General features: G+C 56.2%; 49 protein-coding genes and 1 tRNA gene (1 of these 50 running past the window's edge). 17 read left to right on the top strand and 33 right to left on the bottom strand.

Annotated elements, in window-relative coordinates:
- Positions 1–82, bottom strand: the 5' end (the start) of a protein-coding gene (locus tag WEB54_RS10790; RefSeq protein ID WP_368055553.1) for a sulfite exporter TauE/SafE family protein. 680 nt of this gene lie to the left of the window's left edge; only the first 82 of its 762 coding nucleotides appear in the window; its start codon is at positions 80–82; its stop codon lies beyond the left edge, outside the window.
- 262 nt (positions 83–344) lie between these two features.
- Between WEB54_RS10790 and WEB54_RS10785 the strand changes: the two genes are divergently transcribed.
- Positions 345–1,157, top strand: a complete 813-nt coding sequence (locus tag WEB54_RS10785) for an IclR family transcriptional regulator (protein ID WP_368055551.1) — start codon at positions 345–347, stop codon at positions 1,155–1,157.
- Between the two features lie 351 nt (positions 1,158–1,508).
- Here the strand turns inward: WEB54_RS10785 and WEB54_RS10780 are convergent, their stop codons facing one another.
- From WEB54_RS10780 to WEB54_RS10750, 7 genes are read right to left on the bottom strand one after another with little or no spacing between them, the layout of a single operon-like run.
- A complete protein-coding gene (locus tag WEB54_RS10780; protein WP_368055549.1) occupies positions 1,509–3,011 on the bottom strand; it encodes a CoA-acylating methylmalonate-semialdehyde dehydrogenase in 1,503 nt (500 codons plus the stop codon).
- 48 nt (positions 3,012–3,059) lie between these two features.
- The gene (gene iolE / locus WEB54_RS10775; RefSeq protein WP_368055547.1) at positions 3,060–3,959 is read right to left on the bottom strand and encodes a myo-inosose-2 dehydratase; all 900 of its coding nucleotides are present in this window, start codon (positions 3,957–3,959) and stop codon (positions 3,060–3,062) included.
- A gap of 14 nt (positions 3,960–3,973) precedes the next feature.
- Positions 3,974–5,872, bottom strand: a complete 1,899-nt coding sequence (iolD, locus tag WEB54_RS10770; protein WP_368055546.1) for a 3D-(3,5/4)-trihydroxycyclohexane-1,2-dione acylhydrolase (decyclizing) — start codon at positions 5,870–5,872, stop codon at positions 3,974–3,976.
- A 13-nt stretch (positions 5,873–5,885) separates the two neighbouring features.
- A complete protein-coding gene (iolC, locus tag WEB54_RS10765) occupies positions 5,886–7,817 on the bottom strand; it encodes a 5-dehydro-2-deoxygluconokinase (RefSeq protein ID WP_368055544.1) in 1,932 nt (643 codons plus the stop codon).
- 29 nt (positions 7,818–7,846) lie between these two features.
- On the bottom strand, positions 7,847–8,968 hold the full coding sequence (locus tag WEB54_RS10760; RefSeq protein WP_368054611.1) for a Gfo/Idh/MocA family protein: 1,122 nt from the start codon (positions 8,966–8,968) through the stop codon (positions 7,847–7,849).
- Between the two features lie 37 nt (positions 8,969–9,005).
- A complete protein-coding gene (locus WEB54_RS10755) occupies positions 9,006–9,815 on the bottom strand; it encodes an ATP-binding cassette domain-containing protein (RefSeq protein ID WP_368054613.1) in 810 nt (269 codons plus the stop codon).
- A gap of 32 nt (positions 9,816–9,847) precedes the next feature.
- Positions 9,848–10,984, bottom strand: coding sequence for an ABC transporter permease (locus WEB54_RS10750; RefSeq protein WP_368054615.1), 1,137 nt, complete (start codon positions 10,982–10,984; stop codon positions 9,848–9,850).
- 292 nt (positions 10,985–11,276) lie between these two features.
- Here WEB54_RS10750 and WEB54_RS10745 point away from each other — a divergent pair, with 292 nt between their 5' ends.
- The 5 genes from WEB54_RS10745 (at position 11,277) to WEB54_RS10725 (ending at position 16,517) form a co-directional block, all read left to right on the top strand.
- Positions 11,277–12,239, top strand: a complete 963-nt coding sequence (locus tag WEB54_RS10745; protein WP_368054617.1) for a sugar ABC transporter substrate-binding protein — start codon at positions 11,277–11,279, stop codon at positions 12,237–12,239.
- A 190-nt stretch (positions 12,240–12,429) separates the two neighbouring features.
- Positions 12,430–13,296 carry a MurR/RpiR family transcriptional regulator gene (locus tag WEB54_RS10740; protein ID WP_368055542.1) on the top strand — a complete coding sequence of 289 codons (867 nt, stop codon included), beginning with the start codon at positions 12,430–12,432 and terminating at the stop codon, positions 13,294–13,296.
- 25 nt (positions 13,297–13,321) lie between these two features.
- On the top strand, positions 13,322–14,311 hold the full coding sequence (gene iolG / locus WEB54_RS10735) for an inositol 2-dehydrogenase (protein WP_368055540.1): 990 nt from the start codon (positions 13,322–13,324) through the stop codon (positions 14,309–14,311).
- Between the two features lie 248 nt (positions 14,312–14,559).
- A complete protein-coding gene (gene iolB / locus WEB54_RS10730) occupies positions 14,560–15,363 on the top strand; it encodes a 5-deoxy-glucuronate isomerase (protein WP_368055538.1) in 804 nt (267 codons plus the stop codon).
- The gene (locus WEB54_RS10725; protein ID WP_368055537.1) at positions 15,360–16,517 is read left to right on the top strand and encodes a Gfo/Idh/MocA family protein; all 1,158 of its coding nucleotides are present in this window, start codon (positions 15,360–15,362) and stop codon (positions 16,515–16,517) included. Before iolB ends, WEB54_RS10725 begins: the two co-directional genes overlap by 4 nt.
- Here the strand turns inward: WEB54_RS10725 and WEB54_RS10720 are convergent.
- On the bottom strand, positions 16,484–17,674 hold the full coding sequence (locus tag WEB54_RS10720) for a phytanoyl-CoA dioxygenase family protein (RefSeq protein ID WP_368055535.1): 1,191 nt from the start codon (positions 17,672–17,674) through the stop codon (positions 16,484–16,486). The genes WEB54_RS10725 and WEB54_RS10720 overlap by 34 nt on opposite strands.
- 217 nt (positions 17,675–17,891) lie before the next feature.
- On the opposite strand from WEB54_RS10720, the gene WEB54_RS10715 reads away from it, so the two are divergent.
- A complete protein-coding gene (locus tag WEB54_RS10715; protein ID WP_368055534.1) occupies positions 17,892–18,902 on the top strand; it encodes a LacI family DNA-binding transcriptional regulator in 1,011 nt (336 codons plus the stop codon).
- A 133-nt stretch (positions 18,903–19,035) separates the two neighbouring features.
- On the opposite strand, the gene WEB54_RS10710 is transcribed toward WEB54_RS10715, so the two are convergent.
- The 5 genes from WEB54_RS10710 to WEB54_RS10690 are packed head-to-tail and all read right to left on the bottom strand — an operon-like array spanning position 19,036 to position 24,746.
- Positions 19,036–20,103 (bottom strand): ABC transporter ATP-binding protein, encoded by a 1,068-nt coding sequence (locus tag WEB54_RS10710; RefSeq protein ID WP_368055532.1) that lies wholly within the window; start codon positions 20,101–20,103, stop codon positions 19,036–19,038.
- Positions 20,093–21,124, bottom strand: a complete 1,032-nt coding sequence (locus tag WEB54_RS10705) for an ABC transporter ATP-binding protein (protein ID WP_368055531.1) — start codon at positions 21,122–21,124, stop codon at positions 20,093–20,095. The genes WEB54_RS10710 and WEB54_RS10705 overlap by 11 nt, the downstream gene beginning before the upstream one ends.
- 10 nt (positions 21,125–21,134) lie before the next feature.
- Positions 21,135–22,133 carry an ABC transporter permease gene (locus tag WEB54_RS10700; RefSeq protein ID WP_368055530.1) on the bottom strand — a complete coding sequence of 333 codons (999 nt, stop codon included), beginning with the start codon at positions 22,131–22,133 and terminating at the stop codon, positions 21,135–21,137.
- Position 22,134: 1 nt separating this feature from the next.
- Positions 22,135–23,103 (bottom strand): ABC transporter permease, encoded by a 969-nt coding sequence (locus WEB54_RS10695; RefSeq protein WP_368055528.1) that lies wholly within the window; start codon positions 23,101–23,103, stop codon positions 22,135–22,137.
- A gap of 56 nt (positions 23,104–23,159) precedes the next feature.
- Complete coding sequence (locus tag WEB54_RS10690; protein WP_368055526.1) at positions 23,160–24,746, bottom strand: ABC transporter substrate-binding protein; 1,587 nt, start codon at positions 24,744–24,746, stop codon at positions 23,160–23,162.
- Positions 24,747–25,010: 264 nt separating this feature from the next.
- Between WEB54_RS10690 and WEB54_RS10685 the strand changes: the two genes are divergently transcribed.
- The 8 genes from WEB54_RS10685 to WEB54_RS10650 all read left to right on the top strand — a co-directional run bounded on the left by WEB54_RS10685 (position 25,011) and on the right by WEB54_RS10650 (position 32,256).
- On the top strand, positions 25,011–25,625 hold the full coding sequence (locus WEB54_RS10685; RefSeq protein ID WP_368055524.1) for an AAA family ATPase: 615 nt from the start codon (positions 25,011–25,013) through the stop codon (positions 25,623–25,625).
- Positions 25,622–26,455: an inositol monophosphatase gene (locus WEB54_RS10680; RefSeq protein ID WP_368055522.1), complete on the top strand. Its 834-nt coding sequence runs from the start codon at positions 25,622–25,624 to the stop codon at positions 26,453–26,455. Before WEB54_RS10685 ends, WEB54_RS10680 begins: the two co-directional genes overlap by 4 nt.
- 277 nt (positions 26,456–26,732) lie before the next feature.
- A complete protein-coding gene (locus WEB54_RS10675) occupies positions 26,733–27,437 on the top strand; it encodes a class II aldolase/adducin family protein (protein ID WP_368055521.1) in 705 nt (234 codons plus the stop codon).
- An 85-nt stretch (positions 27,438–27,522) separates the two neighbouring features.
- Positions 27,523–28,512 carry a hypothetical protein gene (locus tag WEB54_RS10670; protein ID WP_368055519.1) on the top strand — a complete coding sequence of 330 codons (990 nt, stop codon included), beginning with the start codon at positions 27,523–27,525 and terminating at the stop codon, positions 28,510–28,512.
- A 54-nt stretch (positions 28,513–28,566) separates the two neighbouring features.
- Complete coding sequence (locus tag WEB54_RS10665; protein WP_368055517.1) at positions 28,567–29,607, top strand: Bug family tripartite tricarboxylate transporter substrate binding protein; 1,041 nt, start codon at positions 28,567–28,569, stop codon at positions 29,605–29,607.
- Positions 29,608–29,672: 65 nt separating this feature from the next.
- Positions 29,673–31,154 carry a tripartite tricarboxylate transporter permease gene (locus WEB54_RS10660; RefSeq protein WP_368055516.1) on the top strand — a complete coding sequence of 494 codons (1,482 nt, stop codon included), beginning with the start codon at positions 29,673–29,675 and terminating at the stop codon, positions 31,152–31,154.
- Positions 31,151–31,606, top strand: coding sequence for a tripartite tricarboxylate transporter TctB family protein (locus WEB54_RS10655; protein ID WP_368055515.1), 456 nt, complete (start codon positions 31,151–31,153; stop codon positions 31,604–31,606). Before WEB54_RS10660 ends, WEB54_RS10655 begins: the two co-directional genes overlap by 4 nt.
- A 155-nt stretch (positions 31,607–31,761) precedes the next feature.
- Positions 31,762–32,256 carry a MarR family winged helix-turn-helix transcriptional regulator gene (locus WEB54_RS10650; RefSeq protein WP_368055514.1) on the top strand — a complete coding sequence of 165 codons (495 nt, stop codon included), beginning with the start codon at positions 31,762–31,764 and terminating at the stop codon, positions 32,254–32,256.
- Positions 32,257–32,348: 92 nt separating this feature from the next.
- On the opposite strand, the gene WEB54_RS10645 is transcribed toward WEB54_RS10650, so the two are convergent.
- From WEB54_RS10645 to WEB54_RS10605, 9 genes are all read right to left on the bottom strand, one after another.
- Positions 32,349–32,780: a hypothetical protein gene (locus WEB54_RS10645; protein ID WP_368055512.1), complete on the bottom strand. Its 432-nt coding sequence runs from the start codon at positions 32,778–32,780 to the stop codon at positions 32,349–32,351.
- A 74-nt stretch (positions 32,781–32,854) separates the two neighbouring features.
- The gene (locus WEB54_RS10640) at positions 32,855–33,997 is read right to left on the bottom strand and encodes a helix-turn-helix domain-containing protein (protein WP_368055511.1); all 1,143 of its coding nucleotides are present in this window, start codon (positions 33,995–33,997) and stop codon (positions 32,855–32,857) included.
- The gene (locus WEB54_RS10635) at positions 33,994–34,599 is read right to left on the bottom strand and encodes a hypothetical protein (protein WP_368055509.1); all 606 of its coding nucleotides are present in this window, start codon (positions 34,597–34,599) and stop codon (positions 33,994–33,996) included. The genes WEB54_RS10640 and WEB54_RS10635 overlap by 4 nt, the downstream gene beginning before the upstream one ends.
- Positions 34,600–34,831: 232 nt before the next feature.
- Positions 34,832–34,908, bottom strand: a tRNA-Ile gene (locus tag WEB54_RS10630).
- A 333-nt stretch (positions 34,909–35,241) separates the two neighbouring features.
- Positions 35,242–35,643, bottom strand: coding sequence for an OsmC family protein (locus WEB54_RS10625; protein WP_368055507.1), 402 nt, complete (start codon positions 35,641–35,643; stop codon positions 35,242–35,244).
- A 64-nt stretch (positions 35,644–35,707) separates the two neighbouring features.
- The gene (locus WEB54_RS10620) at positions 35,708–36,328 is read right to left on the bottom strand and encodes a TetR/AcrR family transcriptional regulator (RefSeq protein WP_368055505.1); all 621 of its coding nucleotides are present in this window, start codon (positions 36,326–36,328) and stop codon (positions 35,708–35,710) included.
- 59 nt (positions 36,329–36,387) lie between these two features.
- Entirely contained in the window at positions 36,388–37,776 is a 1,389-nt protein-coding gene (locus WEB54_RS10615) for a hypothetical protein (RefSeq protein WP_368055503.1), read from the bottom strand.
- A complete protein-coding gene (locus tag WEB54_RS10610) occupies positions 37,773–38,597 on the bottom strand; it encodes an outer membrane lipoprotein-sorting protein (RefSeq protein WP_368055501.1) in 825 nt (274 codons plus the stop codon). Before WEB54_RS10610 ends, WEB54_RS10615 begins: the two co-directional genes overlap by 4 nt.
- Complete coding sequence (locus tag WEB54_RS10605) at positions 38,594–41,026, bottom strand: RND family transporter (protein WP_368055499.1); 2,433 nt, start codon at positions 41,024–41,026, stop codon at positions 38,594–38,596. The genes WEB54_RS10610 and WEB54_RS10605 overlap by 4 nt, the downstream gene beginning before the upstream one ends.
- A gap of 203 nt (positions 41,027–41,229) precedes the next feature.
- Between WEB54_RS10605 and ptsP the strand changes: the two genes are divergently transcribed.
- A complete protein-coding gene (gene ptsP / locus WEB54_RS10600) occupies positions 41,230–43,488 on the top strand; it encodes a phosphoenolpyruvate--protein phosphotransferase (RefSeq protein ID WP_368053872.1) in 2,259 nt (752 codons plus the stop codon).
- 197 nt (positions 43,489–43,685) lie between these two features.
- Here the strand turns inward: ptsP and WEB54_RS10595 are convergent, their stop codons facing one another.
- The 6 genes from WEB54_RS10595 to WEB54_RS10570 form a co-directional block, all read right to left on the bottom strand.
- Positions 43,686–44,165, bottom strand: a complete 480-nt coding sequence (locus WEB54_RS10595; RefSeq protein WP_368055497.1) for a phosphatidylglycerophosphatase A — start codon at positions 44,163–44,165, stop codon at positions 43,686–43,688.
- A gap of 29 nt (positions 44,166–44,194) precedes the next feature.
- Entirely contained in the window at positions 44,195–45,175 is a 981-nt protein-coding gene (gene thiL / locus WEB54_RS10590) for a thiamine-phosphate kinase (protein ID WP_368055495.1), read from the bottom strand.
- A 143-nt stretch (positions 45,176–45,318) separates the two neighbouring features.
- Positions 45,319–46,860, bottom strand: coding sequence for a phosphoenolpyruvate carboxykinase (locus tag WEB54_RS10585; protein WP_368055492.1), 1,542 nt, complete (start codon positions 46,858–46,860; stop codon positions 45,319–45,321).
- Positions 46,861–47,369: 509 nt separating this feature from the next.
- A complete protein-coding gene (locus WEB54_RS10580; protein WP_368055490.1) occupies positions 47,370–47,579 on the bottom strand; it encodes a hypothetical protein in 210 nt (69 codons plus the stop codon).
- Positions 47,580–47,906: 327 nt separating this feature from the next.
- Entirely contained in the window at positions 47,907–48,635 is a 729-nt protein-coding gene (locus WEB54_RS10575) for a LytR/AlgR family response regulator transcription factor (protein ID WP_368055560.1), read from the bottom strand.
- A gap of 5 nt (positions 48,636–48,640) precedes the next feature.
- The gene (locus WEB54_RS10570) at positions 48,641–49,738 is read right to left on the bottom strand and encodes a sensor histidine kinase (RefSeq protein WP_368055488.1); all 1,098 of its coding nucleotides are present in this window, start codon (positions 49,736–49,738) and stop codon (positions 48,641–48,643) included.
- 150 nt (positions 49,739–49,888) lie between these two features.
- Here WEB54_RS10570 and argH point away from each other — a divergent pair, with 150 nt between their 5' ends.
- On the top strand, positions 49,889–51,292 hold the full coding sequence (gene argH, locus WEB54_RS10565; protein WP_368055486.1) for an argininosuccinate lyase: 1,404 nt from the start codon (positions 49,889–49,891) through the stop codon (positions 51,290–51,292).
- A gap of 16 nt (positions 51,293–51,308) precedes the next feature.
- On the opposite strand, the gene WEB54_RS10560 is transcribed toward argH, so the two are convergent.
- From WEB54_RS10560 to WEB54_RS10545, 4 genes are all read right to left on the bottom strand, one after another.
- Complete coding sequence (locus tag WEB54_RS10560; protein ID WP_368055484.1) at positions 51,309–54,365, bottom strand: EAL domain-containing protein; 3,057 nt, start codon at positions 54,363–54,365, stop codon at positions 51,309–51,311.
- Positions 54,366–54,575: 210 nt separating this feature from the next.
- Positions 54,576–55,685: an ABC transporter ATP-binding protein gene (locus WEB54_RS10555; RefSeq protein ID WP_368055482.1), complete on the bottom strand. Its 1,110-nt coding sequence runs from the start codon at positions 55,683–55,685 to the stop codon at positions 54,576–54,578.
- A 14-nt stretch (positions 55,686–55,699) separates the two neighbouring features.
- Positions 55,700–56,578, bottom strand: coding sequence for a carbohydrate ABC transporter permease (locus tag WEB54_RS10550; RefSeq protein WP_368055480.1), 879 nt, complete (start codon positions 56,576–56,578; stop codon positions 55,700–55,702).
- Positions 56,571–57,458 carry a carbohydrate ABC transporter permease gene (locus WEB54_RS10545; RefSeq protein WP_368055478.1) on the bottom strand — a complete coding sequence of 296 codons (888 nt, stop codon included), beginning with the start codon at positions 57,456–57,458 and terminating at the stop codon, positions 56,571–56,573. Before WEB54_RS10545 ends, WEB54_RS10550 begins: the two co-directional genes overlap by 8 nt.
- Between the last annotated feature and the right edge of the window lie 213 nt (positions 57,459–57,671).

Raw genomic sequence — 57,671 nt, 5'->3', positions numbered from 1 at the left:
AGGTAAAGAAGCTGATCACCACCAGTGAAACAGACGCAACCGTACTCAGCTGCTCTGGCAGCCACCAATCCAACCAACTCATCTTCATACCTCTACTATGTAGCGGGCCACTTCTACCCGTGAGTCTGTCGGACATGCATAGCGCCTTGTCGACAGACCTTGTTCCAATGAACAACAGCCATCATAGCCTCAGAAAATTAGAAAGAACACGGTTTCATATAGAGGAATAAATGTTATACAGTAAGGTCTAGCTTGGTTTGAACCCTTCAAGCTCGCTTGTCGGTCGTTGGCTTTAATGTGAAACTCACCCTCACTGGTAAAAAGCACCCTGGGTTATTGCAGCTATGAACGATGTAACGGAAACGACATCACGTCAGGAAGAGACCGAAACACGTCGGGGCAGTGGCCGAACCTCCCTGTCTTCAGTCAGCAATGCGCTGAAGATGTTGAAAGCGTTCTCCGATGAGACCAGTGAACTCGGCATCACTGAACTTGCCAAATCCCTGAGTGTGGCCAAGAGTACAGCGCACCGCATTGCTTCTACTTTGGTCAATGACGGTTTCCTGGAAAAGAATCCAGCAAACGAAAAATATCGCCTTGGACTGGCTTTATTTCGTTTGGGTGCACAGGTTCGTCGTCGTATGAACGTCTCCTACGAATCTCGCCCCATGCTGATGGACTTGCGAGCTAAAACCAATGAAACCATCCTGCTGGCCATTCCCGATGAGGACCAGATTCTGTACGCCTTTCACCTGGAGAGCAGTCACGCCATCCGCATGCGGTCCGATATTGGCGTTCGCAAACCTATGGTTTGCACAGCCGAAGGCCAGGTAATGCTCGCCTACATGTCCGAGTCCCGACGACTGCCAATCTTAAAGGAACCGATCAAAAAACGAACTGCGCATACCATAACCGACCCTGAAAAACTCAAGGCAAAGCTCGATACGATTCGAGTGCAAGGCTATTCGCTCGAAGACCAGGAAAGTGAAACGGGCATGCGCTCCATCGCGGCGCCTATCTACAACAGTGAACGAAACGTTGTGGGCTGTGTAGCCCTGGCTGGCCCGGTAATTCGAATGAAGGATGACCTTATTCCCGGGCTGGCCGATCAGGTGATACAAACAGCCATGCAGATATCACAACGCCTTGGATACTGATCAGCCTTTCAATTTTATTTGAGTCTTATTTTTCCAAAAACAACATTTTCACTCACAATTTTCTCACCGGCCACTACCATCCTCAATTTATCAACACTGACGATGACCGAGGAGAGACATGTGAACATACATTCCGACGCCACCCGAGCTGTATCCAATCGCACTACCCTGAGTCACGGTCTGGCTTGCACCACCGAAATGCACTCATGTAGAACCGCAACCCGGAGACCCGATGAAGAGATCTCATCGAAACCGGTCTGCCGCAGGAAGACAACTGGCTCGCCACGGTCTACCTGGGCACGGAAGTGAACGGCATCGTAATGGCATCGGTGAGTCTGGACAGCTCATATACTACGACATGGTCGGCATGGAAAATTCGGCCCCCGCCCGAACCCCGGTGGGCCAGCGCGCGGTCACTGTTTTCATTCGGGTATTGAAGCGTACGCCATCGGGACCGTGCATGTGCAGGGGTCCGAACAGTGACCGTTTCCAGCCGCCAAAGCTGTGAAACGCCATCGGCACCGGAATCGGTACATTAACGCCCACCATACCCACCTGGATATGTTCACTGAACTGACGTGCGGTATCGCCGTCCCGGGTGAAAATCGCGGTACCGTTGCCGTATTCATGTTCATTGACCAGCTTGACGGCTTCCTCGTAACTGGCAACGCGCACGACGCACAGCACCGGGCCGAATATCTCCTCTTGGTAAATGCGCATGTCCGGCTTGACCTGATCGAACAGGGTTGGGCCGACGAAGTAGCCATTCTCGTTGCCCTGGCTGACAAAGTCGCGGCCATCCACCACCAGCCGGGCGCCCTCGTCCACACCGGTTGCGATGTAACCCAGCACTTTGTCGGCGTGCTCCCGGGTCACCAGGGGCCCCATGTGGGGCTCTTCGGCCTGGCCGGTGCCGGGGCCGACCCGCATGCCAGCGATTTCCGTTTGCAGATCCCGAACCAGATGATCCGCCACCTTGTCGCCCACACAGACGGCCACTGAAATGGCCATGCAGCGTTCACCCGCCGAACCGTAAGCGGCCCCCATCAGGGAGTTGACCACCTGGGCCGGGTCGGCGTCCGGCATGATCACCATGTGGTTCTTGGCGCCGCCCAGTGCCTGAACCCGTTTGCCATGAGCGGAGGCCGTGGCATAGATGTATTCGGCGATGGGCGTGGAACCGACAAAACTGACCGCCTGCACCCGATCGTCGGTCAGCAGCACATCGACCGCCTCTTTGTCGCCGTTAACCACGTTAAACACGCCATCGGGCAGCCCGGCTTCGCTCAACAGTTCCGCCAGCATGAGCGGGACACTCGGATCTTTTTCCGACGGTTTCATAATGAAGGTATTGCCACAGGCAAGCGCGATGGGGAACATCCACATCGGCACCATGGCGGGAAAATTAAAGGGTGAGATACCGGCACAGACGCCCAATGGCTGCATCATAGAATAACTGTCGACGCCACGACCCACGTTCAGCGAATGCTCGCCCTTGAGCAGGTGGGGGATGCCGCAGGCAAACTCGACCACCTCTAGACCCCGGGTCAGTTCACCGAAGGCATCGGAATACACCTTGCCGTGTTCCAGGGAAATTTGGGTAGCGATTTTTTCGGCATCGCGTTCGATCAGTTCCTTGAACTTGAACATTACACGCGCCCGCTTCAGCGGGCTGACGCTTTTCCAACCGGCGAACGCGGCTTCAGCTGTGGCTACCGCGGCACGGGTTTCATCGGCATTGGACATAGCCACGCGCAGGCTTTCCTCGCCCTTAGCCGGATTGAATACGGCCGCATCCCGACCGCTGTGACTGGCGACCCGCTGGCCGCCTATGTAATTACCTAATGTTGTCATGTGTTTCACCATTTATTCGTATCGTGTCTGACCGGGGTTTTCCGGGTTTCAGTTGTCGAGTTTCAGTCCTGCTTCGGCGCAGGCCCGGGTCAAGCCTTCGTATCCCATGCGCGCGTAGGTCAGCGGGTGGGCCACCGCCGGGTCCTGCTCGGCCTCCACCACCAGCCAGCCCTGATAGCCGCTGGCTTCAAGCCCTTTGAACAGGGCCGGATAGTCGATGCAACCATCGCCCGGCACGGTGAAGGTTCCATTCAGCACAGCGTCCAGGAAGCTCAGGTCGCGGTTGCGGGCATCGGCCAGAACCTCGGCACGAATGTCCTTGCAATGCACGTGGCAGATACGCCCGGCGTATTCCCGCTGTATCTGCAATGGGTCACCGCCAGCGAATATCAGGTGGCCGGTATCCAGTAGCAGACCGACGGCCTCCTCAGTGCTGTCCATAAGCCGGCGCACGTCATCGGCCGACTCCACGACCGTACCCATGTGGTGGTGGTAGGCCACACGCACGCCCTGGTCCAGGCAATAACGGGCCACCTGGTCGAGCCGTTCGGTAAAGGTCTGCCACTGGGCCTCGGTCATGACCGGACGCCGGGACACTGGCGTACTCTGGTCACCGTGCACACAGTCGGTCACCTCGCAGAACACCATGACTCTGGCACCAAGGCTTTTCAGCAGGTGGAGGTGGTCCTGTAACGCCTCGATTTCCGCCTCGGCGGTGCGGCTGAGCAATTCACTGCTGTACCAGCCGGACACCAGGCTCAATTCGTGTTGTTTCAAAATTGGCCCCAGCTTTTCCGGGGTGCGGGGAAACTTGTTGCCAAGCTCAAAGCCGGAAAAGCCAGCCTGTTTGCCTTCGCTCAGACAGGTTTCGAGTGGTGTTTCCGCCCCCAGAGCCGGCATGTCGTCGTTGCTCCAGGTCAGCGGGTTAATCCCTAAACGTACAGTCATTTTTCAGGCCTCAATCAATAGGGTTGCTTGTGTTTGGCGGTCTCGTAGGCATCACGTGCCTGGCTCACTTCGGAACGTGTTGAGACTTCGGGCACGGCTACGTCCCACCAGTCTCCACCTTCGGAGGTGACGTAGGGGTCGGTGTCCAGTGCCACTACGTAGGAACGCTGTGCCAGTCGGGCTCGCTGCAGGGCGGCTTCGAGTTCGGCGATACCGCTGACCGATTCCGACTCGGCCCCGAGTGCGCGGGCATGGGCGGCGAAATCCAACTTCGGCGCCCCTTCGGGAATGGCATGACAATCTTCCAGCAGGTTGTTGAAGGCGGCGCCGCCGGTGGCGTTCTGCAACCGGTTGATGCAGCCGTAGCCCCGGTTGTCGAGCACCACTACAATGATTTTGTGACCCATCATCACACTGGTGGCCAGCTCCGAATTCAGCATCATGTAGGAACCGTCACCCACCACCACGAACACCTCGCGGTCGGGATGGGCCATTTTCACACCCAGCCCGCCAGCGATTTCATAACCCATGCAGGAATAGCCGTATTCGACGTGATAGCCGCCCGGGTCGTCGGTGCGCCACAGCTTGTGTAACTCGCCCGGCAGGCCACCAGCGGCACAGACCACAACATCGCGCGGACCGGACTGGCGCTTGACCGCGCCCAGCACCTGGGCGTCCGACGGCAAGCCGGTGGGTGATTCCACGCCTTCTGCCGCGGTTACCCGGTCGTAGTAACGGTTCCAGTCGGCAGCCCCCTGGGTGGCACGTTCTAACCAGCCGGTGTCGCTTGACCAGTCGGCCAGCGCCCGGTCGAGTTGTTCCAGCCCGACCCGGGCGTCGGCCTGCAGCGGTACTGCCTGATGCTTGTGGGCATCAAACCGGGCCGCATTGAGCGCGATGATGGGGATATCGCGTCGGCCCATCAGCGTCCGGGAGGCGGTGGTGAAGTCCTGCAATCGGGTGCCAACGGCCAGAATCACGTCCGCCCCGGCCGCCAACTCGTTGGCAATGACCGTTCCGGTCACGCCGATGGCGCCCACTGACAGAGGATGGTCCCAGGCCAGAGCGCCCTTGCCCGCCTGGGTTTCCGCGACCGGTACGCCATGACGCTCGGCGAAAGCCTTGAGGGTGTCGGTCGCGCCGGCGTAGTGCACGCCGCCGCCCGCCACCAGCAAGGGCTTGCGGGCGCGTCCGAGCACGGCAAGCGCCGCATCCAGCTCGCCTTCATCCGCCGGAGACCGGCGGATGCGATGCACCTTCTCGGCGAAAAACGATTCGGGGTAATCGTAGGCTTCGGCCTGCACATCCTGACACAACGCCACCGTCGCCGGACCGCAGTCGGCCGGGTCGAGCAGGGTCGCCAGCGCCGCTGGCAGGCTGGTAATTATCTGTTCCGGCCGGGTGATGCGGTCGAAATACCGGCTGACCGGCCGGAAGGCGTCGTTGACGCTGATGCCCGGGTCGCCAAAATGTTCGACCTGTTGCAACACCGGGTCGGGTGTCCGGCTGGCGAACACATCGCCCGGCAGCAGCAACACCGGCAGCCGGTTGGCATGCGCCAGACCGGCGGCCGTCACCATGTTGGTGGCGCCCGGCCCGATGGAACTGGTGCAGGCCATCATGCGCCGGCGCCGGTGGGCCTTGGCAAAGGCAATGGCGGCATGCGCCATGCCCTGCTCGTTATGGGCCCGGTACGTGGGCAGAGATTCCCGATACTGGTACAGGGCTTCACCCATGCCGGCGACGTTACCGTGACCGAAGATGGCAAACACGCCTTCAAATAATGACTGGACGCCATGTTCGGTCTCGATTTTCTGCGCGGCCAGGTATCGTACCAGCGCCTGCGACATGGTCAGTCTGATGGTAGACGAAGTACTGCTGTCGATCTTCATAACACTGCTCTCGGTAGACATTGCGCTCCCCTCGTTATTCCGCGGTGCGTCCGCGCCAGCATTCAATAAGTTCCAGGTAATTGTCGCTCACCTGTTGGATCAGGGACCGGTCGTCGATGTCACCGCCGAGCCAGAGTCGGCTCGGTTCACCAAACAGCGTGCGCCCGACGGTAAAGCCCCGGCAGATGTCAAAGCCGGCACTGTGATTGAATTCCCGCTTCAGTTCGTCAAGTGGTGCGTCCAGGCCGAGCAGCACCACACCCCGGCAATGTTCATCACGCTGGCGGATCAGATCAGTCAGATGCTGCCAGGTCACCCGGCTCGGTGCCGGCAGCTTCCACCAGTCCGGGTAGACGCCCAAATTGTAGAAGCGTTGCAACGCCCGGGGCAGCGTCAGGTCATCCTGCGGCAGGCCCCGGGGCGGTATTACCTCAATCAGCAGTTCATGGCCCGAGGCGAGACAGGCCCGGTATAGCTCCTGAATTTGACGCTCCTGCTGCAAGCGAATAGCGATGGGCTGGTCCGGATGGTAGAACACCAGACATTTGACCACATGCTCGATGGGCCAGTGTTTCAGGCGCGACCCAATTGAACGCCCGCCTTCGAGCTCCAGCGGCAGGGAGGCCGGCAGTTCGACCGGTCGGCCGATCCACCAGCCCCGGCCAGTAACGGCGTTCAAGGCATCCTGACCAAAAGTATCATCGACCAGCACGCCGATCTTGTCGGCCACGCCGCCGCGTTCGGCACCCTGCTCCGCCGCCCTGACCAACAGCAGTTTCAGCGTCTCGATCCGTTCCAGATCCGCCCCGGTCTCCCGAGCCATTTCCAGCAATTGCTTGCGGTGATCAAAGGCCAGGCCATAGATTTCGTCCGAGACCGGCGGTCGCCTGCCCGCGATACGGTGCAACCGGTTCAGCCGCACATCCTGATCCGGATGTTTGATCTGTTCGGCGTGGGCCAGGTAATCGTCCAACTCGCGCGCATCCGGAATGGCCGGTGCGCAGCCGTGCCGGGACACAACCAGGGCGCCACAGGCGTTGGCGTAGGCACAGCTTTGTTGATGCGACTGGTCGCGCAGCCAGCCGCGCAGAAAACCGGACATGAAGGCATCGCCGGCGCCCAGTACATTCAGCACCTCGACGCGCACACCGGTGTGGACTTCGAACGCATCGGTGTTGCCCGGTATGGCACCGTCAAGCACGGTGCACCCCTGAGCGCCTAGCTTGAGGACGATGGTCGCATCGGTCAGTTCACGAATCCGGCGTAGCGCCGTCAGCGTATCCTCGTTGCCGCCAGCTATATGTACTTCTTCTTCGGTACCGACGACCAGATCCAGCTCCGGCAGAATGCTTTGCAGATGGCCAGTGACCGATTCGGAACTGACGAAGCGGTTCTCGCCTTCCCCGACCCCGGTCAGGCCCCAGAGCACCGGGCGGTAATCGATGTCCAGAATCACCCGGGTGCCCGCTTTGCGGGCGTACTCGATGGCGGTGCGACTGGTCTCATAGGTGCTTGCCGTTGAGAAATGGGTACCGGTGATCAGCAGTGATTTACTGGAGCCAATAAAATCGGGGCTGAAATCTTCCGGACTGACCGCCATGTCGGCGCAGTCCTGGCGATAAAAGATCAGCGGGAAGGTGTCCTTATCCTTCAGGCCCAGGATCACCAGGCCGGTCAGCCGTTTCGGGTCGGTCACCACGTGGCTGACATCCACCCCGGCGCGGGCCAGTTCCTCCCGCACGAAACGACCCATGTGCTCATCGCCCACCCGGGTTAGCATGGCCGATTTCAGGCCCAGTCGGGCGGAGCCGTAGGCGATGTTGGCCGAGGAGCCCCCCAGATATTTAGCGAAGCTGCTGGCGTCCTCCAGGCGGCTGCCAATCTGTTCACTGTACAGATCGACCGCAGCCCGCCCCAGGCAAATCACGTCCAGTGGACGCTGATCGACATCGGTCGGGTTCGACATAGTCCTGTTCTCCTGCAGAGTAGCGATGGTCAGGGGCGAACCCAGCGACCCTCGGCGTGCGATAATTCAATGGCATCGATGACCCGGTTTACTTCGTAGGCGGCGCGAAAGTTGGGCCATAGCGGGCGATCCGCCGCCAGCCCTTCCACCAAATCACGCACTTCGATGGTTTTTTGATCGTTATAACCGACACCATGGCCGGGACCGACGCAAAAATACCCGTAATCCGGATGTTCCGGCCCGAGCAACAGGGTCCGGAAGCCGGAACGGTTGGCCGGATCGTTACCGGTGTACAGCTTGAGTTCGCTCATCCGTTCCTGGTCAAACACGATGCTGCCGCGCGTACCGGTGATCTCGAAGGTCAGCCCCATTTTCCGGCCCCAGGCAATTCGGCTTGATTCCAAAGTGCCCATAGCGCCACTGGCGAAGCGCACCAGACAATGCGCCTGGTCTTCGTTCTCCACGGTGTCGTGACGGCCGGGTTCCCCGGCGACCGGGCGTTGTTTGATCACGGTTTGCAAGTCGCCCGATACCTCGGTGATTTCGCCCACCAGGTGCTGCGCCAGGTTGATGATGTGAGACCCCATGTCCCCCAGGGTGCCGCTGCCGGAAAATTCGCGTTTCAACCGCCAGCTGAACGGAGCCTCGGGGTCGGCCAGATAATCTTCGTTGTGGGTGCCACGAAAGTGAACTACCTCGCCAATTTCACCGGCTGCGATGATCTCCCGGGCCAGTTGAGCCGCCGGGTTCTTGGCGTAGTTGAAGCCGACCAGGGTTTTCACCCCGGCGCGTTCCGCCGCTTCGGTCATTTCCAGCGCATCCGCCGCGTTCAGTGCCAGTGGCTTCTCGGAGTAAACGTGTTTGCCGGCGGCAATGGCTGCCAGCGCCATTTCCTTGTGTAGGAAATTGGGCGAACATATGTCCACAACGTCCACGTCAGGGTCCCGGACCAGGGCTTTCCAATCGCCAGTGGAGCGGCGAAACCCAAGCTCCCGGGCCTTGGTCTCCGCCAGTTCGGGATTGACTTCAGCAAGCAGCTCACATTGGAGGTTGGCACTGAGCGGAAAAACCGCCGGCGCCGAATGGTAGGCGATGGCGTGCGCCTTGCCCATGAAGCCGGTACCGATCAAGCCAATTTTTAATGTTTTCATACTGCCTCTCCCGATTGTCGAGGGTCGCGTGAATCGTTCATGTGTTGGCGGATGCCTGTTCGTCCGAACGGGCAAACTCATTCAGGTCGGCCTCCAGTTCTTCCAATTCAGCGCCACCGGCCATCATGCCGAGAATGTCTTCGCGTGTTACTTCCGATTTCAAATAAGTACCCATGCTCTGGCCCCGGTTAAGTAGGGTGAACCGATCCGCAATAGGGAAGGCGTGGTGAACATTGTGGGTAATCAGAATCACCGCCAGGCCACGAGCCCGAGCCTTGGCAACAACCTTGAGCACGTTGGCACATTGCTTGACGCCAAGCGCGGCCGTTGGTTCGTCAAGAATCAGCACACGCGCGCCAAAATGAATGGCCCGGGCGATCGCCAGGCACTGACGTTCACCGCCGGACATGGTGCCAATAGCCTGTTCCGGATCGCGCACGTGAATACCCATTTCAGCCAGGCCTTGCTGCGCAATTCGGTTGGCCTTTTCCAGGTCGAACCGTTTGAACGGCCCCCAACCCTTGACGATTTCCCGGCCCATAAAAAAATTGCGGGTGACGCTCATCAGTGGCACCAGTGCCAGATCCTGATACACCGTGGCGATGCCGTAATCCAGCGCATCCCGCGGCGACTGCAACCGTATCGGTTTACCGTCGTAAAGGTATTCGCCTTCGCTAGGGCGGTGAACGCCTGCCAGTGTCTTGATCAGTGTCGATTTACCGGCCCCGTTGTCACCGAGCAGACAATGAACTTCACCCACTTTGACCTGAATATCAATGTCCTTCAGGGCAATAACGCTGCCGAAATACCGGCTTACTTTTTTCAGTTCAATAATAAATTCGCTCATGACCATGCTCCTGTTTATATTTCCGGTCAGCCTCAGGCACTCTCAGTGACACTTTTGCGAATGTAGTTGTTAAACAACACGGCGATCAGCAACATGCCACCCAGGAAAACCCGGAACCAGTCGGAATTGAAGCCAGCGAAATTGATGCCCATCTGCACCACGCCAAAAATCAACGCCCCAAAGCAAGCACCCACGACAGACCCATAGCCACCCGTCAGCAAGGCCCCGCCAATCACTGCGGCGATAATGGCTTCAAACTCTTTCAGCAGCCCCCGGTCGGCGGCTGCGGAACCGAACTCCAATACCTGGCAGGCGGCCAGAACGGTGGCGCAGAACGCGGTAAACATAAACAGGCAGATCTTGACCCTATCGGTGGGTACGCCCACGTTTTTGGCGGCTTTGGCATCGCCGCCGGTGGCGAATATCCAGTTGCCGTAGCGTGTGCGCATCAGCACCCAACTGGCCACCACCGCCAACAGGAACCACCAGACGATCACCATGGGTATCCCTGACACTAGGGCGTCGCCATTGGGGTAGGTACCGATCAGGCCAATATCAGCCAGCCATTGAAACAGCCAGCCACCGATCTCACCACCAAAGGCCGCTCCCAGCCAATCACCTTCAGCTACTGCGGACACGCCGCCAACAATGGTCTTGTCGGTAAACAGGATCGATAACGCGATGGTCAGACCACGCAGAATAAACAGGAACGCCAGGCTAACGATAAAGGATGGCAAACCGGTTTTGACCACGATAAACCCGTTGGTAAACCCGATCAGCAGGGCGCAACTGAAAGCGAACATGATCGCCGACCAGACCGGCCAGTCCCAATAGACAGCGGGGATGGCAATCATCATCCCGGCGAACCCGATCATCGAACCGATGGACAGGTCGAACTCGCCGCCGATCATCAGCATACAAGCACCGATGCCGATGATGCCGAGCTGACCGGAGACGGTCATCCAGTTCATGACACCGTTGGCGGCGAACATGCCGGAATCGCCGGCCACGATAATGAAGAAGATAAAAACCAGAATCGTTCCGGAGATAGAACCCAACTCCGGTCGACTCAGCAGACGTTTAACACGCGAAACCTGGCGCAGACGTTCGTCCCGGGCGCCATCTTCCGCCTTGGCAGTCGCACCTGCCGCGGGGGTTGAAACCGACATTGTGGGTGTCCTCTATTATTGTCTTTATTGACCATTTTTGTTGTGCGCCTTGAGTGCGTATCCGCTCAGGCTGCTGCCAGAATAGAATAAAAATTCCAAAAGTCAACACAGTAGAATTTAAGTTTTATTTATTTTCCGGTCATCGCTTGACAAGGTTCGATGACAGGTCCATCTTTGCTTTTGGAATTTTTATTCCATAATAAAAAATAAAGAACACTAGTTTCATAGCAAGGTTTCATAGACGGGCCTAGCCTGGTGCCTGGCCTGATCACAACCCGCAAGGAGAATCTCGATGAAAGCCACAATAAAAAGAATCGGGCAATGCATCAGTCTGTCGCTAATCGCCCTGGCCTGCGCCGCCCTTCCCGCCCATGTCACCGCCGAGGATCCTGATCGCTACGTGCTGATCAGCCATGCGCCCGACTCCGACTCCTGGTGGAACACCATCAAGAACGCCATCCGCGAAGCCGGGGAAACCCATGGTGTGGAGGTTCAATACCGCAACCCAACCAACGGTGACCTGGCCGATATGGCACGCATCACCCAACAGACGGTCGCCTCCAACCCGGACGGCATCATCATCAGCATCGCTGATTTCGAAGTGCTGGAAGGTCCGATCCGGGATGCCGTACGTCAGGGTATTCCGGTCATCACCATCAACTCGGGCACCCAGGAGCAGAGCCGCGAGCTGGGCGCCCTGCTGCACATCGGGCAGCCGGAGTACGATGCGGGTCACGGGGCTGGCTTGCGCGCAAAGGACGCCGGTGTTACCAGCTTCCTGTGCGTTAACCACTACATCACCAACCCGGCTTCAGTCGAACGCTGCCAGGGTTTCGCCGATGCACTGGGCGTGGATCTGTCGGGCCACATGCTCGATGCCGGCATCGACCCGTCCGAGGTTGAACGCAGCGTGGAAGCTTATATGCGTCAAAACCCCGACGTTAACGGCATCCTGGCGCTGGGACCCAACTCGGCCCACCCAACCCTGCGCTACCTGGAACGCAGCCGTCAGGCCGGTGACGTCTATTTCGCCACCTTCGACCTGAGCGACCAGATCGCAGCGGCCATCAAGGCAGGCCATATCGATTTCGCCATCGACCAACAACCCTACCTGCAGGGTTACCTGCCGGTGACCTTCCTGGACCTGTATAACCGTTACGGCATTATTCCCGCCAATAACGTCAACTCAGGCCCGGGATTCATCACCGCAGAGAACATTGAACTGGTCGAAGAACTGGCCGGCGAAGTCCGCTAGGCCTACAGCCTCTGGCCCTGCCGGGTCGGAGGCATTCCTTACTTGGTGATATCCAGCGTATTTACCCGGAATGAGCGTCCAGACCCGTTAATGGTTTCAAGCCCGGTTTGAATATGAAAAACCGTTATTGCAATTCTGGAAAATTCATTCCATTTTAGCGGTCGGCTTTTGCAACCCGAGACACAGACTGATGACGACTGAATCAACCAAGGCTCCCGATACCCTGGCTAATCTGCAGAGGGCCATCGAGGAACACTACGAATCGCTCAGCAAGCGGCTGCGGCAAGTGGCACACTATGTTGTAGACCACCCAAACAACATTGCCTTTGGCACCGTTCAAGTCATCGCCAGCGATGCGAAAGTGCATCCGTCGACCCTGGTACGATTCGCCAATGCCTTCGGGTACAGCGGCTTCACTGAAATGCAGCGGTTGTTTCAGCAGAACCTGATGCAGGAGTCACCGAGTTACACCGAACGCATTCGTATCGCCCGCGAGTCGCTCGGCGACCCGGGATCGCAATCACCGCACCAGTTGCTCGGGGAATTCATACACGCCGACTCGCTGGCGCTGCACAGCCTGCACGATCACATCCCGGCCGATGCGCTGGAGCAGGCCATCGATATCCTGGCGCGGGCTGACGCGACACACATCATTGGTGTACGCCGCTCCTTCGTCCCGGCTACCTATTTTGCTTACGCCTTGCGCCACATTGACCGCAAGGCGCACCTGCTAGACAACGTCGGCGGCATGTACAAGGAGCAGGCGGGCACCATCAGCGCCAGCGACGCCGTCATCGCGATCAGCTTTCGGCCCTATGCGGCCGAAACCGACGACAGCGTGCGCATCGCCGCCGAGCGGGGCGTGCCTGTCATCGTCATTACCGACAGCAAATTGAGCCCGCTGGCGAACTTCGGGAGTGTGGTGTTTACCCTGCCCGACGCCGAAGTTCACGGCTTTCGTTCACTGACACCGACGCTCTGCCTGGCCCAATCGTTGGCGATTGGCCTGGCTTACCGTCTGGATAAAAATCGTTCCATGTCGGCCAATCCGGCATGACACAACCTCTGTTCAGGAGTGATCTATGATCAATGTCTGTCTATTTGGAGCCGGTCGCATCGGCGCCATACACGCTGCGAATCTGGCGACCCAACCCGGCGCCCGACTGAAATACGTAGTCGACGTCTTCGCCGAGTCGGCGCAAAAACTCGCCAAACGGTACGGAGCCGAGGTCACCAGTGTCGAACAGGCGCTGGACGACCCGGACGTTCAGGCTGTAATTATCGCCAGCTCAACCGACACTCACGCCGAACTATTGGAACGCAGCGCTGCAGCGGGCAAGGCGATTTTTTGCGAAAAACCGATCGACCTTGATCTGGAACGCACCCGGGCCTGCCTGGCGACGCTCGAACGCACCGGCGTTACCTGCCTGGTCGGCTTTAACCGCCGCTACGACCCGCAATTCAGCGACCTGAAACAGCGTCTGACTGACGAGGCCATCGGCGCTGTCGAGATGGTCACCATCACCAGCCGCGACCCGGCGCCGCCGCCGGCCAACTATGTTAAGTCCTCCGGCGGTCTGTTCCGCGACATGATGATTCACGATCTGGACATGGCGCGCTGGCTGCTGGGCGAGGAACCGGTGGAAGTCTTTGCCACGGCCAGTTGCCTGGTGGACCCGGCCATCGGCAAGGCCGGCGATGTCGACACGGCACTGGTGACGCTGAAGACCGCCAGCGGCAAGCTGTGCCAGATCAGCAACAGCCGCCGGGCGGTGTACGGCTATGATCAGCGCATCGAAGTACTGGGCTCCGGGGGTATGCTGCAGGCCAACAACAATTTGGAATCAAACCTGGTACAGACTACCGATGCAGGCAGCCAGGGCGCGAAACCGCAACACTTTTTCCTGGAACGTTACGCCGAGGCGTACCGACACGAACTGGCCAACTTCATTGACGCCGTAGAGGGCAAATCCAAGCCACTGGCCAACCAGAACGACGGCCTGATGGCGTTGGCATTGGCCGAGGCCGCCGTGGAATCGGCCAGGACCGGCCAGGCCGTCAAAGTGCAGTAATGCGGAGCTCACACTTTCACCTCAGTGCCAGGAATCCGTGCCGGGCACCGGGTATGCCTCTCCGGGGTCGGCGTAAACCCGTCCATGGGGCCTAGACCGCAACATCCATGTTGCGGACTCCCCCGGATAGGCATACCCGGTACCCGGCACTCAGTCAGGTACAAACTCTGCAACTTGAGTAAAAGCTATTTCGAATCAAACTGGCCAGAGGTCGATATTGGCCAACTCTTCCAACAGGAGGTCATCACATGTCACACCTGCTTTCCAGACCCCAAACACCCGACGACATCGGGTGCATCCAGCGCATTACCCCCCAGTCCGCTAATTGGGGATACGTCGGTTTCGAAGTCTATACCCTGCAACCGGGCCAGACCCTGACGCAACCGACCGAAGGCACCGAAGTCTGCCTGGTGCTGATGACCGGCAAGGCCGATGTGTCCACCGGTCAGGAAACCTGGTCCGACATCGGGGAGCGCACCACCATTTTTGAACAGCAACCGCCTTATGCCGTCTATGTGCCACCGCGCGATGAATACCGCGTCACCGCCCGAACTGAGCTGGAACTGGCGGTGTCCCGGGCACCGGCCGAGGGCAAGTATCCCGCGCGCCTGATTAAACCGGAAGAACTGCAATACATCACCCGGGGTGAAGGGACCAACGAGCGCCGGGTCTGCAACATCCTGTTCAACGACATCCCGGCGGAAAAACTGCTGGTGGTTGAGGTGTTCACGCCCAACGGCAACTGGTCTAGCTACCCGCCGCACAAGCACGACACCGACGCCAAGCCGAACGAAACCCAACTGGAAGAAACCTATTACCATCGCCTGAATCCGTCCCAGGGATTCGCGTTCCAGCGGGTCTATACCGACGACCGCAGTCTGGACGAGACCATCACGGTCGAAGACAAAGGGGTAGTCATGGTGCCCGAGGGCTACCATCCGGTTGGTGCACCGCACGGCTACGACCTCTATTACCTCAACACCATGGCGGGTCCAGAACGCACCTGGATTTTCCACAACGATCCCGCCCACGAATGGATGCTGAAATCATGACACAATCGAACCTAATACCCGGTCGTCGCTTGCGGCTCGGCGTCATCGGCGGCGGCCCCGGCTCTTTCATCGGCAGTATTCATCGCGGCGGCGCCGTGCTGGATGGTCTGTTTGACGTGGTCGCCGGCGCCTTTTCCTCCGACCCCGACCGGTCCCTGGCCGCTGCAAAAACCCTGCACATCGAGCGCGGCTATGCCGACGGTTTCAGCCTGATTGATAGCGAGGCCGGGCGCGATGACCGGGTTGATGTCATCGCCATCATGACGCCCAACAACAGCCACTTCGAACTGGCCAAACGCGCCATGGAGCAAGGCTTCCACGTCATGTGCGAGAAGCCACTGACCAACACCTCAGCCGAGGCTGACGAACTGGCCAGACTGGCGCAGCAGCATAATCGGTTGTTTTGTGTAGCCTACGCTTACACCGGCTTTCCGATGGTGCGCCAGGCCCGGGCCATGATCGCCAATGGTGATATCGGCGAGATCCGAATGGTGCAGTGCGAGTACATGCAGGGACACCTGGCGCAACTGGGCGAAGACGAACTAAGCGGCGCCCACTGGCATTTCGACCCCGAAATCAGCGGCCCTTCGCTGATCCTGGGCGAGATCGGTACCCACGCCTATCACCTGGCGTCCTTCGTCTCCGGCATGGAGCCGAGCCACCTGACCGCCGATGTCTGTTCGGTAACGCCGGGGCGGGACGCGCACGACTATGCGACGCTGCTAACCCGCTACGACAACAACGCCCATGGCCTGATCTGGGTGACCCAGGCTGCAGCCGGCGCCGAACACGGCCTTAAATTCAGAATCTTCGGCAGCAAGGGCGGCCTGGAATGGCACCAACAACAGCCCAATGAACTGATCCACCGCCCGCTGGACGAACCCTGCCGGGTACTGGCCAAGGGCGGGCCCGGACTGTATCCGGCGGCGGACCGCCACACCAGGGTCGTGATCGGTCACCCGGAGGGCTACCAGGAGGCCTTTGCCACACTCTACCGGGACCTGGCTGAAGCCATCACTGCGCGCGAGACAGGGCAGGCACTGTCGCCCGATAACGCTTTCCCACCCGCCGAAGACGGTGCCCGGGGGATCCACTTTATCGAGACCTGCCTGACATCCAGTCAGAACGGCGGAAGCTGGGAAGCTCTGCGTTGACTTGCTTTATCAGCCATCACCCGGCGTAGCCTGTCCAGCGACCAGGCCTCCTCCAGCGCCTGTGCGAGTACTTGCTGACCGGTCTGCGGCGCCAGGCCGTTCACGGGCGGATCGGTGTCCAGGTTGGTGGGGAAGGAATACCCGTCGGCCACCGTCGCAATTACACCGCTCAACTCAGTGCCGGTTAGTGAACCGGCTTGAACCTGGCGTAACAGCTCCGGATAAATCGCCAACGTCATCATGGTTCGGTCGACCGTTTCCATGGGCACACCAAAGACCGAAGAGACTTGCAACAAATTGGCCATGCGATGCTGGTCGCGAGTGCGGTTATCGCCAGCGGCGTGGAACAGGGCCGGATTGAAGAAAAGCTGGTCTCCCTTATTCAACGGCAGTTGGACGGCATGCTCGGCGAAATACCGTTTGAACGCATCCTGCCGCCAGGCCAGATACCCCAACTCGTACTGGTGCGAGAACGGCAGCAACTGGGTTGGCCCGCTTTCAATCGGCATATCGGTGTGAGCGACGGCGCCCTGGAGCGTCAACAAGGGCGACAACCGGTGTACGGCCAGGGGATAACGCGCTGCGGCCTCGTTGGTCTGGAAACCGAGGTGATAGTCCCGATGCGGCTGTTGCGCCTGGCCGCCGGGGTGCACCACATTGACCTGGGCAGTAACTTGGTAGTGCGGCCCCAGCCAAGCCTCGGACAACGTATGCATAACCGGATTAGCGTAATACTCGATAAAGGCTGCCGGATCCACCTCGGCCACTTTCTGCACCGAATTCCAGACCCGGGTGTTGGCCCCTGCCGCGGCGAAATGATCCCCCGCTGTACGAACTTCCGACTCGTCCGCCATAATGCGCTTGAACACAGCGGTATGGCGATCCAGCACGGTCGTATCGACAAAGCTGCCGCGCACCACCACGATGCCTGGCCCGGTTGAAAACACCCGGTTCAGCTCAGCCATCAGCCCCCGCCGTTCCAGCGCCGAGTCCAACTCAAAGGCAAGGCGATCATAAATAACGACCCCGCGCTCAACGGTCGAAGCCCTGGGGTAGTCCCGCACATCCGCGCTCTGTTCGCACAAGCGGGCAAAGGCTTCAATATCCGTGTCCTGTTCGTCGGCGAAGACGCTCGCTTCGGTGTTGTTAGCTGACATGGGGCTTTACTCCGGGCCTTGTAGCCTGTTGTTCTTGTTAAAGACGTCATGGTAGCGTCGAAGACGGCAATAGCACCATCCTGAACTTAACAGCCAACCCCAATCCAAATCGTTACTCCATTCAACTTGAATTTCACGGGAGAGTTGACTCAACAGCCCGGCAGACACAATAATTGCAAGGGCTTGCAAATTGTAAAGCCTTCAGGAGCTTAAAGGAATGACCGAAAGAGTTTCACGCATCACCGCCAGCGACGTCGCGCTGGAAGCGGGCGTTTCCATATCGGCGGTGTCCCGTGTGTTTACCCCCGGAGCCAGCGTATCTTCCAAAATGAGGGACCGGGTGTTGGCTGCGGCAGAGAAGCTGGACTACATGCCCAACGTATTGGCGCGCAGCCTGATGACCCAGCGTACTGCGCTGGTGGGTATCATTCTGGCCAACTTCCAGAACCCCATGCATTTGACGACCCTCGATCTGTTTACCAGCGCCCTGCAGGCCCGGGGCCTGCGAGCCCTGGTATTCAATGTGTCCAAGGGGGTCGATGTAGTCGAGTCAGCCCGGCAAGTCATGCAGTATGGTGTGGACGGCCTGGTGGTCGCTGCCGCCTCCATGTCACAGGCATTGGTTGACCAGTGCGCGCGCCAGGGCATACCGCTGGTGGCTTACGCCCGCCAGCCTCGAAATGCGAAGGTCAACGTCGTATGCGCCGACAATGAGGCAGGCGGACGCCTGGCGGCACGCAAACTGATTGAGCGCGGTTATCGGAAACTGGCTTACCTGGGCGGTCCCGCCACCACATCCACCAACGCATTCCGGGAAAAAGGCTTCTGTGACGCTGTTGGTGAAGCCGGAGTCGAATTAGTGGCCCGAGTTAACGCCACCGAATATACCTACGACGCCGGTCGCAAGGCGGCGATACAGATGCTGGACGAACACCGGAACATTGATGGCGTTTTCTGCGGCAACGATTTAGTCGCCTTCGGCGTCATGGATGTGGCGCGTTACCGGCACGGGCTCACGATTCCGGATGACCTGGGCATTATCGGTTTCGATGATATTGAACTGGCCAGCGCAGACGCTTACCAGCTCACCACAATCCGGCAACCAATGAGCGACATGGTGCAACAAACGGTGGACATAATCAGCCAGGCCATGGCCGGCCAGGACAGCGGCAACGTCAAACGGTTGTTGTTTCCCTGTACCCTGATCGAGCGGGGCACGTTGCGCTAGGGAAATATCAAAGAGCCTGTCGGGCTTGGAATGGATTGGGATTATCCAGGCATTACCATCAAAAAAACCGGTCATGGTGACACTATGACCATGACCGGCAAAGGCTCAACAACCCACAACGTTGAGACGGTTTTCAGCCCGTGGCACGGGCGCGTATGTGTTCCAGATATTCACTGAAATCCAGCCGGTCCGTGTGATGGCAACGCACTCCGCGTTGCATCATGTCACCCTGGGTTTCCGGGGCCTGGGTCCGGCAAATATCCGTGGCATAGGGGCACCGTGTATGGAACTTGCAGCCAGGTGGCGGGTTCATCGGGCTGGGGACTTCGCCCGGCAATGCCAGCACCCGACGCCCCTTCTGCTCCGGATCCTGAACCGGAACAGAAGACAGCAAAGCGGCGGTATACGGATGTTGCGGGTGCTCGAAGACTTGTTCGACCGGTCCACCCTCGATGATTTCCCCGAGGTACATGACCATCACCCGGTCCGAAATGTGGCGCACCACGGAAAGATCATGGGCAATAAACACATAGGCCACCCCGGTATCCCGCTGGATATCCATAAGCAGATTGATCACCTGGGCCTGTACTGAAACATCGAGCGCCGATACCGGTTCATCGCAGATAATCACTTCCGGCTCCACCGCCAGGGCACGCGCGATGCCAATGCGTTGTCGTTGACCACCGGAAAACTGGTGCGGGTAGCGATCGGCATCAGAAGTGTTCAGGCCAACCTGGTGCAGCAATTCGCTGATGCGCTCTTCGCGTTTTTCAGGTGGCACAATATCCGGGAATACCACCCAGGATTCACCAATGATCTCGGCCACGGTCATGCGCGGGTTCAATGATGAATAGGGGTCCTGGAAAATCATCTGGATGCGTCGGCGCATCTGGCGCATGGCTTCGGTATTCAGGGAGAGAATGTCTTCGCCGTCCAGCTCGATGCTTCCTGCTGTGGGTTCGATCAGGCGCACCAGCATTTTGGCCAGCGTGGACTTGCCACACCCGGATTCTCCCACCAGGCCCAGCGTTTCCCCCCGGCCCAGCGAGAACCCGACGTCATTCACGGCACGGATTTCCTGCTCTACGGTACGCCACCCCTGATGGGATTTCATGGCAAAGGACTTGACCAGCCCCCGGGCATACAGCATCACATCGCGCTCCTGCTCAGGGTGTTTCCCGATTATGGATTCATGCACCATGCTCAATCTCCTCGGCGAAATGACAGGCTGCCTGATGGTTGGGTTCCATGTCCCGCAACCGGGGTCGCTCCTGCGCGCACGTTGGTTGACAAAAAGCGCAGCGCGGACGGAAAGCGCAGCCGGACGGAATATGACTCAGCGTGGGTGGCGTGCCGGCAATGCATTCCAGGCGTTCGGCACCCGAATCGACACGAGGCATGGCACGCAACAGCGCGCGGCTGTACGGATGTTTGGGCTTGCGAAACAGATCGACGATATCGGCCGACTCGGCAATCCGACCGGCATACATGACCACAGCTTTGTCGGCCACCTCCGCCACGACACCCAGGTCGTGGGTGACCAGAATCAGGGACATGCCGCGTTCATCACGCACCTCTCTCAGCAAATCCATAATCTGCCGCTGGACAGTCACGTCGAGTGCAGTGGTCGGTTCGTCGGCGATAAGAATTTCCGGATCCATCGCCAGAGCCAGCGCGATCATGACCCGCTGGCACATGCCACCGGAGAACTGGTGCGGGTAGTCACCCAGACGGCTGCGCGCCGACGGGATCTTGACCTGGTCCATCAGTTGCACCGCCTTGTCATTTGCCTCTTTCTTGCTGACCCCCCGACGCAGCCGGTACACCTCACTGATCTGGGTACCGATGGTCAGCGACGGATTCAACGCGGTCAGGGCATCCTGAAAAATCATTGCCAGTTTTTCACCGCGTAACGCGCGTCGCTCCCGGCCGGACATTTTCAGCATGTCCTCACCGGCGAAGAAAGCCTGGCCCGAGATCGTCGCCGGGGGTGATTTGATCAGTCCCATCAGGGTTTCCAGCCCGACACTTTTGCCGGACCCACTCTCGCCAATGATCGCCAGCGTCTCCCCCCGACGAATCGACCAGGAGACATCATCAACAGCCTGAACCGGACCGTGCGGGGTATCGAATCCCACTGATAGATTGCGTACTTCCATAATCGGGGCTTCGGCGGCGGACCTTTCCCGGAGTGTCCGGTCATGCGTTTCGATTGTTGTCATGGTTCAGTCCTCATTGCTTTTTCTTGCCGCGCTTGGGGGTCAGCCAGCGTGCGCTCTGTACAGGGTCGCTGATATTGCGGCACCAGCCAGCGACCAGATTGAGTGCCAGGGCGGTCAGAAATATCGCTGTGCCGGGCAGCGTTACCAACCACCAGGCCGTGTTGATGTGATTCCGTCCACTGGCGATCATCCGCCCCCAGGAGGCATTTGGCGGCTGCACCCCGAAGCCGAGAAAAGACAGCGATGCTTCGGACAGAATCAGAATGGCAACCTCAAGGGTGAACAACACCATCAGCGGAGCCATCATGTTAGGCAGGATATGGCGCACGAGAATTCGGCGGTCCTTACAGCCCAGAACGCGCGCCGCGCTAACAAACATGCTGTCCCGGTAGCCGAGGGTCAGCGAACGAGCCATGCGAGCGAATACCATCCAATGCAAGAAGGTGAACACCAGCACCAGGTTCAAATACCCGCCGCCAATGATGAATAGCACGAACAGAGCAATCAGCAAGGACGGTAGGGATTGCATACCATCCACCAGGCGCATGACGATGTCTTCGAACAGCCCCCTGCGGTAGCCGGCGATCATGCCGGCGGTAATCCCCACCAGCGCCGAACAGGTCGCCCCCAGAAAACCGATGGATACCGAAACCTGGGCGCCGTGCATCAGCCTACTCAGGACATCGCGTCCCAGTTGGTCGGTGCCCAACACATGGAAAGATCCGTCAGCGGTCCCACTCAGTGGCGGAATAAAGCGATTCATGATGTCGATGGCGACCGGATCGTAGGGGGCCAGCCAGCCCGCGCCCGCAGCGCCGATCGCTACCAGCATCAGAAACAGCACGGCGGTGATGGTCACCCGGTCGCTGACCAGGGCCAGCAAATAATGCTTCCAGGTGAGTTTGGGAGCCCGATCTTCTTCCACGGTTTCGGAGCCGTATAACGACCCCGGCAACGGGCCCTGACCGTGGTTACCCGGTTGGGTCTGTGTAACCAGTTTCTGTGTCATTTCATGAACTCCGAGAACTGAAACTTACTCTGGGATTCAGGTAGGTATAGGTAGCATCCACCACCAGATTAACGACGATAACCAACGCCGCGACGGTCAATATGGCACCTTGCAGCACCGGCAGATCCCGCGTACTCATGGAAGAGACCAGCAGTTGTCCAATGCCCGGCCAGCCGAATACGGTTTCCACCAGAATGGCGCCGGTCACCAGTTGCACCAGTTCATCGCCGGTAATAGTCACGATGGGAATACCCGCGTTTTTCAGCGCGTGTACCGATACGATGCGATGTTCCGGCAAGCCCTTGGCCCGGGCCGCCGCCGCATAGGGTCTGGACAGTTCGTCCAGCATGGCGCTGCGCGTCACCTGGCCAACCCGCCCCAGAGGTCTGGCACCCAGGGCAATGGCCGGCAAAATGACGTGATACCACTCGCCATAGCCACCGGTGGGCAACCATCCCAGATGCACAGCGAACAGCAGAATCAGCATCAGACCGAGCCAGAACTGGACCACGGAAACCGAGGCCAGGGACAGCACGTTCACCAGGTTGTCGACCCAGGATCTCGGCCACATGGCGCCCAGGCAGCCCAGCGTCAAAGCCAGTACCAGGGCGCTGGACAACGCCACTGCTGCCAGATAGAAGGTCTGCGGTAACCGTTCCAGAACCAGTTCCATCACCGGTGTCCCGGACGTTTCCATAAATTGGTCGGCGGGCATCTGGGAAAAGCCATAGCGAAAACTGACCCCCATGTCGCCTTGCAACAGATCGGTGATGAATCGAAAATACTGGACCAGCAGTGGGTCGTTAAGGCCCAGATTGTTACGCAGTTGCTCGAGTGCCGCATCCGTTGCACTTGGTCCCAGCATGACAATGGCCGGATCACCAATCATTCGACCCGCTAAGAAAACAAAGGTGACAACGACCAGCAGAAGGATGATGGAATGGCCCGCTCGACGCACTAGATAAGGCATGGAAATCCTCCACTTGCTCTATGACGGCGGAGGAAACTCCTCCGCCTAATTTCGACTTATCGCGTTACAGACACATTGGCCATCAACAGTCTGCCAGCGGGTCCGAATACCAGCTCATAATCGCTCGAGATCAAATAAGCGTGGTCCAGCAGCGCCAGAGGCATGGTCAGATGGCGCTCGTGCACATAGGCAACGAGTTCACGCATGGCTTCATGCCGCTCCTTACCGACCATGGCCAGCGCTTCGTTCAGACGCTGATCAAAGGTCTCGTCACAGAACACGGAAGAACGCGTCGCGCCGGCAGGGTCGTCCGTATCCGGGCAACCGAAATTGGACAACAGATTCAGGCCAAAGTCCGGCGCCGGATTCTGCTTGACGTGCACCTGCAGCAATGCGCGAGGCGCGTTGGCCTCGTAATCGGAAACCCGAAACCGTGGATTGGCCACCGCCGGTGTCTGCACCGTTTGCACGGTGGAAATACCCACAGACTCGATCATGGCGCCAATGGCTTCCACCAGTTCCCCGATGCGCGGCGTATCGTTACGACCCATGACTTCAACTTCCAACCCATCTACATCCACGCCATCGGCTCGCGCTTCGGCGAGCAGTTCCAGGGCGCGTTGCAGGTCATACTCATACTGTTCCAAAGTGTCGTTAAAACCGGTCATGTCCGGTGTGCCCATCTGGCCCTGAGGGACGGAAGCGAGCCCCAGAATGCTGGACAGACCAGCGTAGTCCACGGCAATGAAAATCGCCTCCCGGACCCGCTCATCCCGCAGCCGTTCATCCGCATACAGTGAGTGATCCAGCCGGCCATACAAATAGCGGTCGGACGGTCCGGACACGCAGCGGAACTCCTCATACTCGTCGGCTCGCGCGCAGTCCGAAGCCTGAGGCGCGTTCACGATATCCGCTTCGCCGGCCTGCATCATGGCCATGCGTGCTGAAGACTCCGTGCGAAAGCGGAACTCGAGTGCATCGAATTGCGGCTTGTTGGTGCCATACGCCACATCGGCTTCCCAGCCCCACCAATCGTCATAACGACTGGCTTTCCAGTTGGAACCCCGGTTCCACTCGTCAAACTGATAGGGCCCGGTACCCAGCGGATGGGTATAGTGTTCGGACGGGTTTTCTTCGATTTGCCGCTGCGATGTAATACCCGTCAGTGTCATGCGAAAATCCAGCATGGGGTCGGGTTCGGATGAATGAACGATAACGGTGTTGTCGCTTTCCACCGTCGCGGTGATTACACCGGGCCCGGCATATTCCTGAATGGTAAACGCATTTTCAGGATCCCAGACAAATTCAATGGACGTGGCCACAGCCTCTGCATCCATCGGTGTGCCGTCATGGAAGGTCACCCCTTCTCTGATGTGCAAACGCAAACTGTCATCGCCGATGCGTTCCCATTTGGTCGCCAACACCGGCACGAATTCACCGGTTTGCGAATCGGACATGATCAGCGGCTCGATTACGTTACGCAGCCCCGGAGCATTAACCTCCTTGTATATGGCTTGAGCAGCCAGATCCTGGGGTTCCTGGGGTACAGCCACGACAAAGGTTTCGTCTGACTCGGCTGCGGCGTTACCCGCAAACATAACGCCTGCCATCACGGTAGATAGGACAAGGTTCTTGTTACTCATATTTGCCTCCCGACCTGCCCGGGACATGGCGTCACAGAGCAGGCTAGTCTTATTGTATTTGTATTTAGTTCGGCTTCGGGCAAGCCTGGAAACCATGACTCATTAACTATTCATGGTTCCAACTGCTGGATTGTGCCCGGCTGCGCTGCTGTCAAGCTAAACAAGGCTTGACTTGTTTTGCAAGCGCTTGCAATAATCTAGTCCTAAGTCGGACCGCCTGTCAACAGCAGCGGAGAAAAATCAACAAAAACGGGGAAACACACCATGAGTTCATCGACAACGACACCCGACACAACCCCTCTGGCCATCGCCATATGCGGCGAATCCGGGGCTGGAAAAACCACCACGACGGGGCTTATTCAGAAACTGGGATTCAACCCCTGTTCAGTTTCGGCGCTGCTGCGGGAAGAGGCCGAATCCGTTCACGATCAGCCAACACGGGCCCAGGTGCAAGAATACGGACGCCGGAAACAGGAAGCGGAAGGCGCTGACTATTTTGCGCGGCGCCTGTTGTTAGACATCGACCCCTTTCATCAACCGCGAACCGTCATTGATGGCTTACGCAACCTGTCCGAGTTAAACACACTGCGTCAGGCAGCCCTGGAGGCCGGTGCCCGGTTCGTGCTGTTAGCCATGGTGACACCAGACACCACACGATTCGAACGTGTCCGTTCGCGCGGACGCGCCGGAGACCCGGATACACTGGAAGAGTTCCAGGCGGCGGACACTCGGGCAGCGGGCATAGTGGATGGCGATCAGGCGTTTCAACAAAATGTCGCCCTGATCGACCACGCGGATGTCCGCATCACTAACGACCAGGGTATGGACGCCTTGCAATCCAGAATTCAGGAATTGGTGAACGAACTGGTGCTCCTATGACGATACCGACAACACTCAGCAACAGGGATATTGATGCCGTTCATGCGCGGTTACAGCACGTCAGCACCATGATCCGGGATGCCGGCGCTATCGCCCTAGATTACTTCAACAATGCCGGCGAACTCAAGATACGGAACAAGGGCCAGCAGGACTGGGTGTCGGAAGCTGATACCCGGGTGGAACACTTCATCAGTGACTCCCTGCATGCGCAGTTTCCCGAAGACGCTGTCATCGGAGAAGAACACGGCCTAAAGGAAGCGGACAAGGATGCCTACCTGTGGATCATTGATCCGATTGACGGCACTACCTGTTTTCTTAAAGGCATTCCACAATGGTGTCTGGTCATCGCCCTGGCTCATCGCAACGAAACGCTTATGACAGTGATTTACGATCCGGTAGCCGACGAGCTTTACTCTGCGGTCCTCGGTGGCGGTGCCTGGTGCAACGGTCAACCCATCCGGGTAGCCACTGAACAGACGGTAGCGGATGGCCTGATTTCCATCGGCAGCTCGGTAAAACTCGGTGCACGGCAATCAGCGCGCTTTATCGAGTGGCTAGTAGATGCGGGCGGCATGTACAGCCGCATCGGATCCTGTGCGCTCGGCCTGGCTTATGTAGCTTCCGGCCGCCTGCTGGGCATGTATGAACCGCTGGTCTACCCCTGGGACAGCTGGGGTGGTCAGTTGCTGGTCAGCGAAGCGGGCGGACGCGTACTGATGACACACCAGGGCGCGGATTTCGACAAACCCGGCCCGACCATGGCTACCGCACCGGGCTTATGGCTTTCCATGGAGAAGCAGTTGCTGCAGACATCTGGTGAAGGTACCTGAGTACAGTGTTCCCAAACAGAGACTTCAACATAGTGTGCCGGGGCCAATGCAGAGCCGGAGTAAATAACCGCCCGGCACCTCCCGACCAGGCAAGTCGCCCCGGAGCCTGGAACACTCTGTTCCAGGCTTATTCCAGACATGGTCAAGCCGCCTGGCAACGCGATATCACACTCGTTCGACAGGTAAGTCCATAGAATTGCCCAGTTCGAAATCTGATTGACCCCTTCGCCTTCGTCATCTATGTTAGATCTCTAACAAGTTGACTGAGAAAAGATTCATGGCGACCCAAAATGACCTGATAACAGACCTGAGTATCGCGAATCGCATTCTTTTTAATGAAGGTGTCGTGGATGCTTTTGGCCATGTAAGCGTTAGAAACCCGGAAAACCCCGAGCACTTCTTTTTATCAAGAAATATGGCTCCCAATACTGTTAGCCCCAGCGACATTCTTGAGCACGAGTTGGATGGCACAGTAGTTGGTGATGACAGAAAGCCGTACCTGGAGCGATACATCCATGGAGAAATTTATCGCAAGCGCCCGGATGTCATGGCCGTTGTCCACAGCCACTCACCTTCAATTGTGCCTTTCAGTGTGGTCAAGTCGGTTCCACTAAGACCCGTTTGTCACATGAGTTGTTTTATTCACGATTACGCACCTATTTATGAAATTCGTGATCACTCAGACACTCCGACAGATCTTTTAATCTCAAATCAGGATCTGGGTCAATCACTGGCCAAAACACTCGGTGACCGTAATACAGTACTGATGAGAGGGCATGGATCAACCGTCGTTGCAGACTCACTCATGAGGGTCGTGTACAGAGCTGTTTACCTTGAAGTGAATGCCAAATTGCAAGCTCAAGCAATGAGCTTGGGCGAGGTGACGTATCTGTCTAAAGAAGAAGCAGAACAAGCCATGGTCAATGTTGAAGGGCAAATGGTTCGAGCCTGGGACCATTGGAAATCCAGTGTGTCACTTTGACGAATAGAATCCCTAGGTAAGCTTGCTGATAGTGCAAGAACAGTAAAATAAGAACAAGTACGCGTTGAATGTAGGAGCTCAATGAATGTCAAATATAGCGCTAACAATGGCAGTGCCGGATTATGATCACGTGCGCGACCTAAGAATGGGCAGCGTTCGGGCAGACGGTATTGATCTGACGATGCTAAACCTTCCGGTCGAGGAGATATTCTATCGATTCTTGAATTTTAGGGAGTGGGAGGTAACTGAGCTTTCCTTTGCAAAATACTGTGTATTAAAAAGCCAGGGTGATACAACGCTTAATGCAATTCCTGTCTTTCTATCCAGAATGTTTCGGCTGTCATCCATGTATGTTCGGGCAGACTCCAACATAACTGACCCCTCTCAATTGTGTGGCAAATCCATAGGCCTTCCAGAGTGGGCTCAGACCGCTTCGGTTTACACCCGTGGATACTTGCAGCATGAGCTAGGCATTTCCTTGAACTCGATTCGGTGGGTTCAATCAGGTGTCAATCAGGCCGGGCGAAAGGAGAAGGTTAAACTCTCAATACCCAGTGACATTGACTACGTAAACCGCGCAGATAAGTCTCTAACCCAACTTCTGCTCGACGGCGAGATCGATGCGATTTTCAGCGCAAGGCCTCCCGCTCCATTTTCCAGTAAAGACGGTTCTATTCGTCGGCTGCTTGATAGCCCTGAAGCAGCTGAACGGCAGTATTTCTCCAAATCCGGAATATTCCCGATCATGCATGTGGTTGCAATAAAACAGGAGGTTCTGGATCGAAATCCCTGGATTGCAAATAACTTGATGGCTGCACTGGAGCAAGCGAAAAATAATTCACTCGAACGAGCCTGCGACGTCACGGCTTCCTACATGCCGATCCCGTGGCTTCCAACAAATATCGAAAGTCTTTCGGACACGTTTGAGAACAGTCTGTGGCCTTATGGCATTGAACCAAACAGACACACGATTCAAGCGTTCCTCGACTTTGGCTTTGAGCAAGGGTTGTTGCAGAAAAAGATGACGCCTGAAGAGCTCTTTCCAAGAGAGGTTCAAAGTCACGTTAAAGTATAACGTGACAAAACGAACGTACCATAATCGGGTACATACTAAAATAAGAGGTATACCATGCTACTACGCCAAGTTTTCAATAATAAAAGTATAGTCAAGGTAACAACATCTGTACTACTTACATCTATTGCCGCAATGGCTGGTGCAGACAGTCATGCTCCGCTAAAAGGTGAAACCATAAACTTTGTTGTAGGCTACGGGCCAGGTGGTGGTTTCGATACGTATGCGCGCGTACTCGGCCCAGCGCTTGCCGAAGAACTGGAAGCTACCATCGTTGTACAAAACATGCCCGGTGGCGGCAGCCGTACTGCTACAAACACCGTCTATCGTGAAGATCCGGATGGCACCACTATATACATTCTCAATGGTGTTCCATCAGCTCTAGGGCAAATAACTGGAGCTCCCGGTGTAACTTATAATCTAAGCGAATACACATGGCTTGGCAGAGTTAACGCTGAACCCTGGGTGTTGATGGTAAACAACGATTCTCCTTTCCACAGTACACAGGACCTGATTGATGCAGATCGTCCTATTGTATTCTCAGCGATGAGCCGTGCAGATGGCCCAAGCGATTCAGCAGCCATTCTCTGTGAAGCCTTGCAACTGGAATGTGCTATTCGATTAGGCTTCAGTGGCAGTTCAGAAGCCCGACTGGCAGTCTACCGTGGCGATGCTGACGGTATAATTCTTACCGACACCTCTATCAACGACTCCGTCCAAGGTGATCAGGCAAGAGCCATCACGGTACTGGGCAATTCCAGCTCACAGTACTTCCCGGAACTCGAACCAATCTCTGAAGAACTTGAATTAAGCGAAGACGCTGCATTCTGGAATGACTACCGCGGTAACGTTGCAGAAATCGGCCGCTCAATCGTTGCACCGCCAGGAATGAGTGACGAGCTGACCAATTACCTTCGAACTGCCCTGGAAACAGTTCTAACAGATGATGAGTTTCTGAGCGAGCTTGCAGACCGGGGACTGGACATCAACTATATTTCCGGATCGCAACTCGAATCAATTGTCAACAGTGTTTTCGAAGCAAGTAAATCAGGGCGTGCCACTGAAATTGAGAACGTTCTACTTAACAAGTACTTCTAATCAGGGCTTACACGGGTGCAGCCATAGACTTCACTGTGGTGCACCCGCCATACTGGAGCGTGTTTATGTGGTCCAACATCATTGATGGGCTTGGTTTGTTCTCAAGCTGGCAAGCACTGAGTGCCGTTTTAATCGCAATACCCATCGGATTGATATTTGGCATTTTACCAGGTCTTAGTGGGCTAACAGCATTAGCAATATTGATTCCATTCGTTTATGGCATGGAACCGTTTGTTGGCTTGGCCTTTCTAATTGCCGCACATGCCGTTACTACTACAAGTGGTGCTTTACCCAGTATACTTCTCGGTATACCAGGCACGCCGCCCAGCGCTGCGACCGTGATCGATGGTTATCCGTTGTCCAAACAGGGTCGAGGTGGCTACGCTTCCGGTGCTGCGCTAGCGAGTTCTGCAATCGGTGGTGTACTGGGTTGTATTGCATTTGCACTGCTCATACCCATTCTTCAACCTATCATTTTGAGTTTTGGCTCACCAGAAACATTCATTCTGATGCTGATCGGTCTACTTTTCCTTGCATCTGTTGGTTCCGGGTCCACATGGTCTGGTTTGGTCGCAGGTATGCTCGGTATATTCCTATCTTTTTTTGGCTATGAAGCCATATCAGGAATACCAAGGTTCTGGATGGGCTCTGAATACCTTCTGGATGGCCTTAATCTTATCCCTATTGCTTTGGGCCTATTCGCCGTGCCTGAAATTATTAAACTGATTCAGAATGGCAAACCCATTGCCTCTGATTCTGGCAATCGAACAATCGCGTTTAGCGATGTATTTTTAGGAATGCGAGATACCGTAAAACACTGGATTACCGTGGTTCAATCTGCGCTTATTGGCATTATCGTTGGTCTCGTACCTGGTGTTGGCGGCGAAACCGCACCCTTTGTGGCGTACGGTGCTGCCAAAAAGAGGTCTAAAGCACCCGAAAAATTTGGTGATGGGGCGATTGAAGGTGTGATAGCACCAGAGTCAACCAACAATGCCAAGGAAGGGGGCGCTCTCGTTCCTACCTTAGCCCTGGGCATACCCGGCAGTTCTGGAATGGCAGTACTCTTAGGTGGCTTTATTGTCATGGGCATACAGCCCGGGCCTGAGTTTCTGAGAAACAATGCTGATATTGGAGTCGGCCTCGCCGCCGTATTAGGTTTCTCGAATGTTCTTGGTGCCCTGCTGGTCATTCTGTTCATGCCCTATCTGGCAAGAGTTACCCTGATTCCGGGCCGAATACTGGCTCCCATATTGTTAATGCTAGTGGTGCTGGGTGCCTATACGACACACAACAGCTTCATAGATGTCGTGTTTACCCTATTTTTCGGGCTCATAGCGATAGCACTGGATAAAGCAAAGCTAAGCCGTGCAGCACTGCTCCTGGGTTTTGTTCTGGGTGCTGCTGTGGAGCGATACTTGAACCTATCTTTAAACTTTCACGGACCAGGGTTCATTTTTAGACCGATTACACTGAGTATTATAATCGTTGCGGCTGTGATCTTGATTTTCCCTTATATAACCAAGCTTGCCAGGAATCGGCCATGAAACTATTTGAAACCATCGTACTCGGATGCATAGTGTTCTTTATGGGGGCCTTCCTTGTCTATGGGCTGATAGAACAGTACCCTCAACAAGTGCTTGCGTTTCCATTTACTGTATCAGCGCTGTCTGCCCTCTTTGCGTTAATTCGCATTGTCGAGATAAAGCTAGGACGACATCCACTTCAAGAAAGCGAAAGTTTAAAAACTGTTAATGAAGGTGATGTCAGTTTTATTAATTCATACATTTTCATCCTGATGATTTTGCCACCCCTTTGGTTACTCGGTTTTGAGCTAGGCATACCACTCTACATACTTGTATTTTGCTTGTATTTTAGAATACGCTGGCTCACCTCATTGTCAGTATCACTTGTGTCATACGCGTTTATCGCGTTGGTCTTCAATGGCATATTGGGAGCCAGATTGCCCAGAGGAATCTTACTGCCAATGTTTGTATGAAGGCGCCATTTTCGCAAGCTCTTGATTAGTAGGTTTAAATACAAGACAGTTCGTATTTTTCCTACTAACACCCCTACTCATTAGCCTCAAACTCCATTCTGTTGTATATTTACAAATCGCTCGCAATAACTAACCAAAGCCAAGAGCTTACATTAATGAATAAACATCAGGAACCAACCAAGAACAGCGTCTGGAGACACTGGCACCATGACGTACCCAACGATCGAATGGCACATTTGGTTAGAGATACCAGCAGGCTTCTAGCGCGAAGCTTGCAAGCTCGACTTACTAACTATGATGTAAGCTTCGGTCACTGGGCCTTTCTTCGTATTTTGTGGGTTAAAGATGGCATAACACAGGCAAAGTTGAGTGAAGAAGCTGGCTTGATGGTTCCAACAACTTTTGCTGCCTTAAAAGCAATGGAAAAGAAGGGGTACATCTACAGAAGAAAGAAAGCGGATAACAAGCAGAAGGTATTTATATACCTTACACCTGAAGGAAAGGCCTTAAAAAATGTACTTACCCCGTTGGGAGAAGAAGTAAATTCACTAGCCTTGGATGGTTTGTCAAGCGAACACAAAGACATTGTCAGGGCTGCACTTCTGCATATGATTGAGAATTTGGCTGAGGACCCTATATTTAATGAGTGAATACTTCAAGCAGAATGAAGCAATGGTTATCAATGCTTGCTGTCTCCCTTGGGGTGCTGACAATAAGTGTAGCAAGTATGTTGGAATATACGTTAGAACCTCACAGGGACATAAGAGGTAATATTGAACTGAAGCCAATTCGTATTTGCAAGCTCCCTTAATCCCTCTTGTTTAACGTTGTCGTTATCATCTATTGATCGTAGGGTTACGATCAGAAAGATAGGAATTCCATCTTGAGGAGCTTCTTCATTTGCCCTAAGGCTTGCTGAGGCTTGAAGTGCCCAATTTTGACCAATAACGCCGTTAGGAAATCGCTTCCCATGAACTTTTACAGGGGTCCATTTACCACCAAATTCAATTTGTTTCTTTTCATACCCTGAACGCCCTTTTTCTGACTCCATCGGAACCTTGCCTTTCATCCTATCGCCATTAAGAACACCGAAGCTAACATCAACATTCGCTCTTACATATTCACTACCAAAATCCGCATCTAATGGTGGAGCGTAGGCCGCAGTAATAATCACCTCGCCTCAAAATTTTCCTTCATGCCTCAAAGATGGAGGTATTGGAAATGGCGCTTTTCTCCACCTATAAGCCCCTAGTTATGTGGTCTCGAGTGCTTATACGCAGCAATGCTTGTTATATTCTCGGGCAAGCTCTCCTCTGCCAAAAGAGGAAGTAATGAGCTTTCCGTTTGGGTCAGGTTTGCCAAAAATTCCGCTTTCATCCCTAGCTCATTTAACAGGCCGCCAAACGTTTTTCCGTAGAACTGAAGCAACAACGTTAAGCTAGATGGCAACAATTCAGGTAAATCGAGAGGAACTTTATCGTCATAAAATTCCTCTTTAGTTTGTCCGGTTTTGCTGAAATGGATGTTGGCTGTTCGATATTGCGAGGGGGTAATTAGACCATATTGGTTAAGCCTATAAACAACCGCTCTGGCACTGATTCCCCATTTTACCTTTATCGAGTATATAGCGTTCCAGTCTATCCGTGTTTTGCTTCTGCTAGTGTATTCACGGATTAGAGCGGCGCGAGGAAGTAAGAAATGGCTGGCAAAGTGGTCTGCCTGTGATTCCGTCTCTCTATCACCTGTCTCAATGCCGTCATGCCCGATTATGTGTAGCATCTCGTGGCCAATATCCATCCTTAGCCGCGGCGAATTCTTTGTTGTGTTAAGAATAATTATCGGACGACCTCTGTTTAAGGAGAGCGCGTCAATTTTCTCTGATACGTCCCCAAATGTTGAAACAATCGCACCTGCATTTTCCGCAACGCGGATCATGTTCTTAATTGGGCCGTCGCCAAGTTTCCAGTACTTCCTGCACTCAATGCTAGCTGCTTCGGAGTCAGCAAGAGAAGATATTTCCATTTGAGGGAAGATTACAGGCGGTAGCTCAAGGTAAGCTTCCAGTGTTTCAATCAGCTTGTTCATGAGGGTTGCGCGAGCTGCACTTTCTCTGCGTGATGAAACCAACGTTGTTTTGAGTTTCCTGAAGTGGCATTCCTCTTCTTTGACTTGGTTTCCAAGCGGGTAGCAGAAGAAATTCGGATCAACCCCTAGTTCATACGCTAGCGCCTCAACCAAGTCTTTGGTTGGTATTTTCTTATCAGTAGTTTCAAGCTGATGAATGTACTGCCGAGTCGTGCCTACACGCTCGCCAAGTTCATTCAGAGAAATGCCCGACATAAGCCGGGCAATTCTTAAGTTGTCGCCGTTAAAGTTAATTCTTTCAGTCATTCGTCGTGCTCTTCTGAATCAGATGTTTTGTCTTTTCTGATTTTTGGCAGCGAAGGAGATGCGGCCGGAAGTTCTACCGGTTCGCTTTCGGTGTTGTTAACGTCAACCAGGTTGGCTGTCACATCGAAGATCGGCACAGTACGAGAGGCTATTACTTCTCCGGATCCGCTCATTCCGAAAAACTCAATGTTAGTTGTAATGCCTTCGAGGTCAGTTTCCACCGCATATACCCATACGAGCTTCTCCGGAATAGGGAGATCGAACAACAGCGTTTGACGGAGCTCGGGGTATGATTGAGCGCGAGTAATAATGTTCTTCTTAGGCTTCTCCGCCATCCCTTTGTAAAAGCTAAACTCAACATCCCCGATCTTCGAAATGAATCGGAGCGATGGGTCAACAACACTTAACCAGGGAACATCTTCTTCCTGTTGCAAAATTTCGCTGCAAACCCAAGCATGAGCCCTACAGCCGATACTCCAACCATTGTCGCGCTCTTCGACAGCATCTAAATTCTCAGCCCTCACGCGAGCTATGAGCTGGCCGACATAATCAATGCGTTCGTTGGTGAGGCAGGCGTGTATTTCTGAGGGGCTCTTGGTCATACGGCGGTACTCGTTCGTGGCAGTGTGGTTGCTGCCATGATATGGGCGTAAACAATGTTTTGTCAACCTGATTCTGATTTGTAAATCAGCAGCACCTTTGTCAACTTGGCCTGCTGTGCAAGTCCTGAAGTTCATCCCGGATATACTGTAGAAGTAAGCGCATGTAAGCGGGTACAAGAGCGCTGCATTCGAAAATAAAAAAGCCCCAGACCGCGTGGTGTGGGGCTTTGTGTGGTGGGCCTTGCTGGACTTGAACCAGCGACCAATCGATTATGAGTCGAGTGCTCTAACCAACTGAGCTAAAGGCCCGAAACTGTTTTTGCCGCTTACATAGCTGTTACATTGGCTTTTTGGCAGTGTCGCTTACATGTGGTAAGCGGCTATATTTGCTCTGCTTTATCGCTCCGCACCGCCGTCAGCGCATTCTATTATGAGTCGGATGCTCTAACCAACTGAGCTAAGGGCCCCGCTGAACGCACCGGGCGGTGTGTTCGAACAGAGCCCGCATTATACCGGCCAAATGGGCCAAGTCTACCCAGGCCTTTGATTTTTCTACAGTTTTGCCGGTACTTGGGGCTATTCGGTGGCCAATGGAGCCGCTATGAGCATTGGCCGACGATTTGAACCCTGTGTGTCGGGTCTTCAGCGAAACTGAGTCTCAACCGACAATGCAAGCCCCGCTTTCAGGGTATTGGCGGCGATGCAACCGCGCTCGGCCATCGTCACCAGTTTGGGCAAGCTCTCAACACTCGCAGAACCGGTAACAATCATCTCAATGCGGTCATAGGCCGGTGGGGTGCCGGCAATGTTGCCAGTGATGCGGACATCAATCTCGCCCAGTTCTACTTCGCGCGCTTGGGCGGCAGCAACCAGGTTGGACATGAAACAGCCGCCCAGGGCGGCCAGCAGGGCTTCCCCGCCCATGGGGCCGGCATTTTCTCCGCCCTTTTCAGTTGGGCGATCCATCACGATACGGTGGTCTCGAATGTGGGCTTCGCTGGCTGTTGTGCCCTTTCGGTTCAGGGTTATCGTCATTTCAGGCATGGTCGGTACTCCGCTGGTGTTTGCTTCAGTTTAGGATGGTTTTCCATCTGACGGTAGCCCCGGTTTACGTGGCAGGGTCACCTTCCGAGGGCCGCAGCGCCCGGTCGAGCAGGGTGCCGATGAAATCGGCCAGGTCGTCGAAATAATCGTCGTCCATGGGTTTTTGCCGGACGGCTTCCAGAATTGGCTGCAGCAACAAAGGCGCTACCAGCAGACTTTGCAGCATCAGCCGGGCTTGTTCGGGACGGTGAATTTTGCCATCGGGAAGCGTCTGGTCGAGCTGCTGTTCGACCTGAAGAATCAGCGGTCGCAACACGCTGTCTATCAGCCATTGGCGCTGGGCATCTGGCGCGTAGAGTGCATTTTTGATCACCAGATGGATCAATTCGCGCGGTGCGAAGCGGTAAAAGTATTTGAAGACATCAACAAAGGAGGTTGCCGGAAACTGTTTCAGGTTCTCCAGCACATGGCTCTTGACCGGGCCCAGATAGCTGAGCAACACGGCGCGGTACAGACCACTTTTGTCGCCAAAATAATAGGCGATCATCGCGGAGTTGACGCCGGCGCGCTCGGCGATGCGCCGGATCGACACCCGTTGGTATTCCTGGTGCAGAAACAGGTGGCGTCCGGCCTCTAGCAGGCGGTCGTAGGCACCGGTGTCTTTCTCCGATGAAGGTGTCTGCATGGGTGCTCCCCGTCTTTGAGGGCCAGGAGTGTAGGCCAGAAACCATACCGCAGAGCCGCTTAGAATAGCCACTCCAGTTGCCAGAACAGTCGGTCACTGTCGTCTGCGGCCTGCAATTGCGCTGCATCGCCGGCGCGGTAGCCAACCCAGCCCAGCCGGGTGCGCCATTGGTCGCTGATGTCCCAGTCGGCCGCCAGCCGCATCGCCTGCCCGCCGTCGGCCAGGCCGCCAAATCCGAGTACCGCGCCGCTCAAAGTGAGCCGCTCCCGCAGGGTGCTGTGTTCTGCGCCGATGGCCCAGCGGTGGCTGAACTCCTCACCCAGGTTGGTGGCCATATCGGGCTGGTAGTCGGGCAGGTAATCCGTGCGGTATTCAATCAATAACCGGCTGTTTGCCGGCAGTGTCACGTCGACCCCCAGCGCCCAGGAAAGTCGCTGGGTAGTGTTCTCCGCGCCGCTGTTGCGCACCGCCTGCCCATCTTGCTGGCTCACGCTAACCGGAGCCCAGGTCAGGCCGTCTTCAGCGGCGATTTCGGCTTTGATCACGGCGCTGTTGAACGGCACGCTCAGCCCTGCGCCAATGGTCGTTAGTCGCTCGTAGTGGCGTTCGACCTGGTCCGGTGCGAACATCAGGTGACCGGTGGGGTTGTAGCCACGCCAGACGAACGCGGCAAGATCGGCCCCCTGCCAGAGGCCGCTTAGACGCACACCGCCGGCATGGGCGCTTGGGTCTTCCCAGCCATGGTCGGGCGCCCGGTCTGCGGTCTCGGCGGGTAGCGGATAATAGTCGCTGCCATAAACCGGCAATTCGGCCATTCGGTTTTCATGCGCGACCATACCCTGCAGCGTCCAGTTGCCGAGGTACCACCGGGCTTCGGTCAGCCAGCGAGACAGCCGTGCTTCGTCGGCATCGTACAAACCCGGCTGCGCCATGCGCGGCGGGTTAACCGGTTCGAGCACTGACAGTGCATCGTTAAAACCCCAGGTTTGCACCTGCCGGCCGCTGCTCAGTGCCCAGCCGGATGTGCGGTACGCCAGGCGGGCCTCGCGTAGTTCCAGCCGGGTTTCCCGCTGGTTGCGATAGGGGGGTTTCCAGCCGGTGTCGGGCCGCAGGTCAAACACCCAGTCCTGGTTCAGTTCGGCATCCAATACCGCATCGAAACGGCTGGTTGGGCGCCACTCCACCTGGGTGCGCCAGGCCGTGGCCAGGCTGGCCAGACCACGGTGATCCGTCTGGCTCAAACCCGGTTCGGGCTGCGCCGTGGTCACCTGGCCACGCTGAATAAAACGGTGGGCCAGGTAGACCGTGCTGGCCGCTGAGGGCTTGGCCGATACGATGTCTTCGAAACCGCTGTCGAAGGCGTCGTCAAAGGGGTCGTCTTCAGCCACGGCGTTCGTGGCAACGGCCAGGCTGGTGGCCGCTGTCATCAGCAGTGTTTTTGCCTTCATAGCCCCTGCTCCAATCGCTGCACGGTGAATTCGGATTCGGACAGGCCGGGGGCCAGATCGATGTTGCTGAACGTCAATTGCGTGCGATGTACGGTCTGGCCGCCCTCCTGGCTGACCACCTGCAGTACCTTGGGCAGCCAGTAACCGTCGCGCTGCTCCCATTCCGGTATGTTCATCAGTTTGCGTTCATTGCCACCCGCCAGATGGTGAATAGCGCGGACCACCTGATGGTTGCTCTGCTGCACATAAACCACCGAATCGGTATAGCCGGTGCGATCAGTCACCCCGGGGTTGGCCGCTGTGGCGCGTACCAGCCAGACCGGTTCGTCACCGACGTTGTCTTCACGCAACAGCTCGTAGGTCCAGTCGTCGAGATTGTGCGATGCCATGTCGGCGTAGGAGAGATCCGATCCCATAAAGCGACTGCTCTGGTCGCTGCCGGCAATGCGTTTGGATTTGTTCATACTGGGCAAAAAGAGCCACTGGTCGTCGCTGCGTTGCGGGTCGTTGTAATCGACCGACAGAAAACCGGTGCCACGCACGTCGGACGGTTCCAGAAAAAACAGCAGGTTGCGTTCGCTGTCGTCGAAGGTTTGGCTTCGCGACTGCAAGCGGCGTACGCGCTGATTGCCGTTGCGATCAATCAGCGTCATGGTCATCTCGGCGGCCATGACATCGGGCGTGGGCTGGGCATCGACGTCAGTCATGATCTGAAGACCGGTCTCGGCCTGGGCACGGTTGCCGGTTAGCGCCCACATGGCGCCCAGAATAACGATACCAGTGGTCAGGCGAGCGGATAGTTTTAACGATTCCTGTTTCATTGAGCAGTCTCCCGGGTCAGTAATGGGGCGTACCAGCGCAACAGCACTGGCGTAAGGGTAAAGTTCGACAACACCGCCAGCAGAAAAGCGGTTCCGCTCAGGAAGCCAAAGTTGAAAATACTGGCGACATCGCTGAACAAAAAGACGTAGAAACCGGCGGTTAACACAATCGCCGTGGTCATCAGCGCCCGGCCGGCGTTGTCGAAGGCGGTCTCAACGGCGGCGCGTGCGTCCGGGTTTTTGGCTAGCGCGGTGCGGAAGTGGTGAGCGAAATGCACGGTGTTGTCGACCGTGATGCCGATGGCAACCGTTGCCACCAGCATGGTGAACAGATCCAGCGGGATGCCGAACGTTTGCATCAGGCCCATTACCACGATGATGGGTGCCAGGTTTGGCAGCATGGCAACGACACCCAGCCCAACCGAGCGCAACAGCGCCATCATCATCAAGGTGATCGCCACGGCGGCGAGGCCGTAACTCCAGGCGGTGGTGGTGACCACTTCGTCCAGAGTGTCGCTGAGCAGGGGCAACAAACCGGCAACATGCACATCGGCCCAGTCGCCCAGCGCGCTGCCCAGTTGGGCTTCGGTCACCTCGATGAAATCCTGGTATTGCAAAATGTCCGCCCAGGGCATGATCAGCGTTACCTTCATCTGGCTGTAGTCGGAATTGACCAGCCGACCAAGCTCATCCGCCCCGCTGTTTTCAAACAGCACCAGCTCTTCGGCGAGCAGGTTGGCGTTCGATGGAATACGGTAAAAGTCGACGTCGCCATCGTTCAGGGCCTGATGCGTGCCCTTGATGATGTCGAGCAGCGAATTGATATGGCCGATGCGCACGCCGCCCGGGGAGCCGGCTTTCAGGGCCGTAAGTTCCGCGTCCAGACGTTGCAGCAACTCGGGGTTCTTGATGCCGTTTTGTGCGCCGGTATCGATGATGACTTCCATGTTGATGGTGCCGCTTAACTGGTCGTCGATGGTGTCGGTGGCCGTGCGAATCGGCAGGTCTGCCGGCATCCAGTTCAGCGGGTCGAACGAGAAACGCAGCTGTACGGCCAGCGCCAGCGCGACCATCACCGCCAGAAGCCAGGCACAAGCCAGCCAGGCGCCCCGCCTCCAGGACAGGTCGGCAAAGAAGCGCAGCAGCCCCAGCGCCCGGTCCCGGTGCTGCACCGGGCGCGGCGCGGACAGCGGCCAGATCGCCATCAGCGCCGGAATCATCAGCACCGTCAGCACGAAAGCCAGCATCACGCCGAGAGCGGCCAACAGGCCGAGATTGGCGATGGGAATCAGGTCGCCACTGGCCAGGGTCGCCAGACCCACTGCCGTGGTCAGCGAAGTCAGAAAAATGGGCAGTGCCGTTAACCGAATGGCCTGGCGCATCGCCTGATACCGGTCCACGCCGTCGTTATAGGCTTTGAAGAAATGGGACAGAACATGCACCGCATCGCCAACCGTAATCGCCAGCAAAAAGGAGGGCACCAGAATCAGCGGCATCTGCACTTTCTGGCCAGCCAGCGACAGCGTTGCAAAGCTCGCGATGATGGCCAGTAGCACGGCCGACAAGGGCATCACCACGGCGGACACCCGCCGGAAAAACGCCACCAGGACGACGATGATCAGCGCCACCGTCAAGCTGATGAAGGTCTGCATCTCGCTTTTCATAGTGGCTTCCAATTGCTGGTTCACCACCGGCATACCGGCGGCGACCGTCTCCAGCCCCTCGGTGGCCGCCAACTCGGTTTCCAGCGCCCGAATCAGTTCATGGGTTTTCTCGATGGGCAGAAAGCGCTCACCTTCCCCGGTCGGGTCGTTGTTTTCAGCCTGAGGCCCCGCCGTGAAATCTCCGCCAAAGGCATCATCGAAGGCCGTGGCATCGTCAGTCACCGCAGTCGGATCAAAATCGTAAGTGTAGGGTTCGACCACCAGAGTGGTGAAGTTGCGCGCGGCATTAATGACCAGGCCTTCGAGCATGGGCGTGGCGGCGATGCGTCGCTCGATGACGTCTCTGTCCAGCGTGCCGACCGGCATCGGAATCAGGTCGTCGACCAGCAGGCCGTCTTCCGTGCCTTCCTGGTAGGGGGCGTTGATCAGGCTGTTAACCCGGCGCACCCAGGGGACGGACTGCTCGATGCGCCGGTGCAGGTCGGCGAGCTCAGTCAGGCTGGTATCGCTGAGTACATCCTGCGCTGCGACTCCGACGACGATAACATCGTTGCGGCCGTAGGTTTCCTTGACCGCGTTATAGGCCTGGCGCGCGGGCTTGCTCTCGTCGATAAAGTGCTCAAGATCAGTGTCGATCTGCAGATGGCGCAGCTGGCTGCCCAGCGCCAGCATGACCAGCGCGATCGCGCCCAGCAGCCAGATCGGGTGGCGCATCACCCCGTCGGTATAGCGCTCCAGCCAGTGTGTTGCGGGGCCAGGCTTCATGATGTTATTTCCCTGTTAATCAATCGATTAAACCTTAGCGCGGGACCCGGCCGGAATGCGAAGAAATGTGTTCATCAAACGCCATGAAATGATCAACACCAACCTGGGCCACCGAAACAAGGACCAGTGGTGCTAAACCCAAAAACCAGCGACAATAGCGCCTGCTGAACACTTCTATTGCACCGCTTGGTAACAGGACATCCATGCTCAACCCGCTGATTACTGCCAAACGCATCCTGATGTCGGCCGCACAAGCGACGGACAGTGCGTCTCTGATGCGCCTGATTGTGGATCGCATTCGCACCGCCTTGAGCGTTGATGTGTGCAGCTTGTATGTCATGGATGAACAGGGTGAACTGGTTCTGACCGCGACACTGGGTTTGTCGGAAGAGTCGATCGGTACCACGCGCATGGCCCCCGGCCAGGGCCTGGTCGGTACCATTGCCCAGCGTCAGCACCCGCTGAACCTCGACAACGCCGAACATCACCCGCGATTTCGCTATTTTGAACAGACCGGAGAAGAGAATTTTCAGGGCTTTCTGGGTGTGCCGATCATTCACCTCGGCCAGACCCTGGGTGTACTGGTGGTTCAAGTACAGGAAACCCGTCGTTTTACCGAGGAAGAAGAAGCCTTTCTGATCACCATGGCCGCGCATATGGCCGGAAGCCTCGCGGGTAACTTGAAAAAAGCCACGCGCCCGATCGTGACCGACGATCACATGCCGGTGATCCGGTTTCAGGGCATCAAGGGTGCCCCTGGCATTCAGATTGCGACGGCCTGGCTGGTCAAAGACGATGTACGGCTGGACGACATTCCCGAACGGGATGGCGCCAGTATTGAATTCGAACAGAGCCGCATCGCCGAAGCCATGGCCGACACCCGGGACGAACTCGATACCGGCCTCGACCAGCTCGGCAGCAACACCAACGACACTCTGAATTCCCTGCTCGACGTTTATAAATTACTGCTGCAAAGCCCCGAACTGAAACAGGCCATTGCCGCGGAAATTCAGTTGGGAGTTAGTGCTAGCACTGCGCTAAAACGAGCTATGCTGAAGCAGATCGCGGTGTTCGAAGCCATGGACGACCCCTATTTAAAAGCCCGGTCTGAAGACTTACGGGTATTGGGGGTACGCGTTTACCGGCATTTGCATGAAGAACTCAATGAACGCATGCAACCGGAGCACCCGGTTATATTAGTGGGCCGGGAGATCAACATCTCCCATTTCACTCGCATCGATCACGATAAACTGGCGGGCATTGTTAGCCTGGAAGGATCGGCGTTGTCGCACACGGCTGTGCTCGCTAATGCGCTTGGTATTCCCGCTGTGGTGGGCATTGGCGATGAAGACCTGACCAGCCTGGACAAGACCGAGATCATCATCGACGGTTACCGTGGTCTGGTCATCGGTCATCCTCCGGTGGCCTTGCTAAACGAGTTCCAGCGCATGGCACGTCAGGAAAAAGCACTGCAAGCTGATTTATCGCATTTAAAATCCCTGCCTGCGGAAAGCAAAGACGGGCAGCGTGTTCGGCTGTATACCAATACAGGCCTGCTGGCAGACATTACGCCGGGTCTGGAGCGAGGCGCCGAAGGCATCGGTCTGTACCGCTCTGAAATTCCTTTTATGGCGCACAACACCTTTCCGACCGAAGAAGAACAGGTGCGTATTTACCGGGGCGTGCTCAGCGCCTATTCACCAAAACCGGTGGTGATGCGCACCCTCGATATCGGCGGCGACAAGGCCCTGCCCTACTTCCCGATCAAAGAGCAGAACCCCTTTCTCGGTTGGCGCGGTGTGCGCTTCACGCTCGATTATCGCAACATTCTGCTCGACCAGATTCGCGCTATGCTGATTGCGAATATCGATAACGACAACCTGCAACTGTTGATCCCGATGCTCAGTCGCGAAGACGAGCTGGAGCGCTTTCACGCCATTGTCGATGAGGCTATTGCCCAGTTAAAGGAAGAAGGTTACCCGGTCAGCAAGCCGCCAGTGGGAATCATGGTTGAAGTACCGGCTGTGCTCTGGTTGCTGCCGCGCCTGCGTGACACCATCGATTTCGTGTCGATCGGCTCCAACGATCTTACCCAGTATCTGTTGGCGGTTGACCGCAACAACCCCAAGGTAGCCTCGCTGTACAGCCACCTGCACCCGGCGGTGATCAGCGCCTTGCGCGGACTCGTGCGGGAATGCAAGCGGCTGAATCTGCCCGTCAGTATTTGCGGGGAAATGGCGACCGACCCGGTCGCGGTGGTTCTGCTGCTGGGCATGGGGGTAAGAACACTCAGCCTCTCGGCCTTCCACCTGCCGCGCATCAAGTGGCTGATTCGCTACCTGCACATCAGCGACTGCGTCAGCCTGCTCGACCGCGCCCAGACCTGCCGCACCGAGCAAGACCTGCGCGACATGGTCAACGCTCATATTAAAGAGTTGGGGTTGGGGGCTTTGATTCAATAAAAGTTTGAAGGGACGAGGGACATTGAAAGACGCGGAACATTAAGTGACACAACACATGAACTGACGTAAAACAAAAGGTGACGCAAAACACGTAAAGACGCTTGGAGCGTTCCTTCATGTTTAGCGTCTTTTAATGTTTCGCGTCACTTCATGTACTGCGTCTTTCAATGTTCTACGTCAGTTCATATCCTACGTCATTAAATCAGCAACCAAACCAATCCATGTAATATCACGCCCGCAAAAATACCGGCGATAACATCATCGATCATAATGCCCACTCCGCCGCCAACGCGATTGTCCAGCCAGCCGATTGGCCAGGGTTTAATGATGTCGAATATCCGGAACAGAACAAAACCCAAAACCACCGTCCACAGACTGATCGGGACGGCGATCATGGTGATCCACAAGCCAACGAATTCATCCCAGACAATGCCACCGTGATCGTGCACGCCCATATCGCGGGAAACCCGGTCGCACAGGTAACAGCCGAGCACAAACGATACAACAATAACCGCCAGATAGAGCCACAGTGGTAACAGGGACAGCAGCAGGAACAGCGGAATCGCGGCCAGGGTTCCAAAGGTGCCCGGCGCTTTTGGCGCGGCGCCACTGCCCAGGCCAAAGGCCAGAAAATGCGTCCAGTGGTTGTGCCAGCGGCGTGCACTCGGTTCAATCATTCGTTACATCCTGTTGAATCACGGTCGGGTCAGAAGTGTTGGAAGCCTGTCTTGCTCAATGTGTGAGCCTCGCCATTATGCCCAATCAGCACCTGGCCGTCGCCTGCTTGTGCCCGGCCAATTCGGGTGAGTGGCAGATTGAGCATTGCGGCCAGGGCGGTTATTGCATCGCGCTGGCCGGGTGCGGCGGTAAACGCCAATTCGTAGTCGTCACCACCGCTGAGTATCCACGACCCCACCTGGTCTTCCGGGTACCCCTGAAAACTGGGGGCCTGCGGCAGCATTGAGGTTTCAATCAACAGGTTGAGGCCGCTGGCCCTGGCGAGGTGGCCGCAGTCGGCCGCGAGACCATCCGACACATCGATGGCTGCGCTTGCCAGCCCGACCAGCCGCTGCCCGAGCTCAATGCGGGGTTCGGGTGACCAATAGGCCGCAACCCAATCTACGGGTGCCGAGGCCTGAGCCGGGTTGAGAACCGACGGTAAAGCAGCGGCCGCTCGCCCGGGGAAACCGGATACCCAGAGGTCATCATCGGGCTGAACGCCATCGCGCCGCAGAGGGGCATCGACCAGGCCGTGCATTTGCAAACTGATCACCCGGCACGGGCCCGAGGTGGTATCGCCACCCGCCAGCACCAGGCCATAGTGCTCGCTAAGCTCGCTGAGTCGACGGGCAAAAGCATCGAGCCAGGCATCATCCATAGGGCCTGGTAACGTCAGGGCCAGGGTAAAAAACGCCGGTTCAGCCCCCATGGCGGCCAGGTCGCTGAGCGCTGGCAGGAAGGCTCGCTGGGCGGCCTGCGCCCCGGATGACTGCGCCGGGAAATGCCGCCCTTCAACGGCAGTGTCGATAGACATCACCGTGGCCCGGCGCGGATGCCAGATCAGACAATCGTCGCCCTGACCGAGAATCAGGTCTGGATGAGAGCCGCGCCAGCCGCGAAAATAATGCTCGATGAGTTCGAATTCGTTCATGGCGGGGAGTGTGGCTTCGCGGCTGGGGAAAGGCAAGTTGCGCCCCGGCTTACTGGAAGGTTCAGGATGAACCTGCTGAGTGCCTACTATTTTGGAATAACGGAGGGAAGCGAAATAAGAAGGGCCGGTATCGACCCTTTGTCAGGCGAGTGGGGAGGTCGATTTACCTCCCAGCTATATCAGCCGTGCGGACCGGCCGCTTTAATGGCGTCGGATACGTCGTATTTGGCAAAGTTTGCCTTGAACTCTTCGATCAGCGCAGCGGCTTTGGCATCGTAGGCGGCGGGGTCTGCCCAGGTATTACGCGGTATCAGCAGGGCGTCATCGACCCCGGGCACGGCAACCGGTACATCCAGGTTGAGCCCGTCAATGTGGCGGGTTTCAACGTTCGCCAGCTCGCCATTGGTAATCGCCGTAATTACCGCTCGGGTCACCGGAATGCTGAAGCGCTTACCTTCGCCGTAGGCACCGCCCGTCCAGCCGGTGTTAACCAGATAGACATCGGTGCCTGCCGATTCAACCCGCTTCATCAGCAGCTCGGCGTAGACGCCAGCCGGGCGCGGGAAGAAAGGCGCGCCGAAACAGGTGGAAAAGGTGGTTTTGATGCCTTTGCCCGCGCCCATTTCAGTCGAGCCGACCAACGCAGTGTAACCACTGAGAAAGTGGTACGCCGCCGCTTCCTTGGTCAGTTTGGAGACCGGCGGCAATACACCATTCAGATCGCAGGTCAGGAACACCACGGCGTTGGGTTCATCACCCTGATTACTCAGCTGACGCTTGTCGATGTGTTCCAGCGGATAAGCGGCACGGGAATTTTGGGTCAGGCTATCGTCTGTGTAATCCGGTGCACGGTGTTCATTGAGCACGACATTTTCCAGAATGGTGCCGAAGCGAATCGCCTTCCAGATCAACGGTTCGTTTTTCTCGGTCAGATCGATGCACTTGGCATAGCAACCGCCTTCAATGTTGAACACCACACCCGGGCCCCAGCCGTGTTCGTCATCGCCGATCAAAAACCGGTCCGGATCGGCACTGAGGGTGGTTTTACCGGTGCCGGACAACCCAAAGAACAGCGTAGTTTTGCCGTCGTCGCCGACGTTGGCCGAGCAGTGCATCGGCAACACGTCCTGGGCGGGCAGCAGGAAGTTCTGCACCGAGAACATGGCTTTTTTCATTTCACCGGCGTAGTAGAGCCCGGCAATCAGCACTTTGCGCTGTTCAAAATTAATGATGCAGGCCGAATCACTGGCGGTACCGTCACGTTCGGGATCACAGACAAAACTCGGGACGTTCAGTACCTGCCAGCTGGCTTTTTGTTGCGAGTTCCACTCGTCGGCAACAATAAAGAGGTTGCGCGCAAACACCTGGTGCCAGGCAAGCTCGGTTGTCACGGTGATCGGCACACTGTGCTGCACCGCCGACCCGACTTCCAGATGGCCTACAAAATGTTCACGATCCGTCACATGGTCGCTGACTCGTTGCCACAAAGCATCGAACCGGGCGGAATCAAAGGCCCGGTTGACCGCACCCCATTCGATCTCGTTCTGACTACCGGCTTCTTTAACAATAAACCGGTCCTTCGGTGATCGGCCTGTACGCTCGCCAGTGCGAGCGACGAAGGCGCCGTTATTGGCAAACTCACCTTCTTCGCGGCGGACAGCAAACTCCAGCAACAGAGGGGTGCTCAGGTCCACATGGGCGTGAGCGGGAAAAGCGGCCATTAGCGGTTATCTCCTTAATGGGGGATTGTCCAGCGATTAGTCAATTTATAGTAGGTATGTGTTGATAGATGCAAGCAGTGTACTGCCCTGCGTCACAGGCAAGAAACGATTTTTCGTCAATAATTTTCTGACAAGTAAAACCAAACACTATTGTGTTGAAAGAAAACGACATTCAGCGCAACTGGTCAGGTTTCTGGTGACTGAGTAAATGATTCCGGGACCGCTCCTCCCTGGGCCGCTGTTACCACCTTTGTGCGCCATTATTGAGCATTATGACTCGGCATCGGAGAAACAGACTGGAATGAGTTTATGACTTTTAGGTAAGTTTTGTCAGGCGTGACTGGCCAAATGTTGTTAAGTTACAAGATTGAGGGCTAGCAGGGTGCGCTTTGGTAATTCGATTTCATTGATGTTTTTTTTGAAACACTGTGTTCAGCAGTGTCAATCGGCGATTGCGACTGCTGCTCAGCATTCAGAGGCCGACGCCAAACAGAGCTGGCAACGTCGGCTCAGATCGGACGACTACCGTACTGGCTTTCGGGTTTACGCGGAGGATCGGCACGTTTTCCACGATCAACCTGCTCTACCTTACCGCCGGATTTCAGGAAATCTTCTACTTCGCTGGCCATTTTGGAGCGCAGCGCCTCACGGTCGGCCAACAAACGCTCAGCATCTGTTTGCCCTGCGGCTGACGGGCTCGCCTTGCTTTGATCACTCACCTGGTATCCCCTTACTATGCATGGGTTGGCGGGCTGTGCAGTCGGCATCGCGCTCTAGGAGTCTGTCGGACTTAGGGGGATTGAAGCGAGGGAGTGGGACGGCGAGGCCAAATGTTCGCAAATTTCGTGTGCATAGTGGGCCTATGTGCTCGAAATTTGCGGATATTTGGACCGTCGTCCCGCTTCCGCAGCCAATTCATCCTAAGTCCGACAGACTCCTAGCCACCGACCGACCCTGAAAACCTGAAAATCACACACCGTTCTTTTATAAACCAATTTTGATGTTTCGCAAACAAAAACGCACAAAGTGTTACATATGCCTGAGTATTACTCCGACCAATCCGGTGAATCCTGAAACAACGGCCGCAATTCGCGCGCGAAGCGACGGCTGACCGCTACTGGCCCGGTCATGCCACGAAGGCTCAGCCAGATACTGCCCTGGGCATCCCGGGTCAATTTCTCCAGACGGCTCTTCGGCACCAGCGTGGTGCGGTGCACCCGTATCAACTGCTCGGGAAAACGTTCTTCAAGCTGCTTGAGGCTGAGATCACACAACCGTTCACCCTGGCGGCAGAGTGCGACGACATACTTCTGATCAGCCCTGAAACAAAACACGTCATTCAGCGGAATGCGCTCCTTGCCGCGCCCGGTTTGCAAAGCGATTACCGGGCCAGCATCGGCACCGGACATAGCCGATAACTGTGCCCGGTTCAACCGGCTGGCCTGGCCCAGCACCTGATGCAAGTCCGCCGATTTGACCGGTTTCATCAGGTAGGAGACAGCTTGCACCTGAAACGCCTCCAGAGCGTAGTCGTCGTAGGCGGTGCAAAACACAATGGCTGGAGGATGCGCCTGCTGCACCCATTCGGCCGCCAACTCGAGGCCGCTAAGCCCCGGCATGCGAATGTCGAGCAGTACCAGGTCGACCGGGTCATCAAGCTGCTTGCGCAGGGCTTCCTCACCATTGGCAGCGGTGACGCATTGGGTCACGCTGTCTTCTGCTTGCAGCAGGCGCAGCAAGCGTTCCCGGGCCAGTGGTTCATCGTCTACGATCATGACTTTCACAGCTCACTCCTTTCGGTCCCGCGTGTCAGTAACTGCGCTGGCAATGTCAGCCTAACCCGGTAGGTTTGGTCATCGGCCGCAGCAAAGAGTTTCGCGGTATCCCCATACAATGTTGCCAGGCGGTGCCGAATGTTTTGTAACGCCACCTGATTGCCCCGGGGCGCCTGGCGTCGTTCCACTCGGGGTTCTCTGGCCGGTTCCGGTGCGACACGCACCAACGGGTTTTCAATTTCGATAATCAACTGACTGTTCTTTTCCCGGCAACGAATCAACAACTGACCGCCGCTGACACTCGGGGCAATACCATGCACGATGGCGTTTTCGATCAGCGGCTGCAAAATCAGCACCGGTACCGACCATCGAACCGTCGGCCTGGGTGTCTGCCAGACCACCTTTAACCGCTCACCCAATCGCCATTGTTCCAGCGACAGGTACCCGTCTACCAGCGCCAGTTCGTCGCTCAGGCTCCAGAAGGTTGTGGCCTCTTTTAGACTGGCACGAAACAGCCGGGAGAGGTCTTCAATCGCCTGCTCGGCTGCTTCGGGCCGGGTCGCAATCAGTTCGGCGATGGTGTTCAGGCTGTTAAATAGAAAATGCGGACGAATCCGGTTTTGCAGGGCTTCGATGCGAGCCGACAACTCGGCCCGGGAGCGGTCGACCAACGCCTGTTGCAATTGAAAATAGCGCAATAGCAACGCCGCGATAATCGCCGTCGCGGCGGTCTGGCGAATCACCATCCACCAATCCAGGGCCGCCCAGCCTCCGAACACCAGCACACTGCCAGCCAGGCTCACAACAAAGCCAACTCCGGAGACCGTCAAAAACGCCACCAACCACCCCTGCCAGAGCGGGCTGCGAGCCAGCCAGCGACGCAGACGGCACAACAGCGCCGCCGACGGCAGCACAATCCATTGCACCATCAGGCTCATCAAGCCAAGCTGAATCCAGTCGATGCCCGATTGCAGCAGTACCCAGACCAGCACCAGCAATTCCGACACCAGCACCAGAAAAAACACCGAGGTCGCCGTACACAAATCGGGTAACACCAGCGAATGCCGGGTCAGTGCGGGAGATAGAGTATTCGCTGACTTCAAGAGCGCGACCTGCCTGTTAAGCTGCCTGAGACGAGGGCTCAGTGTCCCCCGTGCTTGCTCAGGGATCAAGCGACCTAACCCGATACCCATAGCCAACGACTTTCAAGCCGATATAATGCCCTTTCAATGTGCCCAAGGAACCCTGTAATCATGTCTGATGCCCATGCTCAAAGCACCAATGCCGCCTGGGGTGGCCGTTTTGCGGAAGCAACCGATGCGTTTGTGGCTGAGTTTACCGCCTCCATTCAATTCGACCAGCGTCTGTACCGACATGACATTCAGGGCTCCATCGCCCATGCCACCATGCTGTCTGAAGTTGGCGTGTTGACCGCCGATGAATGCGAGCAGATCGTTACCGGATTGAGGGCGGTGCAGACGGACATCGAGTCTGGCCAACAGGTCTGGTCAATTGCGCTTGAAGACGTACACATGAACGTTGAATCGGCTCTGACCACCAAAATTGGACCGGTTGGCAAAAAGTTGCACACCGGCCGCAGCCGGAATGATCAGGTTGCGACCGATATTCGGTTGTATCTGCGCGAGGCGATCGACGGTCTCAGCGGTGAGCTGACCCGCCTGCAAACTGGGCTGATCGCCCTGGCTGCAAATGAAGCCGATACCATCATGCCCGGCTTTACTCACTTGCAGACCGCTCAGCCAGTCACTTTCGGCCATCACCTTCTGGCCTGGAATGAAATGCTGCAACGCGACTTTGAGCGTTTGCAGGATTGCCGCAAGCGGGTCAATATCCTGCCGTTGGGGGCCGCGGCACTGGCGGGTACCACCTACCCCATCAGCCGCGAACGCACTGCCGAGTTGCTGGGCTTCGACCGTGCCTCGGAGAACTCGCTCGATTCAGTATCGGATCGGGATTTTGCCATCGAATTCACCCACTGGGCATCGCTGACCATGATGCACCTGTCGCGCATGTCCGAAGAACTGGTGTTGTGGGCCTCGGCCCAGTTCGATTTTATCAACCTGCCGGACCGTTTCTGTACCGGTTCCAGCATCATGCCGCAGAAAAAGAACCCCGACGTACCTGAACTGGTGCGTGGCAAAACCGGCCGGGTCTTCGGTCATCTGATGAGCCTTCTGACGCTGATGAAGAGCCAGCCACTGGCCTACAACAAGGACAATCAGGAAGACAAGGAGCCATTGTTCGACACCATCGATACTCTGGCCGGCAGCCTGCGCGCCTTTGCCGATATGATTCCGCACATTGAAGCCAAACCCGACGTTATGAAAGCGGCAGCTCTGCGTGGTTACAGTACCGCAACTGACCTGGCCGATTATCTGGTGAAGAAAGGCATGGCGTTTCGCGATGCGCATGAGGTGGTCGGCAAGAGTGTTGCCTACGGTTTGGCAGAGGGCAAAGACCTGAGCGAAATGACGCTTGAAGAGCTAACCCCGTTCAGTAACACCATTACCTCTGATGTTTTTGAGGTGCTGACTCTGGAAGGCTCGGTCGCGGCTCGTGACCACCTGGGCGGCACTGCCCCCAATCAGGTTCGTGCAGCGGCTACCCGGGCACAGGCTCTGCTGGCAAAACGCTGATACGGTGACATGACTATCACCACTCCATTGAGCGGTGGTAGTCGGCCAGCCAATCGCTCATGGCGGAGACGGCCAGTGGCCGCGAAAAATAGTAACCTTGCAGCGAGTCGATACCCAGTCGAACCAGTTCCCTGAAGGTGGCTTCGTTCTCGACGCCCTCGGCGACTGTTTTCAGCCCCAGGTTATGAGCCATGGTAATGGTCGACTCGACGATGACCCGATCTTGTGAGTCCACCAATAAGTCATCAATGAAACTTTTATCAATTTTCAGCGCTTGAATCGGCAGAGACTTCAAATACGCCAGCGAGGAATAACCCGTCCCAAAATCATCGACCTCAACGCCCACCCCAAGATCAGCCAATTGGTTGATAATCGCAATGGCCCGAACGGGATCGGACAATAAAGTACTTTCAGTCAGTTCCAGCACCAGGGCCGAACCCGGCAACCGGTACTTAGCCAGCAGTTGCTCTACCTGGCCCGGCAATCCCTGATCGAGCAACACCCGCGAAGACAGATTCACAGCCACATAAAAGTCGGGGTGTTTGCGACGCCACAGGGTTATTTGCGCCAGGCATTGTTCCATGACAAAACGGGTTATCAGGCGAATGCCCTGCCCCATTTCCGCCAGGGGTATGAAATCTGCTGGCGACAAAGCACCCAACTCCGGATGCTGCCAACGTACCAATCCTTCGAACCCGGATACCCGACCAGAGCTGGCGCTGATAATTGGCTGATACGCAACCCACAACTGTCCCTGGCTAATGGCCACCTCCAACTCTGACAAAACGGCAATGCGTTGGGGAGTGTGGGCATCCAACCGGGTATCAAACACCACCACGGCCTCATTATTGGCTTTGGCCGCGTACATGGCGACATCGGCGCAGCGCAGTAATTCGTGGCCGTCCTGCCCCTGATGTGGGTAATGGGCCACCCCGATACTGGCTTCAACCTGCAATTGCATCGCGTCGATCTGATAGGGCTCGCGCAGGCCGATGGCCATGTTTTCGGCAATCGCCAGCGCCTCTTCATTGCTAACGTCGGGCAACAGGACGGCGAATTCGTCCCCGCCCAGGCGGGAAATACCATGGCTGGAGCGCCATCCCAGCATGCGCTGAATACGTGGCCCTATCTCACACAGCAAACGGTCGCCGAAATGATGGCCCAGGGTGTCGTTAATTTCTTTAAAACGATTCAGGTCAAACAGCAGCAGGCTCGCCATCTGGTCAGGTTGCTGACGCAAAGCCTGTTCAATCCATTGGTGCAACTGGGAGCGATTACCGAGCCCGGTGAGACTGTCGTGCATCGCTTGCCTGCGCAGGTTTTTCCGCTGCATCAGGTTGTCGAACGACAGATTCAGGGTTTGCGCCAGCATCGACAGAAAGTCCAGATCGTTAAGGATTTGCTCATCGCCCAAAATCGCCAGGCCGGCAACCGCCTGGCTATCCACTACCAGTGGTAAATAAAACCACTGACTGCTGTCGGTACTCCAACTGATCTGACGGCTCTCCAGCGCTTGCTGCAAGGGTGCGCTGTGCTCTTTAAGGCTCGTGCGGTGCTCCGCTTTAAGACTGGTCGCATACCAGAATTCGTTCTCCGGCTGATAACAGGCCACCTGCACCAGACCCACTTTCTGAGTCAGGGCGGTACAACTGGATACCAGAAAATCGCGCACACTGCTCTGGCGTTCCAGCCGGGTAGCGACATCGACCAGCCCTCTCAGACGCTGCTGACGGCGGGTCATCAACTGATGCTGATCCCGCAGCGACGCCTCGGCGCTCAATCGATCACTGATGTCATCGAACGACAACATGACGCCTTCGGTCAGGTTGCCACTGACCCGAAAGGAATGAACAACCATGGTCCGCCGGGAGCCGGCAACGGTTTGCAATTGCCATTGGCTCTGCTGAGTACGAGCATTGCTGGCCTGGTCGATAAACGCCAGAAATGCTGGCCAGGTCTCCTCCCCATCGGGCTGTGTGTCGGGTAGAACGGATCGCAACTGCAGAGAACCCGGATCTTCGCGCAGGCCAAATAGGTTGGCCGCCGCCCGATTGATATTCACTACCCGACCCTGGCAATCGACGATCATCGAAGCCTGTACAGCGGTCTCGAAAAACGCCCGATAGCGCGCTTCACTTTCTTGCAACCGACCTTCCAGACCCAGCCGTTCAATCTCGGTGACGGCCCGCTCAGTGTAGAGTTCAAGCACCCGCGCTAGCGTGGAATCCATTGCCAGGGGCTGATCGTTGTCGATCACCAGTACACCCACCCAGCGCCCACGCCGGTTCACCAGACGAAACGCTTCCATATAAACCATGGTGTCCAGCACCGGCCAATCTTTTCGGTCTGCGGCGCTCAGTGTTTTGACCAGCTTTGTCTGGCTAGCCAGAGGTGCCAGCTGGCTATCGAGCAGACGCATGCTATACCGGGGCTGCATCAAACCATCCAGAATTGAGACCAGACAGTTCAGCCGGTGTTCGTCATCCACCTGAAACAGGCTAACCTGCCGGCAACCAAGCAGCAGAGCCAGACGACGACACAGATGTTCGATAAAATCCTGACCGGTAGCAACCGCCACATCGGCGTTTAGCCGTGACAGCATCTTGTCGAGCCGGGCATTGTGTTTCTCGAGGCGTGCCGGCGCATGGGTATCTACCAGTGACCCCAGGCAAACGAGGTGCTCGCTGTCCTGGCGCATAAAATTGGTGCGCTCTTCCACCCAGATATAGCCGTGATCTTGGTGCTTGATCCGATAGCGCAGGCTAACCGGTGACAGCATTGAACGACAACGGTCGTATTCAGCGCCCACTCGCCGACGGTCGCCGGGGTGGATCATCTGATACAGATAACGCGTTGGGTGTTCACCCAGAAAATCTTCGGCCGGATGGCCGGTCAGTCCCTCGATCGAATCGGAGACGTAATTCAATGCCCACAAATCCTTTTGTTCGCCCCGTGATTCCGCTTCATAGAGCACCAGAGGCGCGTGCTTCAACCATTTGTAGGGATCGACTAATCGCCGGTCGTCTGCAGCGTTTTGAATTAGGGTTTTTACGGGATTACCCTTAAATGGCATGGGTTACAGGCTTATTCAGTCCGAGTACTGGCAGTTTAGTCAGTTAGTGGAGATTTGACGACCTGGAACCTGCTTTTTCACGCTGTCAGAAGAGCAGTTTGAACAAAGGACGAACACTTAATTCGATTAACGAGACTTACATCACAAAAAACGCAGCCCGGAGGCTGCGCAAAGAGTAACTAACCATGATCTTGCCAGAGTAACAGTGTCTTACAGTCGGGCTTCCGTCTCCTCGTCAAAAAACACCGCTTTGCTCATATTAAACAACAGGTCCATTGTTTCCCCGACCCGGCCAGCTTCCTGAGGGTGAACCCGGCATTCGCATTCCTGATCGTTAATCCGCGCCAGGATCAGAGTATCGGCTCCGGTCGGTTCGGTGACTTCAATTTTAACCGGTACCTGGGTAATGTACTGCTCAGCTACCAGGTGCGGCATTACATGGGTAATTTGCTCGGGGCGAATGCCCAGAACCACGGTCTTACCCACATAACGGCTGAGATCGGCCTGTTTCGGGTCAACCGGCAGCGGGAACACCGTACCCTGCGACTCAATCTGAACGGCATAGTCGTTTTCATGTCGGGTGACTTCACAGTGCAGGAAGTTCATCGACGGCGACCCCATAAAACCAGCTACAAAGATGTTGGCCGGGTCATCGTACACTTCCTGCGGCGTGCCGAACTGCTGCACGACACCGCCCTTCATGACCGCAATGCGGTCAGCCAGGGTCATCGCCTCGATCTGATCGTGGGTTACGTACACAATCGTCGTACCCAGGCGCTGATGCAGTTTCTTCATCTCGGTGCGCATTTCCACACGCAGTTTGGCATCCAGGTTCGACAGCGGCTCGTCAAACAGGTAAATCTTGGGTCGACGTGCCAGGGCACGGCCCATTGCCACCCGCTGACGCTGACCACCCGATAACTGCGATGGTTTGCGATCGAGCAACGGCTCGATTTGCAGCAACTTGGCAACCCGGGCCACTTCTTCGGCGATCTCGGCCTTGGGCATCTTGCGAATTTCCAGACCAAAGGCAATGTTCTTGCGCACATTCATGTTCGGGTAGAGCGCATAGCTCTGAAACACCATGGCGATATCACGGTCTTTCGGAGCTTCATAGGTCACGTTATTGTCGCCGAGAATAATGTCGCCGGTGGTGACATCTTCCAGCCCGGCGATGCAATTCAACAGCGTGGATTTACCACAGCCTGATGGCCCGACCAGAATGATGAACTCACCGTCGGTGACGTCCAGACTAATACCCTTGAGAATGTGCTCTTCACCAAAACTTTTGTATACGTTGTCGATTTTCAGCTCAGCCATGTTCAGAACTCCCGTTAACCTTTTACAGAACCGGCCGTCAGACCGCGTACAAAATATTTACCGGCGACTACATAGACCACAATGGTCGGCAGCGCCGCGATGATGGCACCCGCCATATCCACGTTGTATTGTTTCTCGCCAGTGGAGCTGTTCACCATATTATTCAGACCCACCGTCACCGGCTGGGTACTCGGATCAGAGAACACCACACCAAACAGGAAGTCATTCCAGATCTGGGTAAACTGCCAGATGACCGTAACCACCAGAATGGGGGCCGACAACGGCAAAATAATGCGGAAGAAAATGACCCAGAAGCCAGCACCGTCCAGTTTCGCCGCCTTAACCAGTTCGTGTGGCAAGTTAACGTAATAGTTGCGGAAGAACAGCGTGGTGAAACTCACCCCGTAGACCACATGCGTCAAAATCAGACCCACCAGACTACCCGACAGACCCAACCAGCCAAGCAACTGCGACTGCGGCAACAAAATTGCCTGAAACGGCAGGAAACAACCGATCAACAGCGCACCGAAAAACAGTTCACTGCCACGAAACTTCCAGAAACTCAGCACATAGCCGTTCAATGCGCCCAGAATGGTCGAGATCGCGACCGATGGGATCACCATCAGGATCGAGTTGATAAAATAGGGGCGCAGGCCGCGCTCCTCACGGGCACCAATTTGCACCTCACTCCAGGCCATGGACCAGGCGTCGAACGAAAACGATTTGGGCCACTCAATTAACTGACCCAACCGTATTTCATCCATGGAGCGAAACGAGGTCATGATCATCAGGATCAGCGGCAGCAAATAGTAAGCCGCGACAATAATCAGTACCGCATAAAGGACAGCCCGACCATTAACGTTGGCATAACTCGGATTCTTTGACTTAGCCATTTTTCGGAGTCCTCAGTTCGGAGTACAAATAGGGAACCAGTATCGCCAGTACCGTCATCAGCATGATCACCGCCGAGGCCGCACCAATACCGAGCTGACCGCGCTGGAAGGAAAACTGATACATGAAAATCGCAGGCACATCGGTTGAATTGCCCGGTCCGCCGCCGGTCAATGCGATGACCAGGTCAAAGCTCTTGATCGCGATGTGCGCCAACATGATGAACGCCGAGAAAAACACCGGGCGCATTGAAGGAATAATGATACGGGTATAGACCGCAAACAAATTGGCACCGTCGAGTTGAGCCGCCTTGATGATCGACGTATCAATACCGCGCAAACCCGCCAGAAAAATCGCCATCACAAAACCGCTGGCCTGCCAGACTCCAGCAATCACAACGGTATAGATCGCCATATCCGGGTCGATGATCCAGTCGAAAATGAAACTGTCCCAACCCAGACTGATCACAAATTTCTCAATGCCCACCGTCGGGTTCAGCAACCACTTCCAGACCGTACCGGTCACGATAAACGACAGCGCCATGGGGTACAGGTAGATGGTTCGAATAGCCCCTTCCGCCCGAATATTCTGATCAAGCAAGATGGCCATCACCAGACCGACCACCATGCAAATACCAATAAACAAGACACCAAAGATCACCAGGTTCCACATGGCGTTCAACCAGCGCGGGTTCATGAACAACCGCACGTACTGATCAAACCCCACCAGCTCGTAGCTGGGCAGGAAACTGGAGTTGGTAAAGGAAATAATGGTGGTCCACAGCACAAAGCCATAAAAGAACACCAGAGCAATAACCAGGGTTGGCGAAACAACGAGTTTCGGCAACCAGTAGTCAATGCCCTTCTTGCGTGATGCCAACATAGGTTTTCCGTCCGTTCAGTAAGAAGACTCTGAATAGCTCAGCCGTGCAGCCGGGCCATTAAGAGTTGCCCTTTATTTTTATGTCTGCGTATAAAAGCCACCCGACTTTCTTCAGGGTACACAGCACCATGCGATTGACAGTTCGCAGGGTCATGAAATCCCGATAAGGAAAAGATTCAGGTAGGTTTAACTGTATCTATGATTTCAGTTTTT

Source organism: Saccharospirillum sp. (assembly GCF_040881935.1).
Taxonomy (GTDB): Bacteria; Pseudomonadota; Gammaproteobacteria; order Pseudomonadales; family Natronospirillaceae; genus Saccharospirillum.
The sequence above is the reverse complement of the archived record's forward strand: the minus strand, read 5'-3'. Positions and strand labels throughout refer to the sequence as shown.

What these genes read in the sequence shown, in the direction of transcription:
- WEB54_RS10785 (WP_368055551.1), top strand. Translation starts at nt 345, where the DNA reads ATGAACGATGTAACGGAAACGACATCACGTCAGGAAGAGACCGAAACA.
- WEB54_RS10780 (WP_368055549.1), bottom strand. Translation starts at nt 3,011, where the DNA reads ATGACAACATTAGGTAATTACATAGGCGGCCAGCGGGTCGCCAGTCAC.
- iolE (WP_368055547.1), bottom strand. Translation starts at nt 3,959, where the DNA reads ATGACTGTACGTTTAGGGATTAACCCGCTGACCTGGAGCAACGACGAC.
- iolD (WP_368055546.1), bottom strand. Translation starts at nt 5,872, where the DNA reads ATGTCTACCGAGAGCAGTGTTATGAAGATCGACAGCAGTACTTCGTCT.
- iolC (WP_368055544.1), bottom strand. Translation starts at nt 7,817, where the DNA reads ATGTCGAACCCGACCGATGTCGATCAGCGTCCACTGGACGTGATTTGC.
- WEB54_RS10760 (WP_368054611.1), bottom strand. Translation starts at nt 8,968, where the DNA reads ATGAAAACATTAAAAATTGGCTTGATCGGTACCGGCTTCATGGGCAAG.
- WEB54_RS10755 (WP_368054613.1), bottom strand. Translation starts at nt 9,815, where the DNA reads ATGAGCGAATTTATTATTGAACTGAAAAAAGTAAGCCGGTATTTCGGC.
- WEB54_RS10750 (WP_368054615.1), bottom strand. Translation starts at nt 10,984, where the DNA reads ATGTCGGTTTCAACCCCCGCGGCAGGTGCGACTGCCAAGGCGGAAGAT.
- WEB54_RS10745 (WP_368054617.1), top strand. Translation starts at nt 11,277, where the DNA reads ATGAAAGCCACAATAAAAAGAATCGGGCAATGCATCAGTCTGTCGCTA.
- WEB54_RS10740 (WP_368055542.1), top strand. Translation starts at nt 12,430, where the DNA reads ATGACGACTGAATCAACCAAGGCTCCCGATACCCTGGCTAATCTGCAG.
- iolG (WP_368055540.1), top strand. Translation starts at nt 13,322, where the DNA reads ATGATCAATGTCTGTCTATTTGGAGCCGGTCGCATCGGCGCCATACAC.
- iolB (WP_368055538.1), top strand. Translation starts at nt 14,560, where the DNA reads ATGTCACACCTGCTTTCCAGACCCCAAACACCCGACGACATCGGGTGC.
- WEB54_RS10725 (WP_368055537.1), top strand. Translation starts at nt 15,360, where the DNA reads ATGACACAATCGAACCTAATACCCGGTCGTCGCTTGCGGCTCGGCGTC.
- WEB54_RS10720 (WP_368055535.1), bottom strand. Translation starts at nt 17,674, where the DNA reads ATGTCAGCTAACAACACCGAAGCGAGCGTCTTCGCCGACGAACAGGAC.
- WEB54_RS10715 (WP_368055534.1), top strand. Translation starts at nt 17,892, where the DNA reads ATGACCGAAAGAGTTTCACGCATCACCGCCAGCGACGTCGCGCTGGAA.
- WEB54_RS10710 (WP_368055532.1), bottom strand. Translation starts at nt 20,103, where the DNA reads ATGGTGCATGAATCCATAATCGGGAAACACCCTGAGCAGGAGCGCGAT.
- WEB54_RS10705 (WP_368055531.1), bottom strand. Translation starts at nt 21,124, where the DNA reads ATGACAACAATCGAAACGCATGACCGGACACTCCGGGAAAGGTCCGCC.
- WEB54_RS10700 (WP_368055530.1), bottom strand. Translation starts at nt 22,133, where the DNA reads ATGACACAGAAACTGGTTACACAGACCCAACCGGGTAACCACGGTCAG.
- WEB54_RS10695 (WP_368055528.1), bottom strand. Translation starts at nt 23,103, where the DNA reads ATGCCTTATCTAGTGCGTCGAGCGGGCCATTCCATCATCCTTCTGCTG.
- WEB54_RS10690 (WP_368055526.1), bottom strand. Translation starts at nt 24,746, where the DNA reads ATGAGTAACAAGAACCTTGTCCTATCTACCGTGATGGCAGGCGTTATG.
- WEB54_RS10685 (WP_368055524.1), top strand. Translation starts at nt 25,011, where the DNA reads ATGAGTTCATCGACAACGACACCCGACACAACCCCTCTGGCCATCGCC.
- WEB54_RS10680 (WP_368055522.1), top strand. Translation starts at nt 25,622, where the DNA reads ATGACGATACCGACAACACTCAGCAACAGGGATATTGATGCCGTTCAT.
- WEB54_RS10675 (WP_368055521.1), top strand. Translation starts at nt 26,733, where the DNA reads ATGGCGACCCAAAATGACCTGATAACAGACCTGAGTATCGCGAATCGC.
- WEB54_RS10670 (WP_368055519.1), top strand. Translation starts at nt 27,523, where the DNA reads ATGTCAAATATAGCGCTAACAATGGCAGTGCCGGATTATGATCACGTG.
- WEB54_RS10665 (WP_368055517.1), top strand. Translation starts at nt 28,567, where the DNA reads ATGCTACTACGCCAAGTTTTCAATAATAAAAGTATAGTCAAGGTAACA.
- WEB54_RS10660 (WP_368055516.1), top strand. Translation starts at nt 29,673, where the DNA reads ATGTGGTCCAACATCATTGATGGGCTTGGTTTGTTCTCAAGCTGGCAA.
- WEB54_RS10655 (WP_368055515.1), top strand. Translation starts at nt 31,151, where the DNA reads ATGAAACTATTTGAAACCATCGTACTCGGATGCATAGTGTTCTTTATG.
- WEB54_RS10650 (WP_368055514.1), top strand. Translation starts at nt 31,762, where the DNA reads ATGAATAAACATCAGGAACCAACCAAGAACAGCGTCTGGAGACACTGG.
- WEB54_RS10640 (WP_368055511.1), bottom strand. Translation starts at nt 33,997, where the DNA reads ATGACTGAAAGAATTAACTTTAACGGCGACAACTTAAGAATTGCCCGG.
- WEB54_RS10635 (WP_368055509.1), bottom strand. Translation starts at nt 34,599, where the DNA reads ATGACCAAGAGCCCCTCAGAAATACACGCCTGCCTCACCAACGAACGC.
- WEB54_RS10625 (WP_368055507.1), bottom strand. Translation starts at nt 35,643, where the DNA reads ATGCCTGAAATGACGATAACCCTGAACCGAAAGGGCACAACAGCCAGC.
- WEB54_RS10620 (WP_368055505.1), bottom strand. Translation starts at nt 36,328, where the DNA reads ATGCAGACACCTTCATCGGAGAAAGACACCGGTGCCTACGACCGCCTG.
- WEB54_RS10615 (WP_368055503.1), bottom strand. Translation starts at nt 37,776, where the DNA reads ATGAAGGCAAAAACACTGCTGATGACAGCGGCCACCAGCCTGGCCGTT.
- WEB54_RS10610 (WP_368055501.1), bottom strand. Translation starts at nt 38,597, where the DNA reads ATGAAACAGGAATCGTTAAAACTATCCGCTCGCCTGACCACTGGTATC.
- WEB54_RS10605 (WP_368055499.1), bottom strand. Translation starts at nt 41,026, where the DNA reads ATGAAGCCTGGCCCCGCAACACACTGGCTGGAGCGCTATACCGACGGG.
- ptsP (WP_368053872.1), top strand. Translation starts at nt 41,230, where the DNA reads ATGCTCAACCCGCTGATTACTGCCAAACGCATCCTGATGTCGGCCGCA.
- WEB54_RS10595 (WP_368055497.1), bottom strand. Translation starts at nt 44,165, where the DNA reads ATGATTGAACCGAGTGCACGCCGCTGGCACAACCACTGGACGCATTTT.
- WEB54_RS10585 (WP_368055492.1), bottom strand. Translation starts at nt 46,860, where the DNA reads ATGGCCGCTTTTCCCGCTCACGCCCATGTGGACCTGAGCACCCCTCTG.
- WEB54_RS10575 (WP_368055560.1), bottom strand. Translation starts at nt 48,635, where the DNA reads ATGATCGTAGACGATGAACCACTGGCCCGGGAACGCTTGCTGCGCCTG.
- argH (WP_368055486.1), top strand. Translation starts at nt 49,889, where the DNA reads ATGTCTGATGCCCATGCTCAAAGCACCAATGCCGCCTGGGGTGGCCGT.
- WEB54_RS10560 (WP_368055484.1), bottom strand. Translation starts at nt 54,365, where the DNA reads ATGCCATTTAAGGGTAATCCCGTAAAAACCCTAATTCAAAACGCTGCA.
- WEB54_RS10555 (WP_368055482.1), bottom strand. Translation starts at nt 55,685, where the DNA reads ATGGCTGAGCTGAAAATCGACAACGTATACAAAAGTTTTGGTGAAGAG.
- WEB54_RS10550 (WP_368055480.1), bottom strand. Translation starts at nt 56,578, where the DNA reads ATGGCTAAGTCAAAGAATCCGAGTTATGCCAACGTTAATGGTCGGGCT.
- WEB54_RS10545 (WP_368055478.1), bottom strand. Translation starts at nt 57,458, where the DNA reads ATGTTGGCATCACGCAAGAAGGGCATTGACTACTGGTTGCCGAAACTC.